49 protein-coding genes and 1 tRNA gene (1 of these 50 running past the window's edge) are annotated in these 56,711 nt (G+C 66.3%); 13 read left to right on the plus strand and 37 right to left on the minus strand.

The window, feature by feature from the left end:
- Nucleotides 1–272: 272 nt before the first annotated feature.
- A complete protein-coding gene (locus tag V3B25_RS03740; protein ID WP_154352291.1) occupies nucleotides 273–1,193 on the minus strand; it encodes a LysR family transcriptional regulator in 921 nt (306 codons plus the stop codon).
- Between the two features lie 140 nt (nucleotides 1,194–1,333).
- On the opposite strand from V3B25_RS03740, the gene V3B25_RS03745 reads away from it, so the two are divergent.
- Complete coding sequence (locus tag V3B25_RS03745) at nucleotides 1,334–2,035, plus strand: pirin family protein (protein ID WP_012510689.1); 702 nt, start codon at nucleotides 1,334–1,336, stop codon at nucleotides 2,033–2,035.
- A 115-nt stretch (nucleotides 2,036–2,150) separates the two neighbouring features.
- Here the strand turns inward: V3B25_RS03745 and V3B25_RS03750 are convergent, their stop codons facing one another.
- Nucleotides 2,151–4,355, minus strand: coding sequence for a TonB-dependent siderophore receptor (locus tag V3B25_RS03750; RefSeq protein ID WP_329810131.1), 2,205 nt, complete (start codon nucleotides 4,353–4,355; stop codon nucleotides 2,151–2,153).
- 135 nt (nucleotides 4,356–4,490) lie between these two features.
- Nucleotides 4,491–5,186 carry an alpha/beta hydrolase gene (locus V3B25_RS03755; protein WP_049422671.1) on the minus strand — a complete coding sequence of 232 codons (696 nt, stop codon included), beginning with the start codon at nucleotides 5,184–5,186 and terminating at the stop codon, nucleotides 4,491–4,493.
- A gap of 184 nt (nucleotides 5,187–5,370) precedes the next feature.
- Between V3B25_RS03755 and V3B25_RS03760 the strand changes: the two genes are divergently transcribed.
- On the plus strand, nucleotides 5,371–6,510 hold the full coding sequence (locus V3B25_RS03760) for an MFS transporter (RefSeq protein ID WP_049422694.1): 1,140 nt from the start codon (nucleotides 5,371–5,373) through the stop codon (nucleotides 6,508–6,510).
- Between the two features lie 83 nt (nucleotides 6,511–6,593).
- Here V3B25_RS03760 and V3B25_RS03765 read toward each other — a convergent pair whose 3' ends face one another.
- On the minus strand, nucleotides 6,594–7,745 hold the full coding sequence (locus V3B25_RS03765; protein WP_049422672.1) for an alpha/beta fold hydrolase: 1,152 nt from the start codon (nucleotides 7,743–7,745) through the stop codon (nucleotides 6,594–6,596).
- Between the two features lie 183 nt (nucleotides 7,746–7,928).
- Here V3B25_RS03765 and V3B25_RS03770 point away from each other — a divergent pair, with 183 nt between their 5' ends.
- Together V3B25_RS03770 and V3B25_RS03775 are read left to right on the plus strand one after the other, a co-directional pair.
- Entirely contained in the window at nucleotides 7,929–9,275 is a 1,347-nt protein-coding gene (locus V3B25_RS03770) for a cytochrome c (protein ID WP_049422673.1), read from the plus strand.
- Nucleotides 9,272–10,198 carry a c-type cytochrome gene (locus V3B25_RS03775; protein ID WP_049422674.1) on the plus strand — a complete coding sequence of 309 codons (927 nt, stop codon included), beginning with the start codon at nucleotides 9,272–9,274 and terminating at the stop codon, nucleotides 10,196–10,198. The genes V3B25_RS03770 and V3B25_RS03775 overlap by 4 nt, the downstream gene beginning before the upstream one ends.
- Before the next feature lie 12 nt (nucleotides 10,199–10,210).
- On the opposite strand, the gene V3B25_RS03780 is transcribed toward V3B25_RS03775, so the two are convergent.
- Nucleotides 10,211–11,740, minus strand: coding sequence for an OmpA family protein (locus V3B25_RS03780; RefSeq protein WP_049422695.1), 1,530 nt, complete (start codon nucleotides 11,738–11,740; stop codon nucleotides 10,211–10,213).
- 151 nt (nucleotides 11,741–11,891) lie between these two features.
- On the opposite strand from V3B25_RS03780, the gene V3B25_RS03785 reads away from it, so the two are divergent.
- Both V3B25_RS03785 and V3B25_RS03790 read left to right on the plus strand, forming a co-directional pair.
- On the plus strand, nucleotides 11,892–14,270 hold the full coding sequence (locus tag V3B25_RS03785; RefSeq protein WP_329810132.1) for a TonB-dependent receptor: 2,379 nt from the start codon (nucleotides 11,892–11,894) through the stop codon (nucleotides 14,268–14,270).
- A gap of 8 nt (nucleotides 14,271–14,278) precedes the next feature.
- Nucleotides 14,279–16,387, plus strand: a complete 2,109-nt coding sequence (locus V3B25_RS03790) for a phospholipase C, phosphocholine-specific (RefSeq protein ID WP_329810133.1) — start codon at nucleotides 14,279–14,281, stop codon at nucleotides 16,385–16,387.
- A 57-nt stretch (nucleotides 16,388–16,444) separates the two neighbouring features.
- On the opposite strand, the gene V3B25_RS03795 is transcribed toward V3B25_RS03790, so the two are convergent.
- The 4 genes from V3B25_RS03795 to V3B25_RS03810 form a co-directional block, all read right to left on the minus strand.
- Nucleotides 16,445–18,040: an alkaline phosphatase D family protein gene (locus tag V3B25_RS03795; RefSeq protein ID WP_329810134.1), complete on the minus strand. Its 1,596-nt coding sequence runs from the start codon at nucleotides 18,038–18,040 to the stop codon at nucleotides 16,445–16,447.
- A 10-nt stretch (nucleotides 18,041–18,050) separates the two neighbouring features.
- Nucleotides 18,051–20,984 carry a TonB-dependent receptor gene (locus V3B25_RS03800; RefSeq protein ID WP_329810135.1) on the minus strand — a complete coding sequence of 978 codons (2,934 nt, stop codon included), beginning with the start codon at nucleotides 20,982–20,984 and terminating at the stop codon, nucleotides 18,051–18,053.
- A 141-nt stretch (nucleotides 20,985–21,125) separates the two neighbouring features.
- Entirely contained in the window at nucleotides 21,126–22,148 is a 1,023-nt protein-coding gene (locus V3B25_RS03805) for a FecR domain-containing protein (protein WP_107432332.1), read from the minus strand.
- A complete protein-coding gene (locus V3B25_RS03810; RefSeq protein WP_329810136.1) occupies nucleotides 22,145–22,660 on the minus strand; it encodes a sigma-70 family RNA polymerase sigma factor in 516 nt (171 codons plus the stop codon). Before V3B25_RS03810 ends, V3B25_RS03805 begins: the two co-directional genes overlap by 4 nt.
- Before the next feature lie 138 nt (nucleotides 22,661–22,798).
- Between V3B25_RS03810 and V3B25_RS03815 the strand changes: the two genes are divergently transcribed.
- Both V3B25_RS03815 and aceE read left to right on the plus strand, forming a co-directional pair.
- Nucleotides 22,799–23,098: a hypothetical protein gene (locus V3B25_RS03815; RefSeq protein ID WP_201118721.1), complete on the plus strand. Its 300-nt coding sequence runs from the start codon at nucleotides 22,799–22,801 to the stop codon at nucleotides 23,096–23,098.
- 244 nt (nucleotides 23,099–23,342) lie between these two features.
- A complete protein-coding gene (aceE, locus tag V3B25_RS03820) occupies nucleotides 23,343–26,015 on the plus strand; it encodes a pyruvate dehydrogenase (acetyl-transferring), homodimeric type (RefSeq protein WP_329810137.1) in 2,673 nt (890 codons plus the stop codon).
- 51 nt (nucleotides 26,016–26,066) lie between these two features.
- Here aceE and V3B25_RS03825 read toward each other — a convergent pair whose 3' ends face one another.
- The 3 genes from V3B25_RS03825 to V3B25_RS03835 form a co-directional block, all read right to left on the minus strand.
- On the minus strand, nucleotides 26,067–26,549 hold the full coding sequence (locus tag V3B25_RS03825; protein WP_049422682.1) for a hypothetical protein: 483 nt from the start codon (nucleotides 26,547–26,549) through the stop codon (nucleotides 26,067–26,069).
- 122 nt (nucleotides 26,550–26,671) lie between these two features.
- Nucleotides 26,672–28,843, minus strand: a complete 2,172-nt coding sequence (locus tag V3B25_RS03830) for a TonB-dependent siderophore receptor (protein ID WP_329810138.1) — start codon at nucleotides 28,841–28,843, stop codon at nucleotides 26,672–26,674.
- A gap of 111 nt (nucleotides 28,844–28,954) precedes the next feature.
- Nucleotides 28,955–29,893, minus strand: coding sequence for an AraC family transcriptional regulator (locus V3B25_RS03835; protein ID WP_049422688.1), 939 nt, complete (start codon nucleotides 29,891–29,893; stop codon nucleotides 28,955–28,957).
- A gap of 139 nt (nucleotides 29,894–30,032) precedes the next feature.
- On the opposite strand from V3B25_RS03835, the gene V3B25_RS03840 reads away from it, so the two are divergent.
- Together V3B25_RS03840 and V3B25_RS03845 are read left to right on the plus strand one after the other, a co-directional pair.
- On the plus strand, nucleotides 30,033–32,363 hold the full coding sequence (locus V3B25_RS03840) for a TonB-dependent receptor (RefSeq protein WP_329810139.1): 2,331 nt from the start codon (nucleotides 30,033–30,035) through the stop codon (nucleotides 32,361–32,363).
- A 121-nt stretch (nucleotides 32,364–32,484) separates the two neighbouring features.
- Entirely contained in the window at nucleotides 32,485–32,946 is a 462-nt protein-coding gene (locus V3B25_RS03845) for a DUF4189 domain-containing protein (protein WP_329810140.1), read from the plus strand.
- An 84-nt stretch (nucleotides 32,947–33,030) separates the two neighbouring features.
- Here the strand turns inward: V3B25_RS03845 and V3B25_RS03850 are convergent.
- The 15 genes from V3B25_RS03850 to rlmE form a co-directional block, all read right to left on the minus strand.
- Nucleotides 33,031–33,123 (minus strand) — tRNA-Ser (locus V3B25_RS03850).
- A gap of 78 nt (nucleotides 33,124–33,201) precedes the next feature.
- Nucleotides 33,202–33,405, minus strand: coding sequence for a carbon storage regulator CsrA (gene csrA, locus V3B25_RS03855; RefSeq protein ID WP_004152909.1), 204 nt, complete (start codon nucleotides 33,403–33,405; stop codon nucleotides 33,202–33,204).
- A 147-nt stretch (nucleotides 33,406–33,552) separates the two neighbouring features.
- Nucleotides 33,553–36,201: an alanine--tRNA ligase gene (gene alaS / locus V3B25_RS03860; RefSeq protein ID WP_201118714.1), complete on the minus strand. Its 2,649-nt coding sequence runs from the start codon at nucleotides 36,199–36,201 to the stop codon at nucleotides 33,553–33,555.
- A gap of 109 nt (nucleotides 36,202–36,310) precedes the next feature.
- Nucleotides 36,311–36,802, minus strand: coding sequence for a recombination regulator RecX (recX, locus tag V3B25_RS03865; RefSeq protein ID WP_005409024.1), 492 nt, complete (start codon nucleotides 36,800–36,802; stop codon nucleotides 36,311–36,313).
- 110 nt (nucleotides 36,803–36,912) lie between these two features.
- Nucleotides 36,913–37,950 (minus strand): recombinase RecA, encoded by a 1,038-nt coding sequence (gene recA / locus V3B25_RS03870; protein ID WP_005412937.1) that lies wholly within the window; start codon nucleotides 37,948–37,950, stop codon nucleotides 36,913–36,915.
- Between the two features lie 204 nt (nucleotides 37,951–38,154).
- On the minus strand, nucleotides 38,155–38,790 hold the full coding sequence (gene lexA, locus V3B25_RS03875; RefSeq protein ID WP_005412936.1) for a transcriptional repressor LexA: 636 nt from the start codon (nucleotides 38,788–38,790) through the stop codon (nucleotides 38,155–38,157).
- 212 nt (nucleotides 38,791–39,002) lie between these two features.
- Nucleotides 39,003–40,685 carry a 2-polyprenylphenol 6-hydroxylase gene (gene ubiB / locus V3B25_RS03880; RefSeq protein ID WP_107432346.1) on the minus strand — a complete coding sequence of 561 codons (1,683 nt, stop codon included), beginning with the start codon at nucleotides 40,683–40,685 and terminating at the stop codon, nucleotides 39,003–39,005.
- Between the two features lie 34 nt (nucleotides 40,686–40,719).
- Nucleotides 40,720–41,214: a nicotinamide-nucleotide amidohydrolase family protein gene (locus V3B25_RS03885; protein WP_010484249.1), complete on the minus strand. Its 495-nt coding sequence runs from the start codon at nucleotides 41,212–41,214 to the stop codon at nucleotides 40,720–40,722.
- 122 nt (nucleotides 41,215–41,336) lie between these two features.
- Entirely contained in the window at nucleotides 41,337–42,647 is a 1,311-nt protein-coding gene (gene hflX, locus V3B25_RS03890) for a ribosome rescue GTPase HflX (RefSeq protein WP_032128411.1), read from the minus strand.
- A 14-nt stretch (nucleotides 42,648–42,661) separates the two neighbouring features.
- Nucleotides 42,662–42,937, minus strand: coding sequence for an RNA chaperone Hfq (gene hfq / locus V3B25_RS03895; protein ID WP_004152891.1), 276 nt, complete (start codon nucleotides 42,935–42,937; stop codon nucleotides 42,662–42,664).
- 96 nt (nucleotides 42,938–43,033) lie between these two features.
- Entirely contained in the window at nucleotides 43,034–43,987 is a 954-nt protein-coding gene (gene miaA, locus V3B25_RS03900; RefSeq protein ID WP_329810141.1) for a tRNA (adenosine(37)-N6)-dimethylallyltransferase MiaA, read from the minus strand.
- On the minus strand, nucleotides 43,987–44,883 hold the full coding sequence (gene folP / locus V3B25_RS03905) for a dihydropteroate synthase (protein WP_071229244.1): 897 nt from the start codon (nucleotides 44,881–44,883) through the stop codon (nucleotides 43,987–43,989). The genes miaA and folP overlap by 1 nt, the downstream gene beginning before the upstream one ends.
- A 617-nt stretch (nucleotides 44,884–45,500) precedes the next feature.
- Nucleotides 45,501–45,686, minus strand: a complete 186-nt coding sequence (locus tag V3B25_RS03910) for a hypothetical protein (protein WP_021202558.1) — start codon at nucleotides 45,684–45,686, stop codon at nucleotides 45,501–45,503.
- A 102-nt stretch (nucleotides 45,687–45,788) separates the two neighbouring features.
- The gene (ftsH, locus tag V3B25_RS03915) at nucleotides 45,789–47,723 is read right to left on the minus strand and encodes an ATP-dependent zinc metalloprotease FtsH (protein ID WP_005409015.1); all 1,935 of its coding nucleotides are present in this window, start codon (nucleotides 47,721–47,723) and stop codon (nucleotides 45,789–45,791) included.
- Between the two features lie 69 nt (nucleotides 47,724–47,792).
- Nucleotides 47,793–48,425: a 23S rRNA (uridine(2552)-2'-O)-methyltransferase RlmE gene (gene rlmE, locus V3B25_RS03920; protein WP_005409014.1), complete on the minus strand. Its 633-nt coding sequence runs from the start codon at nucleotides 48,423–48,425 to the stop codon at nucleotides 47,793–47,795.
- Between the two features lie 65 nt (nucleotides 48,426–48,490).
- On the opposite strand from rlmE, the gene yhbY reads away from it, so the two are divergent.
- Nucleotides 48,491–48,796 (plus strand): ribosome assembly RNA-binding protein YhbY, encoded by a 306-nt coding sequence (gene yhbY, locus V3B25_RS03925; protein ID WP_004152868.1) that lies wholly within the window; start codon nucleotides 48,491–48,493, stop codon nucleotides 48,794–48,796.
- 13 nt (nucleotides 48,797–48,809) lie between these two features.
- Nucleotides 48,810–49,184: an Mth938-like domain-containing protein gene (locus tag V3B25_RS03930; protein WP_049421498.1), complete on the plus strand. Its 375-nt coding sequence runs from the start codon at nucleotides 48,810–48,812 to the stop codon at nucleotides 49,182–49,184.
- A gap of 27 nt (nucleotides 49,185–49,211) precedes the next feature.
- Here V3B25_RS03930 and V3B25_RS03935 read toward each other — a convergent pair whose 3' ends face one another.
- The 5 genes from V3B25_RS03935 to surE all read right to left on the minus strand — a co-directional run bounded on the left by V3B25_RS03935 (nucleotide 49,212) and on the right by surE (nucleotide 52,743).
- Nucleotides 49,212–49,700 (minus strand): hypothetical protein, encoded by a 489-nt coding sequence (locus tag V3B25_RS03935; RefSeq protein ID WP_049421499.1) that lies wholly within the window; start codon nucleotides 49,698–49,700, stop codon nucleotides 49,212–49,214.
- Nucleotides 49,701–49,874: 174 nt separating this feature from the next.
- Nucleotides 49,875–50,660: a peptidoglycan DD-metalloendopeptidase family protein gene (locus tag V3B25_RS03940; RefSeq protein WP_032130122.1), complete on the minus strand. Its 786-nt coding sequence runs from the start codon at nucleotides 50,658–50,660 to the stop codon at nucleotides 49,875–49,877.
- Nucleotides 50,657–51,271 (minus strand): YqaA family protein, encoded by a 615-nt coding sequence (locus V3B25_RS03945; protein ID WP_014036746.1) that lies wholly within the window; start codon nucleotides 51,269–51,271, stop codon nucleotides 50,657–50,659. The genes V3B25_RS03940 and V3B25_RS03945 overlap by 4 nt, the downstream gene beginning before the upstream one ends.
- An 18-nt stretch (nucleotides 51,272–51,289) precedes the next feature.
- Nucleotides 51,290–51,967: a protein-L-isoaspartate(D-aspartate) O-methyltransferase gene (locus V3B25_RS03950; protein ID WP_010485977.1), complete on the minus strand. Its 678-nt coding sequence runs from the start codon at nucleotides 51,965–51,967 to the stop codon at nucleotides 51,290–51,292.
- Nucleotides 51,964–52,743, minus strand: coding sequence for a 5'/3'-nucleotidase SurE (surE, locus tag V3B25_RS03955; RefSeq protein WP_010485979.1), 780 nt, complete (start codon nucleotides 52,741–52,743; stop codon nucleotides 51,964–51,966). Before surE ends, V3B25_RS03950 begins: the two co-directional genes overlap by 4 nt.
- 209 nt (nucleotides 52,744–52,952) lie before the next feature.
- Between surE and V3B25_RS03960 the strand changes: the two genes are divergently transcribed.
- Nucleotides 52,953–53,492: a Smr/MutS family protein gene (locus tag V3B25_RS03960; protein WP_049421500.1), complete on the plus strand. Its 540-nt coding sequence runs from the start codon at nucleotides 52,953–52,955 to the stop codon at nucleotides 53,490–53,492.
- Nucleotides 53,493–53,561: 69 nt separating this feature from the next.
- Here V3B25_RS03960 and truD read toward each other — a convergent pair whose 3' ends face one another.
- The 5 genes in view from truD to eno are tightly spaced (at most 34 nt apart) and all read right to left on the minus strand, a layout consistent with a single transcriptional unit that may run on beyond the window.
- Nucleotides 53,562–54,593 (minus strand): tRNA pseudouridine(13) synthase TruD, encoded by a 1,032-nt coding sequence (gene truD / locus V3B25_RS03965; protein ID WP_049421501.1) that lies wholly within the window; start codon nucleotides 54,591–54,593, stop codon nucleotides 53,562–53,564.
- Nucleotides 54,590–55,087 carry a 2-C-methyl-D-erythritol 2,4-cyclodiphosphate synthase gene (gene ispF / locus V3B25_RS03970; RefSeq protein ID WP_005409005.1) on the minus strand — a complete coding sequence of 166 codons (498 nt, stop codon included), beginning with the start codon at nucleotides 55,085–55,087 and terminating at the stop codon, nucleotides 54,590–54,592. The genes truD and ispF overlap by 4 nt, the downstream gene beginning before the upstream one ends.
- 34 nt (nucleotides 55,088–55,121) lie before the next feature.
- On the minus strand, nucleotides 55,122–55,820 hold the full coding sequence (gene ispD, locus V3B25_RS03975) for a 2-C-methyl-D-erythritol 4-phosphate cytidylyltransferase (RefSeq protein WP_049400377.1): 699 nt from the start codon (nucleotides 55,818–55,820) through the stop codon (nucleotides 55,122–55,124).
- Nucleotides 55,817–56,170, minus strand: coding sequence for a cell division protein FtsB (ftsB, locus tag V3B25_RS03980; protein ID WP_032130117.1), 354 nt, complete (start codon nucleotides 56,168–56,170; stop codon nucleotides 55,817–55,819). Before ftsB ends, ispD begins: the two co-directional genes overlap by 4 nt.
- A 4-nt stretch (nucleotides 56,171–56,174) precedes the next feature.
- Nucleotides 56,175–56,711: the 3' end of a phosphopyruvate hydratase gene (eno, locus tag V3B25_RS03985; RefSeq protein ID WP_032130116.1), read on the minus strand. It continues 756 nt past the right edge of the window; the window shows 537 of its 1,293 coding nt (coding positions 757–1,293); its start codon lies off the right edge, out of view; the stop codon is at nucleotides 56,175–56,177.

Raw genomic sequence — 56,711 nt, forward strand, 5'->3', positions numbered from 1 at the left:
GCAGGACGCCCACCCCCGGTCTTGCCGTGTGCGCAGGACTGCGCACACGAGCAAGCGGCGACCGAGCTTACATGGGTGAGGGCGCTTTGCTTGCGAAGCATTGCTTCGCAAGCGCCCGAACGCACAGCCGCCAGCGGCTGGGCCGGGCCCCGGAGGGGGACTTGCAGCGGCCCCCGCAACCGGACCCACCACGCCTCCCCACAGGAAACCAGCTTCTGCAGTTGCTGTTGCTCCAGCTCGTAGCGGGTGCAGGGCGCAGCCCTGCCAAACCCCTACCCTTTGGCCATTGCCTGCCACCACTGCGACAACAGCTCCGGCCTGCGCAGGCGCTCGCGCCACCAGCGCAGTGCTGCACCATCCTCGCCGGTGCGCCAGGCCAGCCAGAAGGTCTCTTCCGGCTTGTGTTCCTCCACCTCGCGGATCACCAGCTGGCCACGCGCCACCGCCGCACGCGCGCAGGGCTCGGGCAGGAAACCGAAGCCCACGCCTTCGCACTGCAGCTTCAGCTTGCTGGCCATGTCCGGCACCGTCAGCATCTCCTGCCCCATCAACAGGCCGACCGTGCGCGGCAGCAGCCGTCGCGCCGAATCGGAGACCGCGATCGCGCAGTGCTCGACCAGCTGTTCGCGTCCGAGCACACCCGGCACGGCGGCCAACGGATGACCGGGGGCGACCGCGAACACGAACTCCACCGTACCCAGCGGCTCGACCACGTAACCGCCGCCGCTGGGCCCCTCGCCCGGCGCACCAACCAGCAGGTCGGCACGGCGGTCCAGCAAGGCCTCCCAGGTACCGGACAGGGCCTCGCCGATCAATCGCAGCCGGGTCGGTGCCTCGGCCTCACGAAATGCGGCGATGTCCGGGCCGAGCAGCCAGGTCGGGAACACCGAGTCCACCGCCAGGGTCAGTTCGGTCTCCCAGCCCGACGCAACCCGGCGCACCCGCAGTTCCAGCTCCCGGGCTGCGCGCAGCAGGTGGCGGCCTTCGTCCAGCAGCGCGCGGCCAGCCTCGGTCGGCTCGGCGCGCGGGCCGACCCGGTCGAACAGCTGTACGCCCAGGTCCTCCTCCAGCTTGGCCACGGTGTAGGAGATGGTCGAAGGCACTTTGTGCAGAGCCTTGCCGGCGCCGGCGAACGAGCCGCGGCGGTCGATGGCGTCCAGGATCTGCAGGGCATCGAGACTGAGTTTGAGCATTCGAATTTTTCGATGATGACTGTCAAAACTATCCGTTTTTCAAACCCCGGGCGCAAGCGGATACTTCTCTCCAACGGGGAAACATAGCGGCTATCGGCCCACCCCGCCCCATCGAAACCATCGAACAAGGAGATTCCATCATGCTGCAGATCCGCAAGAGCGCTACCCGTGGCCTGGCCGAGCATGGCTGGCTGTCCTCGCGCCATACCTTCTCCTTCGCCAACTACTACGACCCCCGCTACGTCAGCTTCGGCCCGCTGCGGGTGATCAACGAAGACAAGGTGATCGGCGGCCAGGGCTTCGGCACCCACAGCCACAGCAACATGGAGATCGTTTCCTATGTGCTGGGCGGCGCGCTGGAGCACAAGGACTCGATGGGCACCGGTTCGGTGCTGCGTTACGGCGACGTGCAGCGCATGAGTGCCGGCAGCGGTGTCAGCCACAGCGAGTTCAATCACTCCGCCGACGAGACCGTGCACTTCCTGCAGATCTGGATCTTCCCGGACGCAGAGAACATCACCCCGTCCTACGAGGAGACCCACTTCGCCCCGGAAACCAAGCGCGGCCAGCTGCGCCTGATCGCCTCGCCGGACGGTGCCGACGGTTCGCTGCGCATCCACCAGGATGCCCGCATCTTCGCCACCATCCTCGATGGCGGCCAGAAGCTGCACCACGCCCTCGGCAACGGTCGTGGCGCCTATGTGCAGGTGGCCCGAGGCCAGCTGCAGGTCAATGGCATCACCCTGGAAGCCGGTGATGCGCTGCAGGTCAGCGACGAAGCGCAGCTGACCCTGGAGAACGGCAACGACGCCGAAGTGCTGGTGTTCGACCTGCCGCTGTAACGACAACGCCCGCGATGCCGAAAAGCATCGCGGGCGTATTTGTAGAGCCGAGCCATGCTCGGCTGCGGTTTGACAGCCAGCCGAGCGCGGGCTCGGCTCTACAGCACCACCGGCGTCAGAACTTGTACGTCATCGCCAGGCGCACGTTGCGCGGCTCACCCCAGGTATAGGTGCTGTACCAGCTGAAGATCGTGTAGTACCGCTTGTCCAGCAGGTTGTTGACGTTGAGCGTGGCCGACAGGCGATCGTTGAATTCATAGCGCGCCATTGCATCGAGCAGCCAGTAGGGTTGGGTGCGATGCACCACCTTGGCCTGCGTGGCCGGGTTGGTGATCTCGCCGAAAGTGGAATCCTGCCAGCGCGCGCCACCGCCCAGCGTCAGCCCCTTCCAGTCGCCGCGCAGGCGGTAGCTGGTGTGCAGGCTGAACTGGTTTTCCGGCTCCAGTGTGGTCACCTTGGCACCGGCCTGGCGGGCGATCTTGTGCGAGAACCCACCCTGCACCTGCCAGCCCTCGGCCAGCTGGCCCGACATTTCCAGCTCGTAGCCCTTGGTACGCACGCCCATCAGGGCGCGATACGCATCCTGCCCGTCCGGCGTCTTGCCGCCGGTGGGCTGGGCGAAGTTGTCCTGGTCGAGCTGGAACAGCGCCGCACTGGCGTTGAAGCGCCCATCGAGGAACTCGGCCTTCAGGCCCATCTCGTAGCTGCGGCCTTCCAGCGGATCCAGTGCCTTGCCCTGCTCGTCGCGTTCGCTGTGCGGTTTGAAGATGGTGCTGTAGCTGGCATACACCGAATAGTGCTCGCCAAGGTCGTAGACCACGCCGGCATACGGTACGAACACGCCGGTTTCGCGCGTGTCCGGCGAGCGGTAGCTGGCCAGGCGGCTGCCCACGATCACCTTCAACGGATCGGCCACGTCGAAACGGCCGACCACATACAGGCCGTTCTCACGCGTCACTTCGTTGTTGCTGTAGCTGCGCTGCCACTCCGGCTCGGGAATGTCGCCATTCCAGGTTCTGTAGTCCGGCACGGTATCCGGGAACCCCGCCTGCGGGCCGTAGCCGGTATTGGTCCAGCGCTTGCGCGAGGCGCTGCCACCGACCACCAGCTCATGCTCCCGCCCGAACAGGCCGAAATGACCGCTCACATAGAAGTCGGCAGCATTGCTGACGGTCTTGCCAACGTACTTGCCGAGCCACAGGCTGACGCCCTCGCCGGTCAACGGATCGGGATTGCCGGCGGCGGCGCCGGCCAGTGCGGCGTCATAGCCGTTGACCTGGTGGTTGAGCTGCAGCTTGGCCACCCAATCGTTGGCGAACGTATGCTCGAGCGTGGCAAAACCGGTGCGCACATACTGGCGCCAGCCACTCCAGCGGGTGCCGTTGTTGAACGAACGCGGCATGTCATTGAAGTTGCCGGCACTGTCCAGCAGCGGGATGCCACCCCAGGTCGAGCCCTTCGGGTCGCTGTCCATCGCATCGCCCCCCACGGTCAGCAGGGTGCGCTCGCCCAGATCGGCTTCCAGCACCGCGTAGCCCACCTTGCTGGTGCGCTGGTAGAAGTCGAGATTGGAATGCTTGTCCTGCCAGGCGCCCACCGCACGACCGCGCACGCGTCCATCGGCGGTCAACGGGCCGCCAACATCGATCCCGGCACGATAGTCATCCCAGCGGCCGACACCCAGCGTGGCATTGCCGGCGAACTCCTTGCCCGGCTTCTTGCGCACCAGGTTGATGGTCGCGCCCGGATCGCCCATGCCGGTCAGCAGGCCGGTCGCGCCCTTGAGCACTTCGATGCGGTCATAGATCGCGGTATCGCTGAGCGTGTTGCCCGCCGAATAGGCCGAGTCACGCGACATCGGGATGCCGTCGTACTGGAAGTTCTGCACGGCAAATCCACGTGCGTAGTACTCGGTGCGCTCGCTGTCGTAGGTGACGATGCTGATGCCCGGGGTCACCCGCATCACGTCATCAATGCCGTTCAGGCCAAAGTCGTCCATCTGAGCGCGGGTAATGACGCTGATGGTCTGCGGGGTCTGCCGCGGGGTCAGCACCAGGCGGGTGGCGGTGGCGATGGTGCCCGGCGTGTACGCGCCACTGCCCTCGGTGATGGTACCGAGCAGGTTGGCGGTGACCTGCACGGTCTGCAGGGTCTGCGATGCCGGGGCCTCGGCGGCCTTGTCCGGCTCGGTGGCGGACTGCGCGGCTGCGATGCCGCTGCTGGCCAGTGCGGTGATCAGCAGGCCCTGGGCAAGCGCCTGCGGCAACGCACGGCGACGCGGCAAGGGGGGCGGAATACGGGCATCAGGCACAGACAGCACGACGGGACCTCCACGATCGGGTGGGATCCTCTGGCGGCGGCTGGAGGGAAGACGGGGACGCGGCCGGATGGCCGCAGGCGCAGGAGTGTACTCCCCTGCGCCCCGGCTGTCGTGCGATGTGCTGTGGTGCGGCGCTCAGCCGCCGATGGCGGCGCAGGCCTCCTGGATCAGCGCGGTCACCTCCTTCGGCTGCGAGGCCAGCGAGGCATGGCTGGCATCCAGCTCCAGCAGTCGTTTGGGCTGCATGCGCGTGGCCATGGCCCTCTGGTTCTCCGGCGCGATCATGCGGTCGTGGCGGGACAGCTGGTACCAGCTCGGCCTGTGCTTCCACGCCGGGTCGCTCACCGCATCACCGAAGGTGCTGGCCAGCGGTGCCTTCTGGGTCACCGCCATCACCCGGCCCTCGTCTTCGCTCAGATCCTGGCAGAAGCTCTCATGGAACCTGTCCGCACGCAGCCACAGGTAGCCATCGCTGTCCGGCGCAAGGTTCGGCGCCGCCTCCGGCAGGTGCTGCTGGGTGATGCCACCGGGGCTCTCGCCGGCATCAGGCGCGAAAGCGGCGATGTAGACCAGGCCCTTCACGTTGTCCTCTTTGCCGGCCTGGCTGATCACCGCGCCGCCATAGGAGTGGCCGACCAGCAGCACCGGCCCGTCGATCTGCCGGATCATTTTCCGGGTGCGTCCTGCATCATCAGCCAACGACGTGAGCGGCAACTCCACCGCCTGCACGCGGTCATGGCCGTTGCGATGCAGTTCCAGGATCACCTTGGCCCAGTGTGCGGCCCCGCCCCAGAAACCATGGACGAGGAGGATGGTCGGTGTCGTGCTCATGTACGGATCTCCGGCAGCGGCCGGCGGAATGCCGACCGTGTCGCCACTGTCCGTCTTTGGCGTTAATCAGCGGTGACGCATTCGGGTCACTGCAATCGTATGCGTCGCTGGATGTCATGCATGGCACTTGCCGATCCCGCTTGAAAACGTTTTCATGGATGATCCTTGGAGCTTCGTATCGCGCATGACGCCTTCATCCCCACGTGCCCAGCAGCACGCCACCCGCGCTGCCTTCTTCATTCCCGGATTCGCCACCGCCGCCTGGGCACCGATGGTGCCCTACGCCAAGGCCAAGGCCGGGCTGTCCGACGCCAGCCTCGGCGCCGTGCTGCTGTGCCTCGGGCTCGGCTCACTGCTGGCGATGCCACTGGCAGGTGCGCTGACCGGGCGGCTGGGATGCCGCCGGGTGATGGTGATCACCTGCGCGATGATGCTGTGCGCCCTGCCCTTGCTGGTGCTGGCGCCCTCTCCGGTAGCGCTGGGCGCGGCCCTGTTCGTGTTCGGCGCCGGCGTCGGTGCACTGGATTGTGCGATGAACATGCAGGCGGTCGCGGTCGAGCGCGACGCCGGGCGCGCGATGATGTCCGGATTCCATGCCTTCTACAGCATCGGCGGCTTCGTCGGCGCCGGCTGCATGACCGGCATGCTGATCCTGGGTACGCCGCTGTGGCTGGCCGCGTTGGTTTCGGTGGCCACTCTGCTGCTGGTGGCAGTGCTGTCGGCACCGCACTGGCGCCCACAACGGATCCTGCATGAAGGCCCCCTGCTGGCACTGCCGCATGGCGTGGTGCTGTTCATCGGCGTGCTGGCCTTCGTGGTGTTCCTCGCCGAGGGCTCGATGCTGGACTGGAGCGCGGTGTTCCTCGCCGAAGTGCGGCAGGTGCCACGTGACCAGGCCGGTGCCGGCTTCGCACTGTTCACCCTGGCGATGACCGCGATGCGCCTGTTCGGCGACGGCATCGTCGAGCGCCTCGGCCGGACCCGCACCCTGGTCTTCGGCGGCATCACCGCTGCTGCGGGTTTCACCCTGGCGACGCTGGTGCCATCGTTCCCGGTGGCGCTGGCCGGCTACGTGCTGGTCGGGCTGGGCTGCGCCAACATCGTGCCGGCGCTGTTCTCGATGGCCGGCCAGCAGCGGGTGATGCCGGAGAGCATCGCCATCACCGCGGTCACCACGCTGGGGTATGCCGGCATCCTGGCCGGTCCGGCCGCGATCGGCGCACTCGCACACGCCACCAGCCTCGGCTTCGCCTTCCTGTGCGTGGCCGCGTTGCTGCTGGGCGTCGCCGCGTCGGCGCGCTCACTGGCACGACGCCTGCCCTGATAGAAAAAGGGGACGGAGGGGATTAAGTCGTTTCTGGCCCAGGTGTGCGGGAAACGACTTAATCCCCTCCGTCCCCTTTTTGTTCAACCGCGCGTTGGAGCCTTCACCGGCAGGTTGGTGTCGTGCACCAGCCACTCGGCCTGGGCCGGCAGCTGGGGCGCCGGGCAGGCACTCTGCGGATGGTGCTCGTCGCGCGCCATCCAGTCATCGACCACGCCCGCCAGCAGGTCCAGTCGCAGCGGCAGGGTGATGTGGTCCTCGCCGCGCATCTCGATGTAGTGCGCGCGCGGATTGGCCTGCGCCAGTTCGCGGCCCTGGCTGACCGGAATGTGCTGGTCGCCCTGGCCGTGCAGCAGCAGTACGCAGGCGCGGGTATCGGCCAGCGCGCGCGCTACATCCACGCGGTCCAGATCGACGTCGATGCGGCGGCTGGCGGCGGCGATCACCTGGTTGATGTCCTGGCCGCCGTAGCGCCAGCGCGCGTACGACGCCACCGCCTGCGCCTTCAGGCCTTCCGGCTGCAGTCCCATCAGGTGCGGAATCATCGTGCGGATCGCCACACCGGCATTGGCGAACGATTCCATCGCCACCACGCCTTCCACCTGGTCACCGAGCTTTTCGGCGGTGAATACCGCTGTGGCGGCGCCATAGGACACGCCGAACAGGTACAGCGGGCCGGTTACTTCACCACGTGCGCGCAGCTCACCGATTACATCGACCACATCGTCGGATTCATAGGTGCCGTATCCGGACGGACCTGCACCGGACTGTCCATGGTTGCGCAGGTCGAGCGTGATCACGCGGTAGCCGGATTCGGCCAGCTGCAGCGACCACGGCAGCATCGAATCGCCGTTCATCATCCAACCGTGCAGCAGCACCACGGTGCCGCGCGGGGCCTGCGCGCGGAACGGTTGCGGTACTGCCAGGCTCAGGCCGGTATCCAGCGGCAGGCCGTTCTCGTGGCGCTGCGGCAGGTAGTGATAACGCGCGCCGTAGTCGCCGGGATCGAACACACGCCAGAAGATCGGCACGCCATCGCGGCCCGGCGCGAAGCCATGGCGGTTGGGCAGTTCGGCGATGGCCGCGGCAATACGCGGGCGATCGAGCAGGGTCGATACGCCACCTGGCGCGATCAGCCTGTCGGCGAGCGAGGTGGACGAGGCATTGATCGAGGAGGAGCATGCAGCCAGCCACAGGCCGGCGCACGCCAGCAACAACAGCAGCAGGCGCTTCATGGGCAATCGGGGAAAAGGTGCGACAGCGTGGCAGGTTAGCGACGCGGGCGTGGGCCATCTATCGCGCGCGGATGACGGCTTGATGACAACGCAGGAACGATTCAGCTTGGTGTACAAGCTGTATCCGTTCAGTCATTGATCCGGATCAATGAACGCGCGCGCGGGATTGCCCACAGTGCCGCCATGCGCACCTCGCTCAAGCTCGCCATTGCCCTGGCCGCCACGTTGGCCGCCGCCTACGGCATCGCCCGCACCACGCCCTACTGGTTCGCACCGCGACAGACGGCGCAGGTCGACATCCACGATCCGACGCTGATCGCGCAGGGACAGTACCTGTCGCGCGCCGCCGACTGCGCCGCCTGCCACACTGCGCCGGGCGGCAAGCCGTTCGCCGGTGGCCTCGGCATGCAGACGCCGATGGGCACGATCTACTCGACCAACATCACGCCCGATCCGGACACCGGCATTGGCGCCTACGACTACGCCGACTTCGAGCGCGCGGTCCGTCGCGGCATCCGTCACGATGGGCAGCCGTTGTATCCGGCAATGCCGTATGCCTCATACGTGATCGCCAGCGATGCCGAGATCAAGGCGCTGTACGCCTACTTCATGGGCTCGGTGCAGCCGGTGAAGCAGGGCAACGCCGACAGCACGATCCCGTGGCCGGCCAACATGCGCTGGCCACTGGCCTGGTGGCAGCTGGTGTTCGCACGCCCGCGCACGTTCAACCCGGATCCGTCGCTGGATGCCGGCCAGCAGCGCGGCGCCGAACTGGTGGAAGGCCTGGCCCACTGCGGTGCCTGCCACACGCCACGTGGCCTGGCGTTCCAGGAAAAGGCGATGGCCGATGATGGCAGCCGCCAGTTCCTGTCCGGCTCGGTGCTGGAAGGCTGGTATGCGAAGAACCTGCGCAATGAATCAACCGGTCTGGCCAGCTGGAACGAGGGCGAGATCGTCGACTTCCTGCGCACCGGACGCACCGATCGCTCCGCGGCCTTCGGCGGCATGGCCGACGTGGTCGAGCACAGCACGCAGTACCTGTCCGACGCCGACCTGCTGGCGATGGCCCGCTACCTGAAACAGCTGCCGGCACGCGAGGGCCGCAGTGCACAGTGGTCACCGGGTACCGACACCACCACCGCCGCACTGCGCAGCGGCGACTACCGTGTTGCCGGTTCGCTGGCCTATGCCGAGCACTGCCAGGCCTGCCACCGTGCCGACGGGCGCGGCATGCCCCGCGTCTACCCGGCCCTGGCCGGCAACTCGATCGTGTTCGCCGATGACCCCAGCTCGCTGGTACAGGTAACCCTGATCGGCGGCCGCACGCCGCATACCCCGCACGACCGCATGGCCTTCACCATGCCCGGTTTCGAGCAGCTGCCGAATGCACAGCTGGCACAGATCCTGACCTTCATCCGCAGCAGCTGGGGCAACCAGGCCAGCGCGGTGAGCGAGGTCGACGTGGCGCGCATGCGCCGGGTGGTGCGTGACAAGCCGGTGCACTACGTTCCGCAGGAGGCCGCACGATGAAACGTTCGCGCAAACGCTCCCGCCTGCTGGTCGGCAGCGTGGTCACCCTCGTGCTGCTGGCCGGTGCCGGCGCCCTCGCCTATCGCCATCTGTACCCGGACCTGGATGCCGCCGTAGCCAGCACGATCGATATCCTCGATGCGCAGGGCAAGGTGGTCGGCCACTACCATGCACCCAGCGCCGAGGAGATCGCCGGGCTCGGCAATGCCGAATCGGTGATGCTTGGTCGCCGCCTCCTCAACGAGACCGCACGGCTGCTGCCGGACAACGTCGGCAACGATCTGAACTGCAATTCGTGCCACATGGCCGAGGGCAAGCGACCGTTCGGCAACCACTACTTCAATACGGGCGGCGGCGCCTATCCGCGTTACATGCCGCGCCCGGGCAAGGTGATCGGGCTGACTGAGCGCATCAATGGCTGCCTGCAGCGCTCAATGAACGGCAAGCCGCTGCCGAAAGACTCACCGCAGATGCGCGCCATGCTCGATTACATGGCGTGGCTGAGCAGTCCAGTGCCAGACGGTGCAAAGGTGGCCGCCCCCAGCGAGGGCCCCATCGACAGCACGCTGACCCCGGACCCGATCCGTGGCCAGGCGCTGTACGCCGTGCAGTGTGCCGCCTGCCATGGCGACAACGGCGAAGGCCGGCGCGACGCCAGCGGTGATATCGCCTTCCCGCCGCTGTGGGGCGACCACAGCTTCAACATCGGCGCCGGCATGGCGCGCCTGTACAAGGCGGCCGGTTTCGTCAAGCACAACATGCCGCCGGCGGTGACCCGCGAGCCGCCACTGGGGCAGCAGGTGATGCCCGACCAGGATGCGGTGGACATCGCCAGCTACTTCATCAACCAGCCGCGGCCGGACTTCGCCAACAAGAGCAAGGACTGGCCGCGCGACCCGAAACCCAAGGACGCGCGGTACTGAGGAGGGCGTGGTTCAGCGCTTGACCAGCTCGACCCGGCGATTGCGCGCCTTGCCATCCTCGCTGCCATTGTCGGCTACCGGCCTGTCGGCACCGAAGCCGGCCGCCTGCAGGCGGTCGGCGGCGATGCCCTTGGCGGTCAACGCCGCCACCACCGACCGCGCACGATCCTCGGACAAGCTGCGGTTGCGCACGGCCGCGCCGCTGTTGTCGGTGTGGCCTTCAATCGACAGTTTCAGCGACGGGTCGGCACGCAGCAGGTCCAGCACCTGCGCCAGTTGCGGTTCGGACGTCGGCAGGATCTGCGCCTTGTCGGTGGCGAAGTTGACCTGGATCGCCACGCGGCCGTCGCTGTCCAGCTTCTTCTTCAACGCATCGGCCGGCAGCAGCGCCGCGGTCTGGGTGAAACCCTTGCGCTCGACCACGACCCAGCCAGCGCTGAGGTATTCGAGGCGAGCATGTACCCACACCTGGCGGCCGTCAGCCAGATCGACGCGATAGACAACGGTGTCGTAGTTGTCCCAGCTGTAGCTGGCCGCGTTGCCGTAGGACGACTGCACCTGCTTCGATACACCCTCGGCCGCCTCGTGCGGGATGCGCCCCTCGAACATCTTGGTGCCGTTGACCTGGGCCATCATCGCCTCAAGGTTGCGACGGACTTCATGCATCGAGTATTCGCGCTCGCCCTTGTCGAAATCGGCAGCGAAGGTGCGGCCCTCGACCGGTTCGAAGTGATCTCCGGTCCAGAACGGGAAGGCATCGAAATCACGCTGCTCGGGCGTGTTGCGCTCGCGATAGCCGGCCGGCAGGGACAGGTGCGGGAAACGGTCCGACCACTGCGCGGTGGCCTTGAACGGCACGTCATCCACGACCACCAGACCGGCGCCGTTGCTGTCCACTGCCAGCTGCACCCACACGGTGCGGTTGACCTGGCGCAGCACGTAGACGGTGGTGGGTGCGTCCTGTTCACCGTTCACCGCATCGATGAAGCCACCCCCGATCTCGCCTTCCAGTTGCGGGCCGTAGTAGATGTCGCGCAGCAGCTTGCCTTCAAAGACCTTGCGGCCGCCGGCGGCGGTGATCACACCGTCGAAGTTGCGCTGCACTTCCAGCGCGGAGAACGCCTTGTCGGGGGCCGCATCACTGTCGGTCACGATGCGTGCCGACCAGCTCGGACCTTCCGCCCAATGCACACCCTCGCCCATCCGGAACGGGAAGCGCGCCCAGGCGCGCGGGTGCGGGGCGTTCTGCGGCGCGTAGCCCTGCGGCAGGCTGAAGAACGGCAGCTCACCCAGCGTGGTGTCGCTCAGCGGTACGCTGCCGGTGTCGAAAGGCACCAGCGGCACCGGCTTGCCATCGCGGTCGGTGAGTGCGGTGCCGTCGGCGGCGGCCGTTGAACCCGCTGGGGCGGCGGCCGGTGCTGCGGCCTCGTCCGCCGTGGCTGGCGCAGGCGGCGCCACCTCTCCATCCGAGGGCGTCCGGTTGCACCCTGCCAGCAGCACCAGGGCTGCACCTCCCAGCCAGATCTTCGATCGCTTCTGCATCGCCACCACCTCAGGTCCATTGAAGCGCCGAGCATACCCGAAGGCCGTGACCGCCCCCACAGTGCCATCGTTCCTGCGCTGCCACGTCATCCCGATGTCATTGGCGCTGCCGACACTCCGGGGTTTTCCTCCCTCTGAAGGTCCGGTTTCGATGCGAACGATTGCGCGTTTTCCCCGTGTCTCGCTGCTGGCCCTGCTGATCGCCCCCGCCCTGGACGCCCTCGCAGAAGCACCGCAGGGCGATACGGGCGAAGCGCGCAGCAGCGATGCGCGTACCCTCGACCAGGTACAGGTGATTGGTCAGGCCACCAGTTACGCGAAGACTTCGGTGCGCGCGGAAACACTGAACCGGCAGACCGTGATGAGCAGCGTCAACGACACGCTCAACGAAGTGCCCGGCGTGGTGGTCAGCGAGGCCGATGCCACCGGTTCGTCGGTGTGGGGCACGCAGATCAGCATGCGCGGCTTCGTGACCAACCGTGACACCCAGCAGATCGGCACCACCATCGACGGCCTGCCCAATGGCGGCTCGGGCTACGGTGGCGGTTCGCTGGCCAACCGCTACATCGATACCCTGGACCTGGAAACAGTGGAAGTCAGCCAGGGCACCGCCGATATCTCCTCGCGCTCGAACGAAGCCCTCGGCGGCACCCTAAACTTCCTTACCAGCGATCCACTGCAGGACAGCCGCCTGCGCTTCGTGGTCGGTGCCGGTGACAACGAGGCGCGCAAGTACTACGTGCGCTACGACACCGGCCTGCTCGGCGGCCATACCCGCGCCTGGGTCAGCGCTTCTTCCGCACGTGTGCACGACTGGATCGATGGCAGCGGCAAGACCAGCAATGACCACATCGCCGGCAAGTTCATCACCGAGCTGGATAGCTGGACGCTGACCGGCTACCTGTCCTACAACGATGCCGACGAGCCGGAGTACACCAGCGTCTCGCCGAAGGGCTTCGCCACCAATCCGGACCGCGACAACCTGGTCGGCACCCTCACCGGCATTCCGTACCTGGACCAGAACTACCGTTCCGGCTCGCGTGCGCTGCGCGAGAACACCTTCGGCTACCTGCGCGCGGCCTTCGACGGCGGCAACGGCTTCAAGGCCTCGGTGGCGGCTTACGGGCACCGCATGGAAGGTCGTGGCGACTGGCTGCCCCCCTACCTGGCGCAGGTCAGCGATGATGGTGCCGGTCGCCCGGAGTCGGAGTACATCGGTGGAAAGACCGTGTACGGCGGCAGCAACCGCGGCCAGATATTCTTCGTCAATCCCGATGGCAGCGCCGCGCAGCGTCTGGCCAGCTGCAGCCCACGGCTGGGCTTCACCGCCGAGTACGATCCGAACTGCTACGCGGGCAACGTGCTGGGCGCGCAGTCCTACCGCCACACCCACTACGACAACGACCGCATGGGCGTGACCGCCGACGTCGAGTGGCGGCAGACCTTCGGTGCGGTCGACAACACGATCCGCGGCGGCCTGTGGGTGGAGAAGCTGGACCGCTCGGCGCGCCGCGACTGGCACCGCCTGCTCAACGTCGGCCAGGACATCGCCTTCGACCACCAGCCTTACTGGGTGCAGTTCGAGGACAAGTACAAGGTTGACGAGCAGATGTACTACGTCGAGGACGTGGCCCGCTTCGGGCCGTTCAGCGCACGCCTGGGCGTGAAGCAGTTCTTCGTCGACCAGTCGCGCCGCCGCGTGATCGGTGCCAGCGAGCACGTCAAATCCGATTCCAAGTCCGATCCGCTGCTGTCCACCGGCTTCACCTGGGCGCCCGGTGTGGAAGGCATGGAGCTGTTCGCTGGCTTCTCGCAGAACTTCGCCGCCATTCCCTCCGGCGTGCTCGGCGAGACCGACCCGCAGCGCTTCCGCAACGTCGAGCCGGAGACCGCCGACAACATCGAAGTCGGCATGCGCATCAGCCGCTGGCCGCTGACCGCCTCGGTCACCCTGTACAACATCAAGTTCGACAACCGCATCGTCTATCTGCCGGCCGGTTTCGTCAGCGGCATCGACTACCTGGGCGAGACCGACGGTGTCTACGAGAACTTCGGTGGCGTGGAAAGCAACGGCCTGGAGGCGGCGTTCGGCTATGGCTGGGACAACGGCTGGCGTCTCAACGCCGCCTATACCTACAACCGCTCCAAGTACCTGGGCAGTGGCGATGCCGCACGTGATACCCAGCTGGGCATCGTCGACGGTGCCAAGGTGATCGGCCAGCCCGAGCAGACCCTGGTGCTGTCGGCCGACTGGCAGGGCGAAAACTGGAACTTCGGCCTGTCCGGTCGCTACCTCGGCACACGCTACCTCGATGCCGCCAACGTCAACAAGCTGCCTTCGGCCACCGTGTTCAACGCCAATATCGGCTTCGACCTGCAGGGCCTGTCGCCGCGCCTGAAGGGCATGGGTGCCAACCTGGTGGTGAGCAACCTCACCGACAAGCGGTATCTTGCAGGGGTGGACGGCCGCGACAACGCCTTCATCGGCGCCCCGCGCACTGTCGGCATCTCCTTCCGTGTGGACCTGTGAGTGAGCCCGTGACTGATATCGGCCGACGCCGGTTGTTGCAGGCCGGCGTTGCCGCCGGCCTTTCCCCGCTGCTGCCCAGCATCGCCCGGGCCGCAGCGATCGCCCCCGCCGCGCAGACGCGCAGCCTCGAAGACCTGCAGCACATTGTGGTGTTCATGCAGGAGAATCGCTCGTTCGACCACTACTTCGGCACGTTGCCGGGCGTGCGTGGTTTCGGCGATCGCTTCGTGGCTCCCGCGCCGGCGCTGCAGGCCGGCGGCCGCACGCGCAGCCTGTGGCTGCAACCCGATGCCAGCGGCACGCTCGCGATCGCACCGTTCCCGCTGGATACCGCCGCGCACTTCGGCTACATGCGGGTGGAGGGCACACCACACACCTGGCCGGACGCACAGCGCGCCTGGGACCACGGCCGCATGGGGCAATGGCCGAAGGCCAAGCAGAACCACTCGATGGGCTACTTCCAGCGCAGCGACCTGCCGTTCCAGTTCGCCCTGGCCGATGCCTTCACCATCTGCGACGCCTACCACTGCGCGATGCAGGCCGGAACCAACCCGAACCGGGTGTTCCTGTGGACCGGTCACAATGATGCACACGCGCGTGCTGGCGGCCCGGTGATCGCCAACTCGCACGACAACTTCCCCGAGCACGGCGGGCATCCGGCGTCGTATCGCTGGACCAGCTATGTCGAACGCCTGCAGAAGGCGGGCGTGTCCTGGCAGATCTACCAGGACATGGCCGACAACTTCACCGACAACCCGCTGGCCGGTTTCGAGGCGTTCCGCCAGGCCTATCGCGCTGCGCCGGGGCATGACCCGCAGCTGCGCGCACGCGGCGTCAGTACCCGTGGCCTGGCGCAGCTGCGCCAGGACGTGGTCGATGGACGCCTGCCGCAGGTCAGCTTCATCATCGCCGACGCGGCCGGCAGCGAGCATCCCGGCCCCTCCAGCCCGGCCCAGGGCGCGGCCTATACCGCACGCGTGCTGGATGCACTGACCGCCGATCCGGAGGTGTGGAGCCGCACCGCCCTGCTGCTGATGTTCGACGAGAACGACGGCTTCTTCGACCACATGCCGCCACCGGCACCGCCTTCACCGATAAACGGTGGCTGGGCGGGTATGTCTTCGGTCAGTACCGAAGGCGAGTACCACCGCCATCCGGCACCGGGCGACGAGAAGTACGACGCCGCCGAGCTGCGCGGCCGCCCCTATGGGCTGGGGCCGCGCGTGCCGCTGTACGTGATCTCGCCCTGGAGCCGCGGTGGCTGGGTCGATTCGCAGGTGTACGACCACACCTCGGTCATACGGCTGATCGAACGCCGCTTCGGCGTGGCCGCACCGGATATCTCACCCTGGCGCCGTGCGGTCTGCGGAGACCTGAGCAACGCCTTCGACTTCGCCCAGCGCGATACCCGTCCGTTCGTACGCGGCCTGCCCGATGTGAGCGCGGTGGCGGCACGTGCGGCAGCCCTTCCGGGGCGGACCGTGCCAGCGTTGCCGGAGGGGCTGAAACCGGCGCAACAGGAACGTGGCGTACGTCCGGCGCGTGCCCTGCCCTATCGGCCGCAGGCATCGATTGCCGCGATCGACACATCGGGCGTGGAACTGGTGTTGTCCTGCGAAGGTGCGGCAGCGGTCCTGCATGTCTACGATCGGATGCGGCTGGGTGCGGTGCCACGCCGCTATACACTGGTACCGGGCACGCCACTGCGGGAGCGCTGGCCGCTGGATGTGCACGGTCGCTACGACCTTTGGCTGCTGGGCCCGAACGGCTTCCACCGTCACTTCCTGGGCGCTGCCAAAGGACCCGCTGTGCAGGCGTCGGTCGAGCGCGCCGACGGCCAGCTGCGGCTGCACCTGCGCAATCTCAGCGATACCGCACAGCAGCTGCGCGTGCATGCCGGTGCCTATGCCGGGCATATGCCCGAGCAGACGCTGGCACTGCCGGCGCATGCAGAGACTTCGTTGGCGTGGGATGCAACGCCTACCGCCGGCTGGTATGACCTGCAGGTCAACGCCGGTGAGAGTGTGCTGCGCCTGGCGGGCCGTGCCGAGGATGGGCGTCCTGGCACCAGTGACCCGGCGATGGGCAGCGAACCACTGCGCTTCGAGCACGATTGAGCAACCCAGCCGTTGTAGAGTCGAGCCATGCTCGACTCTACAAGGGGGCGTGCCTGATCAGGCCTCCTGCAGCCCCGGCCGACCGTGCTCGACCGCGTAGCGCTTCCAGCTCTGCACCGTTCCGTTCGGCTGCATCACGGTATCCAGCGTCTTCATGTCGCCGATCCACGCATCACGGGTGACATCGCACAGCACATAGCCGCGCTTGTCTATGGTCGCCTTCAAGTAAGGGCTGTGCGCAAGCTGGTTCTCGGCATATGCATCCACGCCCTGGCCGTCGGAGCCGGACGTGATCGAAGTGGCGAGGAACTCACTGGAGACCACGCCCGAATCACGATGGTCCTGCACCAAGTCGCTGGCGTAATGCCGGTGCGCGTCGCCACACGCCGTCACCACGTTGCCGAAGCCCACCTTCTGGATGTGGTCGAGCAGGCGCCGGCGGCTGTCCAGATAACCCGACCACTGGTCATCGGACGACTGCACCACGCCGTCCTTCTCGCGCATGTAGTTGCCCAGTGCCACCTGGTGGGCGATGGTGTGCCAGCGCGGCGCGGCATCGGCCAGGCCGTCGAACAGCCAGCGCTCCTGCTTCGCCCCCACAATGCTGCGCTCCGGCGATTCCACCTCCTCACGCAGCGCCATGTTCACCTGCTTGCTGCGGTACTGGCGGGTGTCGAGCAGGTGCAGGTCCATCAGCGTGCCGTAGCGTGCACGCCGGTACATCTGCATGTGGCCATCGCGCGGGAATGCCGATCGGCGCAGTGGCATGTTCTCGTAGTAGGCCTGGAACGCCTGTGCGCGGCGCAGCAGGAACACTTCGCTGGGCGTATCGTCCTGGTCTTCGGCGCTGGCCCAGTTGTTATCCACTTCGTGGTCATCGAAGGTGACGAACCACGGCGCCGACGCATGCGCGGCCTGCAGGTCGGCATCGCTCTTGTACTGGGCGTAGCGGCGACGGTAGTCGTCCAGCGTGTAGGTCTGCGGCCCGACATGATTACGCAGGTTGGTGAACGGCTGGCCGTTCATTCTCCGCAGGCCCGGCTGGCTTTCGCCTTCGTAGATGTAATCACCGTAGTGGAAGACGAAATCCAGCGGTTCCTCGGCAATGCGCCGCCACGCGGTGTAGTGGCCTTCCTCGTAGTGCTGGCAACCGGCCACCGCAAAACGCACGCGATCCACTGCGGCCGTGGCTGCGGGCAGCGTGCGGGTGCAACCGACCGCACTGGCGTGGCCGCCTACGGTGAAGCGGTACCAGTAAGGCCGTGCGGGCGCCAACCCACCCAGCTCCACGTGCACAGCGTGGCCGAGTTCGGGATGCGCCATCGCCGAACCCTGGCGTACCACCCTGCGCATGCCCTCGTCCGCGGCCAGCTGCCATTCGACCACCATCGGCCGGGTCGGCATGCCACCGCCGAACACCAGCGGCTCGGTCGCCAGCCGTGTCCACAGCACCATGCCATCGGCCGAAGGATCACCCGAGGCCACGCCCAGGGTGAACGGCGTGCTGGCGAACCGCGGCGATGCCAGCAGGTTGCGCGGGTTCAGCGCGGTGGCATCGGTCTGCGCGGCCAGCGCCCGTGCCGTGCCCATCCAGGCGCCGGCGGCGGACAGACCGGCCAGGGCCAGGAATCGCCTGCGATTGATCGTATCCACGGATGCGCCCTCAGTTGTAGATGATGTGGAAGTAGAAGAAGCGGCCGTAGTCGTCGATCTCGGTGCGGAAGCGCCCGTTCGGGCCGGTGCTGTAGGTCGGCTGGGTGTTGAACAGGTTCTTGGCCTCGTACTTCAGCGTCACGTGCTTGCTGACCTTGTGGCTGAAGCCCATGTTGAAGGTCATGTACGGGTCGTAGTACGAATCCAGCCACTGGGTATCGCCAAAGTCGACCAGCATCCGGCTGCGGTAGGTACCGGACAGGCGCAGCTGTGCGCTCTTCCACGGCATGCGCCAGATCACCGACCCATTGAGCGACCAGTCCGGCTGGTACAGCAGGCGGTCCAGGCGGCGTTCGGTGCCATCACTGATGCGGTAGTTGGTCTGGCCTTCCAGCCGCGTGGCGTTGAAGTACATGTCGAAGCGCTGGCGGCCCCACTGCAGGTTGCGATTGGCGACCGCGAACTCGACGCCGCGCAGCTTGGACTCATCGGTGTTCATCGGCTGGGTGACCCGGTAGCGCGTGTCACCCACGTTCTCGAAGGTGGTCAGGGTGTAGATGTCGTCCTTGATCACCTTGTCGAACAGCGCAATCGAGACCAGGCCGTTATTGCCATTGAAGTACAGGTCCCACGCCAGGTCGATGTTGGTGGAACGGCGCGGCTGCAGGTTGGCGTTGCCCTGCTTGATGGTGCAGAAGCCCCTGCCCTCCTCGTCATCACCACAGCTGGTGCTGGTGGCCTGGGCGATGTTGCTGGGTGTCGGCCGGCCCAGCGTTCGGCTGGCGGAGAAGCGCAGGCGCTGGTCCTCGCTCAACTTGAACGTCGCATTCAATGAAGGCAGCAGGTTGTTGTAGCCACCGCTCGTATTGCGGAAGGCAGAGGTATAGGTGGTGCCGCCATCATCGCTGAATGGGCTGTAGGCATCGAAGCGGGTGTGGTCGTAGCGCAGGCCGCCGATCAGCAGCAGTCGGTCCCAGGCGTAGTGTGCGGACACGTAGGCATTGGTGATGTCCTCCACGTACTTGTAGTCGCTGGTGAAGTTGGCATTTGGATACGCCGCATTGTTGTTGCCCAGTTTCGGCAGCAGTTCCTCGTTCCACTTGCGGTTGTCGATCAGCGGGAAGCCCGGCACGCTGCCCAGCAGCGTCGAACCCGGATACAGGTAATCGTTGAGCGTGGCACTGCTCTTGAAGTAGTCGAAGTCGATGTCCTGCCAGATCTTCAGATGGCGGTATTCGGCGCCGGCGGCCAGGCCGAAGCCACGCGCATCGGCGTCGACGTTGTAGCTGAAGTCGGCACGCAGGTTGTCGATGCTCTCCTTGGCGTCGCGCGGCGAGACATAGGCCTGCGCCGGGTTCAGCTTGAACGCCGAGCTGGTCAACAGGCTGGAGTCGGAAACCGCCACTGCGTTCGGGAAACCGTGGCTGTCGTTCTCGTAGTCGACGAACAGATTGCTTGGGTAGGCGCGCACACCCCAGTAGACCTGGTTGTTGTGGAAGGTCTCTTCGGTATGGCCGCCACGCAGGGTCAGCCGCGAGCGATCACCGATATCCCAGTTGAAGCTGGCGATGGCGCCCCGGTTGCTGCGGTCCCAGCGGTCGTGGCGGTTCTTGATGTAGATGCTGTTGATCTGGGTGGTGCCACTGTCTTCGGTCTGGTTGCGGATCGGAAACTTGGCGTTGCCGTACAGATCGGTCTTGTTCATCGTCGAGTTCTCGTAGAACCGGTACGAGTACAGCAGCAACGATGCGTAGAAAGGATCGTCCGATGGCTTCCATTCCAGCTTGGCCGAGCCACCGAAGTTGGTGATGAAGTTGGTATAGGTGCCGGTGCTGAAGTTGCCCGGCGCACGCAGCCCGTTCCAGCCCTTGGCCTCGTCCGGCCCCGTGGTACCGTCGGTGAGGTACTTGCCGGCGTCGTTGTAGTAGTAGTTCGACTCCACCCAGCGCTTGACGCTGTTGCGCGAACGCTGCTCATAGCGCGCTACCGCAACAAGGCCGAATTCCTGGTCGGCACCGAACTGGTTGGAGAACACCATCTTGGCGCTCTTGCCGAAATGCCCCAGGGTCTCGTGGTTGCCACCGGCACTGCGCTCGACATTGGTCTCGGCCGTGGAGTAGATACCAGCCACATCGGCGAACACGTACTTGCCGGAACGGTCGAAGGCACTGCGGCTGATGATGTCGATCACGCCGCCGATCGCATCCGGCGCCTGCTCTGCGCTGAAGCTCTTGTAGATGTCGGTGCGGGTGCCGATGTCGCTGGGAATCAGCTGCAGGTTGTTCATGCGCTCACCCGAGCCACTGCCACCCACGCTGGCAATCGCGATGCCGTCGATGGTGGTGTAGTTGAGGTTGGCCTGCACGCCACGCACCGTCACGTAACGGGGCTCACCGGCATCCTCCACGGCACTCAGACCCGGCGCGGCCATCAGGCTCTCGGCCAGTGTCTCGTCGCCGTAGCTGTCCATCTCGTCGTAGACCACCGAATCCTTGATCACCGGCGAGGTCTTCTTCTGGTCGATCACCTCATGCGCAGCAATCACCTTCACCGTGCCCAGGGTCGGCGCCACCACCGCTTCGGCCTCGCGCGGCTTCGGCGCGGCCGGCTTCGGTTCGTTGTGTGCCGGCGCAGGATCAATGGCGATGACGTTGCCATCCACCACGGTGTAGCCCAGGCCGGTCCCTGCCAGCAGCGCGTCCAGCGCCTGCTTGACGGTGGCACCGCGCGGCACCGCCCCGGCCATGTGCGCTTCACCACTGCCCGAATACAGGAACTGCACGCCGGAACTGCGCGACAACTGCTCCAGCGCGCGCGCCAGCGGCTGCGCCGCGATCGGCGCCGAAACGCGGGCCTCGAGGCCATCGGCAGTGGCCGCAGCCGCCAGCGGCATGCTGCAGGGAGACAGGGCGAGGATGATCGACAGGTAGAGCGTGTTGCGCATCACGGGTCCTTGGAAGAGAGAAAGCAGCAGGTGCCGCTGCGTGACTCGGCAGCGGCTTCTCCCAAGTAAGAGCCCGCATCCACCGAAGTGGAGAACGCGGATTTGATGAATTTTTTCTGACAACGCACGGCCATGTCGACCTCAGCGACTGCCAACCCGCACGGTGTCGCCTTCTCGCCGCACCACGAAGCGCGGGTCGCGCTCGAGGAAGGCCTGCAGCGCACCGATGCGATGCGCGTCCAGGCTGCCGGACAACCGCGCCGACGCCGCACCTTCATCCAGCACCCGCACCTGCACCTGGTTGTGGCGGTTGAAGGCGGCGGCCACCTCATCCAGCCGCTCGTCCAGGAAAGAGACCTTGCGTTGCTGCCAGTCCAGCAGCATCGACAACGGCACATCCAACGACTCGACCGCATGGCTGCGCGCGTCGACCTGCACCACCTGGCCTTTACCCAGTTGTGCAAGACGCCGCGCATCCGCACCGTGGCTCCACACTTCCACCTCGCCGGAAACCACACCGATGCGGGTGCCCTGCAGCCGTCGCGACACATCGAACACCGTGCCGATATCGCGGATCTGCAACCCGTTCACCTGCACTTCGAACGGGCGCCGATCGCGTGCGATGTCGAACGTCGCCTCGCCCTGCAGCAGTTCCGCCTTGCGGCTGAACCCGCCCATGCGCACCCGCAGGCGGCTGTCCGCGTTGAGCCGCACCTGGGTCTGGTCGGGCAGCACCAGGTCGCGAATTTCTCCATGTCCGGCGCTGTAAAGCTGCTCGGTAGGCATCAGCTGCGGTACCAGGCCCACGCCGAGCAGGGCGATACAGGCTGCGGCAGCCGCCACCCACCAACGCGTGCGACGGCTGTGCGGCGCACTGCGCAGCGGGGCCTGTGCGTGTCCGAACAGCGGCACGACCTTGGCAGCGGCCTGCTGTGGCGGCACCGAGGCCTCTTCAGCCAATGCCGATTGCAGCGCCTCACCAACCTGCCGGTGCAGTGCGAGCGCGTGCATATAGGCGCGCACATGCTCCGGCGAGCGCTTCATCCAGTCCAGCAACGCAACCCGCTCGGCTTCGCCCAGCACGCCCTCGCGATTGCGCTGGAACCAGTCCATGGCCTCGCTGGCGATCACGTCGTCGGCCGCACCCGATGGATTCCGTTTCATGTGAGCTCCCTGGCGCCCAGCGCCTTCCTGCAGGCGTCCAGCCCCTTGCCGATATGCTTGCGCACCATGTGCACCGAGACCTGCAGCTGCTGGCTGATTGCCGGGCAGTCCAGCCCGTCGCGATAATGCAGCTCCATCACCCGCCGCGTGGTCGCCGGCAGCCGTGCGATGGTGCTGCGGATATCGCTCCAGCGCTGCGCGCGCTCGAGTTCGCCTTCGATGTCTTCTTCGCTCTTCAACACTTCGGCCAGGAGGTCGACGTCCTCCAGCGGCGGCAGCGACGAACGCGCGCGCGCGTGCTCCCGTGCAAGATTGGCGGCCACGGTGAACAGGTAGGCTTCCGGGTTCTCGACCGCGTCGGCATGCTCACCGGTGCTGCGCAGCAGCCGCAGGTAAACCTCCTGCGCCAGATCCTCGGCATCTTCGCTGGCAGAACCCCGGCGCAGGAAGAAGCCGCGCAGCAGCTGCCGCCGCAGCGCATAGCTCTTCTCCCAGATCCTCACGCTGTTCACGGCCGGCCAACCACCCCAAGGCTGGAAAGCCCCGCAGGGTGACGGCCATCGATGACAGTGGCGTTTCAACTGCCGGCACGCAGCCGCTAGAATGCCGCCCCTGCAGTTTCCAGCAGCCGGCACAAGGAGTGCCCCGCAATGAACGCCCGCACCGCCATCAACACCCTCAGCAGCCTGCTGTTCCTGCTGCTGGTCGCCCACACCACCGCCTACCAGCAGCAGATGTGGCCGCCCAGCCGTGTCGTCCACGTGCATCCGGTGGTCGTCGCCCTCGCCTACGCGCTGGGCCTGCTCACCCTGCTGCTGTGGATCGGAGGACGCCGCTTGCCGGAACGCTGCCAGCAGCTCTCAGGCTGGCTGCCGATCGTGGCCTGGTGCCTGCTGGGGGTTGGTGTGGCGGTCATCCCGATGTTCTTCCCGGACCTGTCCCCGGCCTGATCAGCGGCCGCACCCAGCACGCCCGCCCATGATACGGCGCGCCGTGCCAACCCTTGCTTGCCAGAGACCCAAGCCGGGCCCGCCTATCGAAGCCGGGTGGCCGGGCCTACGCTTGTCTTCTCGGCGGCCGCCACGGTCGCCCTTCGCGTCACGGCCCCGCCGTTGCGACCCCGCTCCAGTGCTGTGCGCCCTGCCGGTGTTGTCGCCCAGGCAGACGTCCGACCGGCGCCCTCTGGAGACAGTCATGAACCAAGCGCTCATTCCCTTCGATACCGATCCGCTGGAAACCCGCGAGTGGCGTGAATCACTGGAAGCGGTGATGCAGGCCGGTGGCCGGCCGCGCGCGCACTACCTGATCGACCAGCTCAGCGAGCTGGACGCCCAGCAGCATGGCGACCTGCATACCCGTGCCTGGACCGCCTACGTCAACACCATCCCGCCCGAGCGCCAGCCGGCCTATCCGGGTGACCTGGCCATCGAGCGCCGCCTGAACGCGATGATCCGCTGGAACGCGATGGTGATGGTGCTGCGTGCCGGCAAGCATTCCAACGTCGGTGGCCACATCGCCACCTACCAGTCGGCGGCAGTACTGTACGACGTGGGCTTCGATCATTTCTTCCGAGGCCGCACCGACACCTTCGACGGCGACATGATCTACATCCAGGGCCACTCCGCGCCGGGCATCTATGGCCGCGCGTACGTGGAAGGCCGCATCGATCCGGCGCGCATGGACAACTTCCGCCGTGAAGCCGGGCGCGAAGGCCTGTCCTCGTATCCACACCCGCGATTGATGCCGGAGTTCTGGCAGTTCCCCACCGTGTCGATGGGGCTGGGCCCGCTGACCGCCGCCTACCAGGCGCGCTACATGCGTTACCTGGAATACCGCGGCCTGAAAGAACACCAGGGCCGCAAGGTCTGGGCCTTCCTCGGCGACGGCGAGATGGACCAGCCCGAGTCGCTGGCGGCGATCTCGCTGGCCGGCCGCGAGCGGCTGGACAACATCGTGTTCGTGGTGAACTGCAACCTGCAGCGCTTGGACGGTCCGGTGCGTGGCAACGCCAAGGTCATCCAGGAACTGGAAGGCACCTTCCGCGCCGCTGGCTGGAACGTGATCAAGCTGATCTGGGGCAGCGGCTGGGACGACCTGCTGGCCCGCGACCACAGCGGCCTGCTGCGCCAGCGCATGATGGAATGCGTGGACGGCGACTACCAGACCTTCAAGTCGCAGAACGGTGCCTACGTGCGCGAGCACTTCTTCGGTCGTTACCCCGAACTGCTGGAGCTGGTCGCGCACATGAGCGACGACGACATCTGGGCGCTGGCACGTGGTGGCCATGATCCGCAGAAGGTGTTCGCTGCCTATCAGCAGGCAGTGAACACCAGCGGCCGGCCCACCGTGATCCTGGCCAAGACGGTCAAGGGTTTCGGCATGGGTGAAGCCGGTGAAGGCCAGAACATCAACCACCAGCTGAAGAAGATGAGCGCCGACGCGGTGCGCGCCTTCCGTGACCGCTTCAACCTGCCGGTCAGCGACGACCAGCTGGAGGACATGCCGTACCTGCGCCCGGAACCGGGCAGCGCCGAGGCGGCCTACTTCGCCGAGCGCCGCTGCATCCAGGGCGGGCAGCTGCCGGCGCGCCTGGCCAAGGTCGATCCGCTGCCGCTGCCGCCGCTGTCGATCTTCAATACCCAGCTGCAGGGCAGCGGCGATCGCGGACAGTCCACCACCATGGGCTTCGTGCGCATTCTCACCAGCCTGCTGAAGGACCCGGAGCTGGGCAAGCTGGTCATACCGATCGTGCCCGATGAATCGCGCACCTTCGGCATGGAAGGCCTGTTCCGCCAGATCGGCATCCACTCCTACCTGGGCCAGCTGTATACCCCGCAGGATGCCGGCCAGCTGAGCTACTACAAGGAAGCCAAGGACGGCCAGATCCTGCAGGAAGGCATCAACGAATCCGGCGCGATCTGCTCGTGGATCGCCGCCGGCACCGCCTACAGCAACCACGGCCTGGCGACGATCCCGTTTTACATCTTCTACTCGATGTTCGGCCTGCAGCGCGTCGGTGACCTGGCCTGGGCCGCCGCCGATGCGCGCACCCGTGGATTCCTGCTGGGTGCCACCTCCGGCCGCACCACGCTGATGGGCGAAGGCCTGCAGCATGACGACGGCCACAGCCACGTGCTGTCGTCGGTCATCCCGAGCTGCGTATCCTACGACCCGACCTACAACTACGAGCTGGCGGTGATCATCCACGACGGCCTGCGCCGCATGTACGTCGAGCAGGAAGACATCTACTACTACATCACCGTACTCAACGAGAACTATCCGCAGCCGGCGCTGCCCGAGGGCGCCGAGGCCGGCATCCTGAAGGGCCTGTACCTGCTGCACCCGGCGGCCGCCGACAGCGACTCGCAGCCACGCGTGCAGCTGATGGGCAGCGGTTCGATCCTGCGCGAAGTGGAAGCCGCGGCAGAACTGCTGCAGCAGGACTTCGGCATCGCCAGCGATGTGTGGAGCGCGACCAGCCTGACCGAACTGCGCCGCGATGGCCTGGCCGCCGAGCGCTGGAACCTGCTGCATCCGGCCGAGGAGCCCCGCGTGCCCTACCTGCAGCAGTGCCTGCAGGGCCATGAAGGCCCGGTGGTGGTGGCCACCGACTACATGAAGATCGTCGGCGACCAGATCCGTCCCTTCATCAACGACCGCCGCTTCACCGCACTCGGTACCGATGGCTTCGGGCGCTCCGACACGCGTGAGTCGCTGCGCACGTTCTTCGAAGTGGATCGCCACTTCATCGTGCTGGCCGCCCTGAAGTCGCTGGCCGACGAAGGCCGCATCGAGCGCGCGCGGATGCAGGACGCCATCGACAAGTACGGCATCGACACCGGCAAGCGCGACCCGGCTGCGGTGTAAGGCTGCTGCATTCACCACGCCCGTTCTACGGGCGTGGTGCCGGCGGCAACGCTAGGGCATCCGCTTGAACAGATTGGTCTGCAGGATCGGCGTACCGTCGTGGCCGTAGAACGCCTTGGTCTCGGTCATCGTCGAGCGGTCGGCTGCGACGGTATAGATACGGGTGGAGGCCGGCGTGCCGTGGTCCACCAGCTGCATCACCAGGGTGTTCGGCGCTGGCAGTTTCAGGTTGGCCTTGTCTGCGCCATAGGTGCCGGACAAGGGCCCCGGCGTGCCATCCAGCGCCAGCGTGCCGTCGGACTTCATGGTCTTGCCGTCGTGCAGGACGATGTCCACGTGTGAACTCCAACGCCCCGCACCGGCGTCCTTGAACTCCAGCACCACGTGCTTCGGGCGCTGCGCTTCGGGTAGCGCGGACGTGGCGATATCCAGCGACCAGCGCCCCAACAGCGGCGAAGGAGATGCCTCCATTGCCAGCGCCGGAACGGCAGGAAGTGAAAGCGCAGACAACAACACAGCGGACAACAGCTTCATACGTTGCTCCGTTCCCGTGAAGAGGATGCTGCGTGAAGCACTGTGGGGCGCAGCATCCGGATCCTGCACAGCATCGGCGCCCCGCACAAGGCAGGGCGCTGAACGGAGGGCAACGCCGTGCCTTAATAGCCAACCTTCACAGTGAACATCACGTTTCGCGGCGCGCCGTACCAGCCCTGGTTGTAGAAGCCGATCTGCGAGTAATAGTGGCGGTCGAACAGATTGTTGATGTTGACCGCCGCCGACACGTTGGAACTGAACTGGTAGCGCGCCATCAGGTTGACCAGTGCGTAGCTGGGCTGCTCCACCGGCAACCGGCGATTCCCTGGCGCGGTGGCGGTCTGGTACATGCGGTTCTGCCAGTCCACGCCACCGCCGATCGTCAGCCGATCCCAGGCACCGGGCAGGCGCCAGGTGGTGAACAGCTTGAACAGGCTGCGCGGCTTGGCGGTATTGATCGCCCGGCCCTGCGCGTCCTGCGCGATGAAGGTGGTGAAGCTGGTGCCCAGGCTCCAGCCCGGCAGCGGCTCGCCGGCCAGCTCCAGTTCCAGGCCATCCACGGTTGCGCCCTTCACCGCGCGATAGGCCGCCTGCGAGCTGCCTTCGACCAGCCCGCCGGTGGCCTCCGCCAGGTTGTCCTGCTGGGTGCGGAACAGCGCCGCTGACGCGTTCAAACGCTCCTGCAGCCAGCTGCCCTTGAGACCCAGCTCGTAACTGCGGCCGCTGACCGGATCGAGGATCTGCCCGGATTCGTTGCGGTTGTTCTGCGGCTTGAAGATGCCGGTGTAGCTGGCGTACACGCTGCTGTAGCCGTTGAGGTCCCAGACCACGCCGGCATACGGTACGAACTCGTTGCGGTAGCGGTACTTGCGCTTGGTGCCAAAGTAGACCTGGTCGGTCTCCCAGTTGCTCATGCGGCCACCGACGATCACGTGCAGCGGATCGGCCAGCGACAGCCGCGCCACCGCGTAGGCACCGCCCTGATGGTTGTCCAGGTCATCGGCCTGGGTCTTGCTGCTGGCCCACGTCGGCTCCGGCGTGCCCGGCCCGTGCCAGTCCAGATAGCTGGCCAGCGGCGGCAGCGGCGCCAGCGCGCGATACTGGCCGAGCGCGATCTCGTCACGCGAACGCGACCAGCCGATGGACGCAGTGTGCTGGCGGCCGAACAGCTGGAACGGACCGGTCAGGCTGGCGCTGATCGCTTCGCGGCGCACCGGACCGTCGTAGCGGGTAAAGCTGTTGCCATTGGGCATGGCACCAGTGACCGGGTCGGGATAGCCACCGCGATAGAGATGCTTCATCTCCATGTCGGTATGCGATCGGCTGTAGGAGACGCGCGCCTGCCAGTCGTTACCGAAGCGATGGTTGAAATCGAAGAAGCCGTTGCGGGTATCGGTGCTCATCCGTGCCCACGGCGCGGTGGCTGATACCGAGCGGTCGAAGCGGGTACGCGTGCCATCGGCGTTGAACAGCGCGAAGCCGCTGCCGAAGCCACGGTTGTCGTTGCCCTGGTAGGAGATGCCGGCGATCAACCCGGTGTCCTCGCCCAAGTCCACGCTGACCACGCCGTAGAGCGTCTTCGCCGTACTGTCCAGGCCAGCGGTGTAGCTGTCGCCCTCTGCCTGCGCGGCCACCAGGCGACCACGCACACGCCCTTCCCGGCTCAGCGGGCTGGACACATCCGCCCACGCGCGCCGTGCGTCCCAGCTGCCGAGGCTGATGCCACCACTGGCAGCGAACTCGCGCAGCGGGCGCTTGCGCACGTAGTTCACTGCCGCCGAGGGATTGCCGGCGCCGGTCATCAGGCCGTTGGCGCCGCGCACGATCTCGATGCGGTCATACACCACCATGTCCAGGTTGTTCTCGCCGAAATTCCACGGCGACAGCACCGGCATCACCACGCCATCGAACTGGTAGTTGTCGATGTCGAAGCCGCGTGCGGAGAACGAGTAGCGGTTGGCGTCGCTGCGCGTGACCGAGATGCCAGGTGCGGTCGCCAAGGCATCGGCGGTGCTGAGCAGGCCACGGTCCTCGATCTGCTGGCGGGTGACCACGCTGACGGATTGCGGGGTCTGCCGCGAGGTCAGCGACAGTCCGGTCGCCGTGCCCATCGAGTCGGTGGTGTAGGAACGCGACGTTTCGGTGCTGCCATCGAGGTCGGCCGTGACCTGCACGGTTGGAAGCTGGGAAGGCGTTACGGACGGAGTGCGTTCGGCGGCGTGGGCAGCGTTGAACAGCGCCAGGGTCGTGCCGATGGCGCTAGCCAGGGCACACGGGCGGAAACAGGCAGGCATGGGAGATCCAGCGGGAAGGAAAGGCTGGATGAGAATTATTGTCATTTGAGCGTGACCGTACGTATGCGCGGACGCAGCAGGCGTATGCGCACTGCCGACGGTGGTCCGGACTCAGCGAAGCTCGCTGGGCGCGATGCCGTAGCGCGCGCGGAATGCGGTCGCGAAATTGGTGGCGTGCCGGTAGCCGACGAAATGTGCGGCCTGCTGCACGCTGCAGCCCTGCCGCAGCTGCTCGCAGGCCAGCTGCAGGCGCCGCTCGCGCAGCCAGGCGAACACCGAACACCGGTGCACCTGCTGGAACTTCAGCCGCAGGCTGCTCGGGCTCATGCAGGCCAGACGCGCCAGATCCTCCAGGCTGTGGTCAGCCGCAGGTGATGCCTGCAGGCAGTCGATCACCCGTTGCAGCATGCGGCGATCACGTGCTGAAACACGCTGGTCCGGCGATGCCTCCTGGGCAGGCGCACCCAACGCCATCGCCAGCATCTGCAGGCCCACACCCTCGCACAGCAGCGCATGCATTGCGCCCTGCCAGGTCCCCGACAGCAACTGTTCGGCGGCATGTTCAAGATGCGCGGGTACCTGCCAGCTGTGCAGCCGCCGGCGACCATGGCGATGCGCCTGCAACAGCAGTTCGCTGATCACCGGATCATCCATCTCGGCCGGTGCATCCAGCGAGACATTCAGACTGCGCATCCGTTGACCGGCCGGATGAATCGCAGTCATCGGCGTGGCATCGGCCAACACCATCGCGCCGGCGCCGCGGTTCATGCCGATCACAGCCTGCCCTTCCAGGCGTGCTCCGGCACGACCTTCCAGCATCACGATCGCAGCGAACGGCGGGGGTGCCTCCGAAGTCGCCTCGAACGGCTGATGCGCGACCACGTCCGACAGCGCCAGGCTGATGCCAGGGCGCAAGCAGCGCTGTTCCACCCTGCCCTCGACCACGCACAGCGCGCCCGAATCGGCGGCGGACGCGAGTGCTGGCAGCCGATAGCGGAAACCACTGCTGCGGCCCAAGCGGTCGAGGTCGGCGAGGGTGAGGCTGTGCATGGTGCGCCCGTGAAGAATCACCCGCCATTCTCATATGAGAACCGTTCTCATATCCAGCCCTGGTGGCAAGGCCCAATCCGCCCTTGTTGATACAAAGAGTTACGTTATAACATTTCACCTCAACTTCACGGATCGTGTCATGCGCCGCCATCTCCTTGCTGCAGCCATTCTGTTCGCCGTCCACACCGCCCAGGCCGCGGACGAACCCACCCTCCCCACCCTCCAGGTCCAGGCCACCCAGCCTTCGCGCATCGACAGCCGGGTCACCGTCGACAATCCGCAGGCGCAGAACCGCACCCTCGGCGGCCTGCTCGAACACGTCTCCGGTGTGCAGAGCAGCGCCTTCGGGCCAAACGCGGGCGCTCCGGTCATCCGCAGCCTCAGCGGCAACCGTGTGCAGATCCTGCAGGACGGCCAATCGATTCTGGGCATGAACGCGATCAGCGGTGACATCAATATCCCGTTCGATCCGCTGTTCGTACGCAGCGTCACCGTCAACAAGTCCTCCGACACCGTGCGCTATGGGGGCAATGCGATCGGCGGCAGCGTGGAGATCGACTCGGGCCTGATCTCGCGCAGCATGGAAGACAAGGATCAGTCGATGGAACTGGTCCTGCGCAAGGGCTTCAACGCGGCCGACGCGCAGGGCTTCCGCATGAACTTCAACAACCAGCGCAACATCTCCACCAATCTGCAGGTGTCGCGGCAGCGCATCTCGCACTACGACATCCCCGGCAACAGCAAGGCCAGCGTCTGCAACACCGGGCTGTTCCCGGCAGGCGGGGGCGTCAACTCGGCACTGGCCGACGCCTGCCAGAAAGAGGCGCGCGTCCAGCAGCTCTACAACAAGGCCTCGCAGCCGTACATCGACCAGTTCATGACCGAGAACCCGGACTGGGCCGATGGTGATTTCTCCTTCTACACCAACAATCCGACGTCGGTCTGGCAGCGCCGCACCTACATCAATCCGGTCAACCCGGCCTACGTGCCCGGCACGCCGTCGTATGTGCAGAAGCAGATCAACAACGATGTGACGCCCGACTACCATCACCGGCTGGGCAACAGCTATGCGCGCAACAGTCAGGTGGCCTTCGGCTCGACCCTGTTCTTCGACCGTGGCTACGTGGGTGTCAGCATTGATGCCAAGGACAGCGAGTACGGCGTTCCAGGCTTCTCGATGCAGAACCTGTCGTTCGGTTCCAACTATGCCGATGGCCTGCCGGTGGGCGTGGTGATCAAGCAACAGCGCTACGCGCTGGAAGCCCTGCTGCGTGATCCACTGCCGTGGTTCGAGCGCGCGGAACTCCGTGTTTCCAAGCTGGACAACACCTCAGGCGAGCGGCTGGGCGCCACCAAGGCCAACGACTACGATTTCGAGAGCACGCAGGCCGAGCTGCTGCTCAGCCATCAACGCATCGGCCCGCTCAGCGGCCTGCTCGGTTTCAGCCATCAGTCGCGTGATGTCACCGGCAGCGGCTCGCAGCGCTACCTGCCGGACGTGGACACGCGCAGCAATGCGGTGTTCCTGAAGGAGACGCTGGACTTCGGCTGGGCCACCTTCGATGCAGGCATGCGCCACGAGCGTGTGGATCACGAATTGCAGCCCAGCCGCTTCAAGACCGCGCGCAATGCCGCCAACACCAAACTGCAGGACCGCGACTACCGGCTCAACAGCTACAGCCTGGGTTCGTATGTCGAGCTGGGGCCGATGTTCGCGGCCAAGGTTCGCTACTCGTCTTCGCAACGTGCCCCGGAGATCAACGAGCTGTATGCCAGCAACGCACACTACTCGGTGATGACCCAGGAAGAAGGCAACCAGAATCTGGAACCGGAACGCGCGAAGAACCTGGAACTGACCGGCCTGTTCCATCTCGGCGGTTTCGAGCTATCCGCCACCGCGTACCGGATGAAGTACGAGAATTATCTCTACCTCGGCTACTCCGGCCTGCAGACCGCCAACCGCCTGCCACTGAAGTACTGGAAGCAGACCGACACCACGGTGAAGGGCTTCGAGATCGATGCTTCGCAGGCATTGGACCTGGGCCGCTTCGGCACGTTGAATGTGTCCGCCTTCGCCGACCTGGTGAAGAACAAGGCTGACCATCCCGATTCGCTGCGCGCCCACAATGACGGCGAGTATCTGCCGAACATGCCGACCAACCGCTACGGCGCCAATCTGCAGTGGCAGCGCGAGGGCTGGAAGGCGCAGCTGTCCAGCACCTACTACGACAGGCAGAAGTACCTCGGCCGCAACGTCAGCGAGGAGGTGCCACTGGATGCGTTCAACCTGGTCGACCTGCAGGTCAGCCGCGAACTGCCGGTGCGCAATGCCTACATTGCCAGCATGGAAGTGTTCGTCAATGGCAGCAATCTGCTCAATGAGGAAGCACGACCGCACAACTCGCCGTTGAAGTACATCGCACCGTTGCCCGGGCGTGGCTTCCAGGTGGGTGTGACGGTGAAGCTCTGACAACCGGATGCATCGGTACACGCCTGCAGGCAGACGGCCTGCAGGCGTCGTCCATCGCACCCCCTGCGTGGTTGCACCACGCTCCCCGGTTGATTCACCATCGGCAGAGAAGGAGAGCGTGATGAACTGGAAGCATGCGGTTTCACTGGCACTGTTGTTGTCCGTTTCATCAGGCGCAAGTGCTGCGTCTGCGATCACCTACGACAAGGATGGCCGCTACGGCTATTCGATGAACCAATCTTCCCTCACCACTGCGATGCAGCAGTCGCTGCACTACTGCGCAGCGCGATCACGCAATTGCGGTCACTCCGCCAGCACCAGCAGCGAAGGCTATTCGGCCATAGCGACCGGCACGATTGCGTTGGGCTTTGCACTGGGTGAGAAGACCGCGGACGCCGCGCAGCGGAAGGCCGAAAGAATGTGCAGGGAACGTGCCAACGACTGCACGCTTGCCTTGCTGTGGCGGGAAACCCCACCTCGCTATCTTGAACCGCCACAGCTGCCCGGTGCGCCCGCTCCGGCACCAGCGGCGACGACCGCGCCCATGCCAACGCCTGCCATCCGCACCGATCAGCCAGAATAGCCAGCTCCACGCCGGCTGTACTTTCGAGTGTCGGATAAAGAAAAACGCCTGCAGATCGAGGATCTGCAGGCGCTTCTTTGTATCTGGCGGAGTGAGAGGGATTCGAACCCTCGATAGAGCTTTTGACCCTATACTCCCTTAGCAGGGGAGCCCCTTCGGCCACTCGGGCATCACTCCGGGGTTTTCTCCGCGTCTGGTGCGTTGCACCTCAGCGGGGCGTGAATCATAACGTTAATCGAGTGCGAAGGTAAAGCGTTATTCGGCAGAATTTTCGCTACCGGTGCCACCGGCTTCGTCACCGCGCTGGATGCGCTGATAGATCTCTTCGCGATGCACAGCGACGTCCTTCGGCGCGGTGATGCCGATACGCACCTGGTTACCCTTGACGCCAAGCACGGTGACGCTCACCGAGTCACCGATCATCAGGGTTTCGCCGACGCGGCGAGTCAGGATCAACATTTTTGTAAGTCTCCATGGAACCGTGTGGAAGGGTATCCCCCACCGGCTTGACGCTCCGTCAAGAAGCGCTACCACGACAAAGGGAAAAGATTCGCAATGGTACCGTCAGCCGTCCCGCTCCTACAAGGAGGGGGACGGCCAGGTTCATCACAGGCGGGGGCTGACCCATTCGACGACTGCAGCCAGCGCAGTGGCAAGGGCGGGCCCGTCCTCGCCACCACCCTGGGCGAGGTCCGGGCGTCCGCCGCCCTTGCCCCCGATCTGACCGGCGATATGGGACAACAGTTCCCCGGCCTTGACCTTGCCCATTGCGCTGCCGTTCACACCTGCGACCAGGGCGGCCTTGCCGTCCTGGGCGCCGGCCAGCACGATCACCGCATCGCCCAGCTGCTGCTTCAGGCGGTCCATGGCGTCACGCAGGGCCTTGGCGTCGAAGCCTTCCAGGCGCGCCGCCAGCACCTTCACACCTGCAACCTCGACCGCCTGGCCGGACAGGTCGGCGGTAGCACCGGCGGCAACCTTGGCCTTCACGGCTTCCAGTTCGCGCTCCAGCTGCTTCTGGCGCTGGCCGAGGGCGCGGATCTTCTCGACCACGTCGGCAGCGCTGCCGCCAAGCAGGTCGGCGGCCTCGGCCAGGCGGGCCTCTTCGGCATCCACGTAGTCCAGGGCACCCTGGCCGGTGACCGCCTCGATGCGGCGCACGCCGGCGGAAACACCGCCCTCGGAGGTGATCTTGAACAGGCCGATGTCGCCGGTACGGTTGACGTGGGTGCCACCGCACAGCTCGGTGGAGTAGTCACCCATCTTCAGCACGCGCACGTGCTCACCGTACTTCTCGCCGAACAGGGCCATCGCGCCGAAGTCCAGCGCTTCCTGCATGGCCATGGTGTGCACTTCGGCGGCGTTGTTGGCACGCACCTGCTGGTTGACCTTGCGCTCGATCACCGCCAGCTCTTCCGCGCTGATCGGCTGGAAGTGCGAGAAGTCGAAACGCAGGCGGTCCGGAGCGACCAGCGAGCCCTTCTGCTGCACGTGGGTGCCGAGCACTTCGCGCAGGGCGGCGTGCAGCAGGTGGGTGGCGGAGTGGTTGAGGATGGTGGCGCCACGGCGCTCGCCATCGACCTGGCCGGACAGCACGTCACCAACCTTCAGGCCGCCTTCGGACAGGATGCCGACGTGGCCATGGAACTGGCCGGCGAACTTCTGGGTGTCTTCCACCACCAGGCGCACGCCGTTGCCGGTGAGCACGCCGGTGTCGCCGACCTGGCCGCCGGACTCGGCGTAGAACGGGGTCTGGTTGGTGATCACGATGACCGCATCACCGGCATCGGCCGACTGCACCGGACGACCGTCCTTGAGCAGGGCCAGCACGCTCAGGCCGTCGGCCTGCAGGCGGTCATACCCCAGGAACACGGTCGGGCTGAGGGTCGCCACCAGCTCGGCCGGCAGGGTCACGCCACCACCGAACTTGCCGGCCGCGCGCGCGGTCTCGCGCTGCTGCTCCATCGCGGCGTCGAAGCCGGCAATGTCGACGGTCAGGTCGCGCTCGCGGGCGATGTCCTGGGTCAGGTCGAGCGGGAAGCCATAGGTATCGTACAGGCGGAACGCGTCAACGCCGGGAATCACGCCATTGCTGGCCTTGCCGGCAACGTCTTCGAAGATCTTCATGCCGGCGTCGAGGGTTTCAGCGAAACGCTCTTCTTCGGCCTGCAGCGCACGGGTGACGGTGTCCACCGCCGCCGGCAGTTCCGGATAGGCCTCGCCCATCTGCTCGACCAGGGTCGGCACCAGCTTGCTGAAGAACGGCTGGCGCACACCCAGCATCCAGCCGTGGCGCAGGGCGCGGCGGATGATACGGCGCAGCACGTAGCCGCGGCCTTCGTTGGACGGCAGCACGCCGTCGACGATCAGGAACGAGCAGGCACGGATGTGATCGGCGATCACACGCAGCGACTTGTTTTCCAGGTCGGCGGTGCCGGTCAGCTCGGAGGCCTTGCGGATCAGCGCCTGGAACAGGTCGATCTCATAGTTGGTGTGCACGTGCTGCAGGATCGCCGCCAGGCGCTCCAGGCCCATGCCGGTATCCACGCACGGTGCCGGCAGCGGCACCAGGGTGCCATCCGGCTGGCGGTCGAACTGCATGAACACCAGGTTCCAGATTTCGATGAAGCGGTCGCCGTCCTCATCCGGGGAGCCCGGGGGGCCGCCGGCGATATGGTCACCGTGGTCGTAGAAAATCTCGGTGCAAGGGCCGCACGGACCGGTGTCGGCCATCTGCCAGAAGTTGTCCGAGGCGAACGGTGCGCCCTTGTTGTCGCCGATGCGCACGATGCGCTCTTCCGGCACGCCAACCATGTCGCGCCACAGCGCGTAGGCCTCGTCGTCGGTCTGGTAGACGGTGACCAGCAGGCGCTCGGCCGGCAGCTTCCAGACCTGGGTCAGCAGCTCCCAGGCCCAGGCGATCGCATCCTTCTTGAAGTAGTCGCCGAACGACCAGTTGCCCAGCATTTCGAAGAAGGTGTGGTGGCGTGCGGTGTAGCCGACCTGGTCGAGGTCGTTGTGTTTGCCGCCCGCACGCAGGCAGCGCTGCACGTCGGCCGCGCGCACGTAGCTGCGCTTCTCCGCGCCAAGGAACACGTCCTTGAACTGCACCATGCCGGAGTTGGTGAACAGCAGGGTCGGATCATTGCCCGGCACCAGCGGCGCCGACGGCACGATGGTGTGGCCTTTGCCCTTGAAGAATTCAAGGAAGTCGCTGCGGATCTGGGAAGTCGTGAATTTGGCGGATGCGTTCATTGGGGGCTGGCAGTCTGCGGGCCGGCGGGCCCGGACCACCGGCCGCGTTGGCCAGGGTCGCGAGGGACCGCCGAAAACCTAAAGGGTATCAGGCCCGGCGCCGCCAGTCTCAGTCATCCGGGTCGTAGCGGGTTGCGCGGCGGATGCTGTCGCCGTCGAAGCCCCGTCGGGCCAGCAGATCGGCGGCCTTGCGCCGCTGCGTCAGGTCCTGCGGGCCGGCCTCGCCAAAGCGTCGGCGGACCAGATCACGGGCGTTTTCCTGCCAGTCGCCTTCGTAGCTGTCCATCGCTGCGGCAATCGCGGCACTGTCCAGGCCGTGGGTCCCCAGCTCGGCGCGGACATGGATCGGCCCATAACCGGTGTTGGCGCGCATCCGCACCAGGTTCTCGGCAAAACGGGTGTCGTCCTGCCAGCCGGCCTCGGTCAACTTGGCGACAGCGGCCTGCGCGGCTTCGTCTTCGATGCCACGGGCGGTCAGCTTGCGGGTGAGTTCCTTGCGCGAGTGCTCGCGGCGGACCAGCAGGCCCAGCGCCCGTTGCACGGGGGTCTGCTCACGCGGCCGGCGCTTGCGGCCGGTCGGAATGTCTTCGGCGTCGGACATGGGTACTCCAAGGGTGGCGCCATCCGTGGCGCCCAGCCCATCCCTGGGCGATTCGAACCTGCGGGACAGGGCGACGTCACTGACGGCGCCACCCTGCCCCACAGCAAGCCTTATTCGTCTTCGCCTTCGTCGTCGCCTTCCTCGCGGGCCGCTTCGGCCGGCTGGAATTTCTCGCGCAGCTCGGCCTCGAGCTTGGCGGCGACAGTCGGGTTGTCGCGCAGGTAGCCGCGGGCGTTGTCCTTGCCCTGGCCAATGCGTTCTTCACCGTAGCTGTACCAGGCGCCAGCCTTCTCGACCAGCTTGGCATCCACACCCATGTCGATCAGCTCGCCTTCACGGCTGATGCCTTCGCCATACAGGATCTCGGTGATGACCTGCTTGAACGGAGGTGCCAGCTTGTTCTTGACGACCTTGATCTTGGTCTGGTTACCGATGATCTCGTCACCCTTCTTGATCGCGCCGATACGGCGGATGTCCAGGCGGACCGAGGCGTAGAACTTCAGCGCGTTGCCACCCGTGGTGGTTTCCGGGCTCTGGCCCGGCATCATCACGCCGATCTTCATGCGCAGCTGGTTGATGAAGATCACCAGGGTGTTGGAGCGCTTGATGTTGCCGGTCAGCTTGCGCAGCGCCTGGCTCATCAGGCGCGCCTGCAGGCCTGGCAGCTGGTCGCCCATCTCGCCTTCGATTTCGGCCTTCGGGGTCAGCGCGGCAACCGAGTCGATCACCAGGATGTCGACCGAACCCGAACGGACCAGCATGTCGGCGATTTCCAGCGCCTGCTCACCGGTATCCGGCTGCGACAGCAGCAGGTCGTCCACGTTCACGCCCAGCTTGGCGGCGTAGATCGGGTCCAGCGCGTGCTCGGCGTCGATGAAGGCCGCGGTACCGCCCATCTTCTGGCATTCGGCGATGGCCTGCAGGGTCAAGGTGGTCTTGCCCGAGGATTCCGGCCCGTAGATCTCAACGACACGGCCCTTCGGCAGACCACCAATGCCCAGCGCGATGTCGAGCATCAGCGAACCGGTCGGGATGGCTTCGACGGGTTCGACCACGCGGTCGCCCATGCGCATCACCGAGCCCTTGCCGAACTGCTTTTCGATCTGGCCCAGAGCTGCAGCGAGGGCGCGCTTCTTGTTCTCGTCCATCGGATTGGTCCTTGCAGAGGTCGTGTCGTTGGAGGCGCTGTCTTTGGGGGTCTTCTTTGCCATGGGTTCACTTTAAGTCGGACGTATCGCACAGGCTGAGATTCTGCCCGGCGCTCTGAAAAGAATTATCGGACATCCGTACCAACCTCAGTGGAACCAGAGAATCGCCACAAAAGACCGCGGGGTAATGCGCTATGGAACGGGTCAACGGTTGGGCCGCAGCAGGCCGCAATAGAGGCCCTCGATCGCGAAGTCCTGATCCGGCAGCACCTCGATCGGCTTGTAGTCGGGGTTGCGCGGCAGCAGGCGGATACGATCCTTGGCGATCTTCAGCAGCTTGACCGTGATCTCGTCATCGATGCGGGCCACCACGATCTGCCCGGAATGGGCGTCGCGGGTGCGGTGCACGCCGATCAGGTCACCGTCGAAGATGCCCTCGTCGATCATCGAATCGCCCTGCACCTTCAACAGGTAATCCGGTGCCGGCGAGAAGAACACCCGGTCCAGCACCACGAAGTCGTCCGAGCCGATATCGGCACCGATCGGCAGGCCGGCTGCGACACGGCCCAATACCGGCAGGCGCAGGACGCTGTCGGGCAGGCCCGGCTCGGCCAGCTTCTCGACCGGCGGTGCCTGCACTAGGCGGATGCCGCGGGCCTGACCCGGGATGCGACGGATCGCACCGGCCTGCTCCAGGGCTTCCAGGTGGTACTGGGCCGCGCGCACGCCCTTGAAGCCGAACGCACGTGCGATTTCAGTCTGCGAGGGCGGCGCGCCTTCGCTCTCGATACGCTCGGCGATCAACTGCAGGATCGCCTGCTGGGTGTCGGTCAGGTCCATGGTTAGTAGTATTACTACTAATGAGCGGGACTGCAAGTGCCGGGGGCGACACGGCGACAGCTGTAGTGCCGAGCCCTGCTGGGCGATCGTCGCTGGGCTTGGCCTGGCTGGCAGAGACAAAGGCGGAGCAAAAGCAGCCGACCAGCGGTCGGCTCTACAGGAATCGCGCGGCGATTCCGCGGTTCCCGTTGGGAACCGCTGCGGCAAGCACACTATGTGTGCTTGCCGCTTCTCCAGATCGAAAACAGGATCCAGACGCCGCAGAAGCCGGCGCCGATGAAGCCGCACACGCCCAGCGCCAGCAGCCAGCGGCTGGAGACGCCACCTACACTGTGCATCACGATTGATGAGCCGATGATCAGGGCGGCAGTGACGATGCCCATCACCAGCCGGTTCGCCGCGCGGTTGACCTGCTCGCCGAAGCCCTGCAGCGCCGTGGTTTCCACCTTCAGCTGCAGGCGTCCCCGGCGCGCAGCCTGGACCAGCTTGCGCAGGTCGCGGGGCAGTTCGCCGGCGAAGTCGACCAGGCCCAGCAGGCTGCGGCGGCCGCGCTTGAGCAGGGCCTTGGGCGCATAGCGCTGCAGTACCACCCGTTCCAGGAACGGGCGCGCGGCGCTGGCCATGTCGAAATCCGGGTCCAGCTGCCGCCCCATCCCTTCCAGCGTCAGGAACGCCTTGATCATCAGCGCCAGGTCGGCCGGCAGGGTCAGGCTGTAGCTGCGCAGCAGCTGGGTGATGTCGCCCAGCATCAGACCGATGCGCAGGTCCTTCAGCGGCACGCCACGGTACTGGTCGACGAACTGGCTGATGTCGTGCTGCAGCCGGTTCTCGTCCACTTCCACGCCACCCGCCCAGTCCAGCAGCACGTCGGCCACGCCCTGCGGGTCCTGCTCGACCAGCCCGTGCAGCAGCTGCGCCACCTGGAAACGCCGCACTTCCGACAAGGCGCCGACCATGCCGAAATCAATCACGCCGATGCGGCCATCACGCAGGTAGATGATGTTGCCCGGGTGCGGATCGGCGTGGAAGCTGCCGTCCTCCAGCACCATCTTCAGCACAATGCCGGCGCCACGCCGTGCCAGCTCGCGCCGGTCCAGGCCCGCCGCATCGACGCCGGCCAGGTCTCGGCCAGGAATGCCGTCGACGAAGTCCTGCACGTTCAGGCTCTCGCAGGTCCACTGCCAGTGCACCTTCGGAATCAGTATGTCGTCACGGCCGCTGAAGTTGCGCGCGATGCGCTCGGCATTGCGGCATTCGGCAGCGAAATCCAGCTCGCGGCGCAGCGACACGGTGAACTGCTGCACGACTTCGGCCGGGCGGTAACGACGCAGGTCCGGCAGTCGCGCTTCAACGATCTCGGCGAGGCGGGCCAGCAGACGCAGGTCGGCCTCGACCACATCGCGGATACCCGGGCGCCGCACCTTCAGCACCACCTCGCGACCGTCATGCAGGCGCGCGCGGTGGGCCTGCGCCAGCGAAGCGGCGGCCATCGGGGTTTCATCGAGGAAGGCGAACACTTCTGAAGGCGATGCGCCAAGATCGGCCTCGAGCTGCTCACGGATATCCGCGTACGGCAGCGCCGGTACTGCGTTCTGCAGTTCAGAGAGCTCGGCGATCCATTCCGGCGGCAGCAGGTCGACGCGCGTCGCCAGCACCTGGCCGAGCTTGACGAAGGTCGGGCCGAGATCCTGCATCGCGCTGCGCACGCGCACCGGCGCGGTCATCCGCAGCAGTTCCTGCCGCTCCTCGTTCCAGTGCAGCAGGCGCCCTGCCCGCTCCAGCGTGCTGGCCAGGCCGATGCGCCGCACCACATCGCCGAAGCCATAGCGGATCAGGACGACGGCGATCTCCTGCAGTCGGCCCAGGTCACGGACCGTGCCCAGCGTTTCCCACATCATGCGTGCTCCGGACGATTACCGGAGCAGCATGTCACAGCTGGGCGTCGATACCGCGCAATGCCGCCGCCACGGTTTGCCGGCGGATGGCTTCGCGGTCGCCATCGAACTGGAACAGCTCGGCACGGGCATAGCCGCCGCGGCGCTTCCAGCCAATCCAGACGCTTCCGACCGGTTTGTCCGGGCTGCCGCCACCAGGACCGGCGATGCCGGTCACCGCCACCGCGATGCCGGCACCGGAATTGACCAGCGCGCCGGACACCATTTCCAGCACGGTTTCGCGGCTGACCGCACCGAACTGCTCCAGGGTCTGCGCACGCACGCCCAACAGGCGCTGCTTGGCCTCGTAGCTGTAGACCACCATGCCGCAGTCGAAGAACGCCGAGGAACCGGCGATATCGGTCATGCACTTGGCGATCCAGCCACCACTGCAGCTTTCAGCGGTCACCAGCTGCAGCGAAGCCTGCTGCAGGCGCTGCCCGAGCGCGGCGGACTGGGCATTGAGTTCAGCGTCGGTGGGAATGGACATCGGCATGACGGTGGGGTGAAGAACCTGCACGTTGTACCGCAGATGACAGCTGGATGTCGCGCCCCTCCGGCACGGTTGCGCTGCCGGCCAGCGGCCGGCACTACCGGGCATGGGCCGCTACCTCACCACTCCGGCAATTTCTCCGGCAGCAGCGCCCGGATCGGCGCGCCGTCGGCACTGGCTGCCAGTTTTTCGGCTTCGGCAATCGGCAGGTCGACCTGCAGCAGCCAGCCGTCTTCGTCGGCCTGCTCGCTGCGGATCACTTCCAGCTGGTGCAGGCGCGCACGCAGGCGGCCGGCATCCGGCGGCAGGCGCAGTTCGCCGGTGACATGCTGCAGGCCCAGGCGCTTGCCCAGCACTGCCTGCAGCAGCTCAAGGCCCTGCCCGTCACGCGCGGAAATCCACACCCGCTCCCGGCGCGACTCATCCGGGATACCGTCCTGGCCATCGTGGCGGACGTCAGCACCTTCGATGCGGTCGATCTTGTTGAACACCAGCAGCTGCGGCAGGTCACCGGCACCGACCGCGGTCAGCACCTCGTCCACCTGGGCGATGCGCTCCTCGCGGTGCGGATCGGCAGCGTCGACCACATGCAGCAGGAAATCGGCCTCGCGCGCCTCGGACAGGGTCGAGCGGAACGCAGCGACCAGGTCATGCGGCAGATCGCGGACGAAGCCGACGGTGTCGGCCAGCACCACGTTGCCACCGGGCACCGCAATGCGGCGCACGGTCGGATCCAGCGTTGCGAACAGCTGGTCGGCGGCGTAGGCCTCAGCGCCGGTCATGGCGTTGAATAGGGTCGATTTGCCAGCGTTGGTGTAGCCCACCAGGGCGACACGCGGCAGCTCGCTGCGCACGCGCGCACGGCGCATCTGGGTGCGCTGCACCTCGACCTTTTCCAGGCGCTTCTGCAGCTGCTCGACCCGCTTCTGCAGCAGGCGGCGGTCGGTTTCCAGCTGGGTTTCACCCGGGCCGCGCAGGCCGATCGAACCGCCGCGCTGGCGCTCCAGGTGGGTCCAGCCGCGCACCAGCCGCGTGGCCAGATGCCGCAGCTGCGCCAGCTCGACCTGCAGCTTGCCCTCGTGGCTGTGCGCACGCTGGGCGAAGATATCCAGGATCAGGCCGGTACGGTCGATCACCCGGCGCTCCAGGAACCGTTCCAGGTTGCGCTCCTGGCCCGGGCTCAATGCATGGTTGACCAGGATGAGGTCGGCACCGCTGGCATCGGCCGCAGCCTTGATCTCGTCCAGCTTGCCGCTGCCGATCAGGGTCGACGGATTCGGACGGTCCAGGCGCGCGGTGATCGTCGCAGCGATGCTGGCCCCAGCCGAGCGGGCCAGATCACCGAACTCTTCAAGCACATCGTCTTCCAGCTTGCCGAAATGGGGCTGGATCAGCAGGGCGTGTTCGCCCTTTTTCGAGCGATCAAACATTCACCGCTCCGGTCTTACTCGTCTGCTTCATCACCTGCCTGACCACCTTCACCCGACTGCACGTAACCACCGCCCGGACCGACCTTCACGTTACGTGCCGGAACGACCGTGGAAATGGCGTGCTTGTAGACCATCTGACTGACCGTGTTGCGTAGCAGGACCACGAACTGGTCGAACGACTCGATCGTGCCCTGCAGCTTGATGCCGTTCACCAGGTACACCGAAACCGGCACGCGTTCGCGCCGCAGTGCATTCAAGAAAGGATCCTGCAGCGATTGCCCCTTGGACATTGCACACTCCTGATTATTGTTCTTATTGGGTTGCCGACGGTTGCCACGGCCCCCGAGCCGCCCGCCGACCGATGATGTTACACGGCTGGCGGGGGTTCAGCGTGCGACGAAGGTCGACACCGCGCCGGCCAGGCGCTCGTGGTCGATATGGGGGTCGAACCAGCGCGCATCAAGCTCGCCACGCAGCCAGGTCAGCTGGCGCTTGGCCAGCTGGCGGGTGGCGAAGATCGCCTTGTCACGGAAGCGGGCGGCATCGCCCTCCCCGTCCAGGTATTCCCAGGCCTGCCGATAGCCGACCGCGCGCACTGCCGGCAGGTCCAGCGGCGCCTCCACGGCAGCCATTTCCGGCATCGCGCGCAACGCCCGCACCTCGTCGAGGAAGCCCTGCGCCAGCATGGCGTCGAAGCGCGCCTCGATGCGCTGGTGCAGCACCGCGCGGTCACGCGGCGCCAGGATCAGCTTGAGGGTGCGCACCGGCAATGGCGCTACGCTCGGCCGACGCTGCCATTCAGTGATGGGCGTCCCGGTCAGGCGATAGACCTCCAACGCCCGCTGGATGCGTTGCGGGTCGGTGGCATGAATGCGTGCGGCGGCCGCTGGATCGACCTTGGCCAGCTCTGCGTGCAGTGCCGTCCAGCCACGCTCGGCCGCCTCGGCGCTGAGCGCTTCGCGCATCGCCGGATCGGCCTCGGGCATCGGCGACAGGCCCTGCAACAGGGCGCGGAAGTACAGGCCAGTGCCACCGGCCAGGATCGGCATCTTGCCGCGTGCCACGATGTCGGTCACGACCCGACCGGCATCGGCGGCGAATTCGGCTGCCGAGTAGGTCTGCCAGGGATCGCGCAGGTCCAGCAGATGGTGCGGCGCCTGCGCACGCTCTGCCGCATCGGGCTTGGCCGAACCGATATCCAGGTGGCGGTACACCAGCGCCGAATCGACGCTGACGATCTCGCCATCCAGCTGCTTCGCCAAGGCGATCGCGGTGGCGGTCTTGCCACTGGCGGTCGGCCCCATCACGGCGATCGCCAGTGGCCGCCGGTCGATGCCCATCAGTCTTCGTCCGGCCAGCGGATCGTCGGCGTGGCGTCGGCGCGCGGCGTCGGCACCGCCTCGACTGCTTGCCAGATCTTCAGCGCATCGACGGTGGCCGCCACGTCATGCACGCGCACGATGCGCGCACCACGCTGCACCGCAATCAGGTGCGCGGCCACCGAAGCCGCCACGCGTTCGGACGGCGTGTCGCGGCCGGTCAGTTCCCCCAGGCTGCGCTTGCGCGACAAGCCGGCCAGCATCGGCACGCCCAGTTCCAGGAAGCGCTCGGAGCGCGCCAGCAGGGTCATGTTGTGGGCGGTGGTCTTGCCGAAGCCGAAACCGAGATCGATCAGCAGGTTCTTCTTCGCGATGCCGGCCATTTCTGCAGCGAACAGGCGCTGCACCAGGAAACCGTGCACCTCGGCGACCACGTCATCGTAGTGTGGGTCAGCCTGCATGTGGCCCGGCTCGCCCTGCATGTGCATCAGCACCACCGGCACGCCGGTTGCAGCGGCGGCGTCCAGCGCCCCTTCCTGGCGCAGGCCGTAGATGTCATTGATCATGCCCGCGCCGACGGCCACGGCCGCACGCATCACCTCCGGCTTGAAGGTGTCGATGCTGATCGGAACCTGGGTTCGGGCGGCCAGCTGCTCGATCACCGGAATCACGCGGCGCAGCTCGTCCTCGATCGATACCGGCGCGGCGCCCGGGCGGGTCGATTCGCCGCCAATATCGAGCAGGTCCGCACCCTCCTCGACCAGCTTCAGGCCATGTGCGACCGCGGCCTCGGTAGTGTCGTGCGCGCCGCCATCGGAGAACGAGTCCGGGGTGACGTTGACGATGCCCATGACCCGGGCACGGTCGAGGCGCAGGATGCGGCCGGCGCAATCGAGCTGGGGCGAGGTATCGAACATGGGCAATCCTGCAGGGACAACGGCGGGTAGTTTAGTTCGGCAGGGCGGCGCCCTGCACCCGCAGAGGCCAGAGCTACAGCAAGAGCCGGAGCAACAGCGGGTTTACTGAGGGATGGCGGGGTGGATCCGGTTGCGGGGGACGCCGTGAATCCGTCCATGGAGGCTCGGTCGCGCCATCCATGGCGCTCACGCCCCCGCAACCGGACCCACCCCGCCTTCGACAGTTTTCTGCGATCTGCAGTAGATCCACGCCATGCGTGGATGACTCATTCGATATCTGACAGAGGTGTCGACCAAGGTCGACACCTACCAACAGCCGCGGAGATCTGTCAGAGGTGGGGCGGTGTCGGAGTGCGGGGTGTCAGCCGCATGGGCCCGAGGCATGCCTCGGGCGGGTTGGGCAGGACGCCCAACCCCGGTCTTGCCGTGTGCGCAGGAATGCGCACGCGAGCAAGCGGCTGCCAAGCTTACAGGGACGTACTTGCAGCGCCCCCGCACTCCGACACCGCGCCGCCATCCTACGGAAAGCCCGCTGTTGCTGTTGCTGTTGCTGTTGAGGTTGCCGGCCAGCGGCCGGCACTACCACGGGTGCAGGGCGCAGCCCTGCCGACACCCCCTCAACGGCGGCGACGCTTGCGGTCCACGTACAGGGTCCTGGCGATGCTCAGCACGATGCCGACTCCGATGCCCACCACGCAGCCCAGCAGCAGGTTGTCGGCCCCCAGGCCCACACCCACGCCGACCACGGTGGCGATCACCATTTCGGCAGTGTGGGAAATCGGTTCGGGCTTCGGGGCGGACATGCGGGCTCCAGCGTCAGATCGGATCTTCGGGATGGGCCAGTGGCCCGGAAACGACGAAGCCGGGTTGCCCCGGCCTCGCCTGGTGTCACCTGCAGCGGGCCGTCAGTGCGATTCGGCCGGGCCTGCGATCGGCGGCAGCGGACGGGCGTCGCCGCCCTTGTCGTTGCCGCCGTCCTTGTTCGACTTGCTCCAGCCCGCCGGCGGCGGCGGATCGCGGCCTTCCATGATCGCGTCGATCTGCGGCGCGTCGATGGTCTCGTACTGCAGCAGCAGCTGCGACATCGCGTGCAGCTTGTCGATGTTCTCGGTCAGCAGCTGGGTCGTGCGGGCGTAGGCCTTGTCGAGGATGTTGCGCACTTCCTCGTCGATCCGGCGCGCCGTGTCGTTGGACACGCTCTTGTGCTGGGTCACCGAACGGCCCAGGAACACCTCGTCATCCTCTTCGCCATAGGCGATCGGGCCGAGCTGCTCGGACAGGCCCCACTTGGTGACCATGTTGCGGGCCATCTTGGTGGCACGCTCGATATCGTTGGAGGCACCGGTGGTGACCTTGTCCTCGCCGAAGATCAGCTCTTCAGCGACGCGGCCACCGTACAGCGAGCACAGCTGCGACTGGATCGCCACGCGGTTCATCGAGTACTTGTCGCCTTCCGGCAGGTACATGGTCACACCCAGCGCGCGGCCGCGCGGAATGATGGTCACCTTGTAGACCGGGTCGTGCTCGGGCACCAGGCGGCCGACGATGGCGTGGCCGGCCTCGTGGTACGCGGTCAGGGTCTTCTCGTCCTCGCTCATGGCCATCGAGCGGCGCTCGGCACCCATCAGGATCTTGTCGCGGGCACGGTCGAAGTGGTCCATGCGGACTTCCTTCTCGTTGCCACGCGCGGCGAACAGGGCCGCCTCGTTGCAGAGGTTGGCCAGGTCCGCACCGGAGAAGCCCGGGGTACCACGCGCGATCACCATCGGCTCGACGTCGTCAGCCAGCGGCAGCTTGCGCATGTGGACCTTGAGGATGTGCTCGCGGCCCTTCACGTCCGGCAGGCCGACCACGACCTGGCGGTCGAAACGGCCCGGGCGCAGCAGCGCCGGGTCCAGCACGTCCGGACGGTTGGTCGCAGCGATCACGATCACGCCTTCGCCGCCTTCAAAACCGTCCATCTCGACCAGCAGCTGGTTCAGGGTCTGCTCGCGCTCGTCGTGACCGCCGCCCAGGCCGGCGCCACGGTGGCGGCCGACGGCGTCGATTTCGTCGATGAAGATGATGCACGGCGCGTGCTTCTTGGCCTGCTCGAACATGTCACGCACGCGGCTGGCGCCGACGCCGACGAACATTTCCACGAAGTCCGAACCGGAGATCGAGAAGAACGGCACCTTGGCTTCGCCGGCGATGGCCTTGGCCAGCAGCGTCTTGCCGGTACCCGGGGGGCCGACCATCAGCACGCCGCGCGGAATCTTGCCGCCCAGCTTGGTGAACTTGGACGGGTCGCGCAGGAAGTCGACCAGTTCGCCCACTTCTTCCTTGGCCTCGTCGCAGCCGGCGACGTCGGCGAAGGTGACCTTGATCTGGTCTTCGCCCTGCAGCTTGGCGCGCGACTTGCCGAAGGACATCGCGCCCTTGGCACCGCCGCCACCGCCCTGCATCTGGCGCATGATGAACAACCAGAAGCCGATGATCAGGATGACCGGCAGGAAATTCATCAGGATCGCGCCGAGGGAAATGCCGCTGGACGGCTCCTCCTGCACGATCTCCACGTTCTTGGTACGCAGCACGTTGATCAGGTCACGATCGAACGGCGCGGTGATGGTGGAGGACTGACCACCGCGGGTGGTGTAGGTCAGCTGGCTGGTGCCGCCACGCATGTCGCCGCCAAAGGCGACCTTCTGCACGTTGCCGCTGTCCACCTGGTCCAGGAATTGCGAGTAAGACGCGCCCTGCGCGCCGGCCCCGGAGGACTTCGGCGAGAAGCTCTGGAAGACCACCATCAGCACGACGGCGACGACCACCCATAGCAGGAGGTTCTTGGTCAAGTCGTTCATCCTCATTGGCTCCGGTGTTCCTCTCAGTGCTGGCGTTGCGTTGGGGTCGAACTTGCGTACGTTGCGAGCTTACTTCATGTGGGCGCGTTTTCCCTGACCCAAGGCATACACCTCGGGAGAGCGCTTGCGCGACGCTTCCGGCTTGCGGATGGAGACCTTGTCGTACCGGCGGCGCATGTCGCGCACGTAGTCGTCAAAGCCCTCACCCTGGAACAGCTTGATCAGGAACGCCCCACCGGTCTTCAGGTGGTTGTCGGCAAAATCCAGGGCCAGCTCCGCCAGGTGCATCATCCGCGGCTGGTCGACCGCGCCTACACCACTCTTATTGGGGGCCATGTCCGACAGCACAAGGTCTACCGGCTGATCCCCGAGCATGGCTTCAAACTGCGATAGAACGGCTTCTTCCCTGAAGTCACCATGAAGGAACTCCACGCCGGCCAGCGGCGGCATGTCCAGGATATCCAGTGCCAGCACGCGGCCGGTATCGCCGATCTGTCTCCTAACCTGCTGAGACCAGCCGCCCGGAGCCGCGCCGAGGTCGACCACCACCATGTGCGGCTTCAGCAACCGGTCACGTTCCAGCAGCTCTTCGAGCTTGTAGGCGGCGCGCGAGCGCATGCCTTCGGCCTGGGCCTTCTTCACGAAGGGGTCGGAGAAGTGTTCCTTGAGCCAGCGCTGGCTGCTTTTGCTGCGGGTAGCCATTGAAAATAGGGGCTGATGGGGTCCTCATGATACCCTGATCGCCCCATTCAACCGTGTTTTCCTGCATGTCCATCGCCCTGACCGCCTCCCAGACCCGTTTCCTGCGCGGCCAAGCCCACGACCTGAAGGCCCTGCTGCAGACCGGCGGCAAGGGTGTGACCCCGGCCTTCATCGCTGAGCTGAACGAAGTGCTGGAGCGCCACGAGCTGGTCAAGGTGAAGGTCGCTGCTGAAGACCGCGACGCCCGTGACGTGATGATCGGCGAGATCGTCGAAGCCACCGAAAGCGCGCTGGTGCAGCGCATCGGCCACGTCGCCGTGCTGTACCGCCCGAGCAAGGAACAGCGCCAGATCGTGCTGCCGCGCGGCTGATCGCCCTACTGCCATGCAGCTGAACCACGAACCGCCGGATTACGCCTATAGCCTCCGTGCCGCCGATGGCCGCTCGGCCAAGGTGAATGACCAGGCGCTGGGCAGCAGTTTCTTCCTGACCCCGGACCAGCTGGTCTCGCAATGGCCGGTGGTGAGCGCCACTGCGCTGCAGGTGGCTGACCTGGAGCCGATCCTGGCGCTGAATCCGGCGCTGATCGTGCTCGGCACGGGTGACCGCCAGGTATTCCCGCCGGCAGTGGTGATGGCTGCCTGCCTGTCACGCGGCATCGGCCTGGAAGTGATGAACAATCCGGCCGCCGCGCGCACCTTCAACATCCTGGCGGGCGAAGGCCGCAAGGTCGCGGCCGCTTTCATTCTGGAAGGCTGAGGTCGAGGCGTCGGGCGCGCCCCGGCGCTAGCCGCCAGAAGCGGTGCAGCGGAAGGCCGAGAACTGCTTCAGCCGCCCGATCAGGTTGCCGCCCTGGCCCCAGCGGATGTCCATGACCTTCCAGTCCTGACCCTGCCTTTGCAGCAGGACACGGTCGGTCCAGCGATAGTCGCCTATCGCCATTTCGACGGGCACCCAACTGCCATCGCCGCTCGTCGCGGGCAGCCCCACCTTTACCGTTTCCGGCCGATCCGGCGCCATGAGATACGGGCTCTGGTCCAGCATGTGCGGCTTCTCGTCATGCGCGGCCAGCACCGCACAGGCCCGCTCGTAAGCGCGCTGCGCATCGATGGCTGAGCGCAGCGCATCGCCCAGCAACGGCGGAATGGTCGCTTCGTCCGAAGCCGGCGCCTGGACGGCCGCGTAAAGACGGGTGACCACGTCGCGCGGATCGCTGGCTGCGGAGGCCAGCGGCGCGACGATGAGCAACGCGAGAGTGGAAGCAGGACGGAGCATGGGGCACCGGATTGACTGGGACCGCTCAAGAATGCCGGGTATCCCGTCCGCCGTGAAGGTGAGCCTGCGACACACAAGATCGCAAATGACCACTCTGCGGTACCCGGGTCGAGCATGGCTCGCCTCTACGGGCCAGGAACGCCGGGCATGGCCCGGCGCTATCGCATCTGACGATCAGCGTGCCGGCAGGTACTGCTGCGGGTCGACCGGCTTGCCGTTGTAGCGAATCTCGAAGTGGACCATGTCGCGGTTCGCACCAGTACGGCCCATTTCGGCGATCTGCTCACCGGCCTTCACGCTCTGGCCTTCATTCACCAGGCGCTTGCGGTTGTGGCCATAGGCCGACAGCCACTGGTCGCTGTGCTTGATGATGATCAGCTCGCCGTAGCCGACCAGGCCGGCGCCGGAATACACCACCACGCCATTGGCGGTGGCCTTGACCGCCTGGCCGCTGGTGCCGGCGATGTCGACGCCCTGCTTGGTCGCATCACCAGCCACGTAACGGCCAACGATGGCGCCATCAGCCGGCCAGCGCCAGGCGATGTTGCTCTTCACCGGACCGACCGGCGCCGGGGCCGGCGTGGTGCTGCCGCCACTGCTGCCACCGGAACGCGGCGGGGTGACCACCGTGGTGGGCGCGCGGCCGCCGCTGGCACCGGCCGGATACAGCCGGATCACCTGCCCCGGATAGATCGTCGAGGGGTTGTCCAGGCTGTTCCAGGCAATCAGGTCGGCCGGGGTGATGTCATGGATGCGGGCCAGCGCATAGATGGTGTCGCCCTTGCGCACCACCACGGTCTGCCCCGGCTTGGGTACCGAGGTCTTCGGCGTGGTCACACCGCCACCGGTGCTGCCACCACCAGGACGAACCACGGTGGCGGTGCCGCAGGCGGCCAGGGTGGAAACCAGCAACGCCAGCGCGCCGATGCGCACTCCCTTGCTCAGACGATCAGGACTCATGCGAACTTCGACCTCCATACAAGCCAGGCGATCAGCACCACCACCAGCGCGGTGGCGATCCAGCCCAGCGGTTCAATCCAGCGACGCAGTGCCGCTTCAGCACGCGCACCACCGATACGGATGACCGCAGCCAGCACGAACACGCGCTTGCCACGACCGATCAGCATGCTCAACAGGTACTGCGGCATCGGTACACCGACGATACCCGATGCCCACGTGAAGACCTTCATCGGGATGGGCATGAATCCGCCCAGCACCAGGAAGGTGAACACTGCCCACGGCGACTCGGCCATCTTCGCCTGCACGGTGGTGATGCCCTGCTCGATGGCCGGCAGCATACCCAGCGCCTCGAACAGCGGCTTGATCGCCTCGAAGGCGTAATGACCCAGCGCGTAGCCAACCAGTGCGCCGACCATCGAGCCGGCCAGGCTCAGGGTGGCGAACCACCAACCGCGCTTGGGCTGGGCCACGCACATCGGCGCCAGCATCACCTCCGGCATCACCGGGAAGATGATCGCCTCGAAGAAGCTCAACACCGTCAGGTAGGTCGGCGCGCGTTCGTGCGCCGCCCACTTCATCGCCCGCTCGTACAGCGGCCCGAAAATCTTCATGCAACCCTGCTCCGTGGATTAGTCGAGCATGCCAGACAGCAGCGGCACGAACGTGACCGGCGCCAGCACGTGTTGTTCGATGCTGCCGTCGGCCTTGCGGTCCAGCTGTACCAGCGACTGCGCCCCGGGGCCACCGACCGGCGCCACCAGGCGGCCGCCCTCGGCCAGTTGCTCGATCAGGGCGTCGACCAGTGCCGGCGCCGCCGCAGTGACCACGATGGCATCGAACGGACCGTGCTCGGCCCAGCCGACGCGACCGTCGTCATGCTTGGTGCGGATGTTCATGCCCAGCGCACGGAAGCGCTTGCGGGCCTGCCGCAGCAGATCACCGATGCGCTCCACGGTGTAGACCTCCAGGCCCAGCGCACCGAGGATGGCGGCCTGGTAACCGGAACCGGTGCCGACTTCCAGCACCCGTTTCGGCGCCACCTGGAGAACGGCCTCGGTCATCCGCGCGACCACCCAGGGCTGCGAGATGGTCTGGCCGTGGCCGATCGGCAGCGCGGTGTCTTCATACGCACGCGAGGCCAGTGCCTCGTCGATGAACAGATGGCGCGGCACCACCCGGATCGCATTCAAGGTCGGCTCGTCAACGATGCCGGCTTCGCGCAGGCGGTCGACCAGGCGGTCACGCACACGCTGCGAGGTCATGCCGATACCGACGGCTTCCGGTTGCAGGCGCAGGCGTGGACTCATGCCGGCTGGTCCAGCGCGGCACTGAGGCCGCCGACCCAGCTGGCCACTTTCTCCAGTGCCTGGTAGCGGGTCAGGTCCACCTGGATCGGGGTGATCGAGATATGCCCGGTGCGCACCGCATGGAAGTCGGTACCGGGGCCGGAGTCCTGCTCACGGCCGGCCGGGCCGATCCAGTACACCTCGTTGCCGCGCGGGTCTTTCTGCGCGATGCAGCCTTCGGCGCGATGGCGGTTGCCGAGGCGGGTGACCTCGAAGCCCTTGACCTCGCTCCACGGCAGATCAGGCACGTTGACGTTGAGGATGGTGTCAGCCGGCAACGGATCGGCCTTGAGCCGGGCAACGATCTCCACCGCAGCGCGCGCGGCGGTCTCGAAATGTTTCGGATCGTGGTTGCGGGTAACCAGCGAGACCGCCACCGCCGGCAGCCCGAGGAAGCGACCTTCCATCGCCGCCGAGACGGTGCCGGAGTAGATCACGTCATCACCGAGATTGGCGGCATTGTTGATGCCGGACACGACAATGTCAGGCTCGAACTCGAGCAGCCCGGTCAGCGCCAGATGCACGCAGTCGGTCGGGGTACCGGCCACCGAAACGGTGTAATGGTCGATGCGCTTGAGGCGGATCGGCAGGTCCAGGGTCAGAGAGTTGCTGGCACCGGAGCGGTCACGGTCGGGGGCGACCACCGTCACTTCGTGGCCGGCCTCGCGCAGCACCGAGGCAAGCATCCGGATGCCTGCGGCGTCGACGCCATCGTCGTTACTGACCAGGATTCGCATCTTCGATTTAACCGCTTGATTTTCCAAGAATTCGATTCCGTCACCGTGCAGTGTGGGCGGGACCGTCGTACTCCCCTGCGGAAGCCGTCGACCCTGCAAGGGCATCGTCTATTGTGCCGCATGCGAGCCGCCGGTCCTACCCTGTCGGCGGTCATGACCGACATCGAACCGTCATAGGCAGAGATGCGCCGGCGGTTTACCCTGTGCGCATGTCGCACCCTGAAGACGAAGATCCGGCCGCATTGTTCCGTGCGGCCATCGGCGAAGTGACGCCGCTGCGCAAGGATGCCGAGCCGGCGCCTGCCGCGCCCCGGCCGAAGCCGCGCGCGCGCATGGCCGAACGTGACGAGGCCGAAGCCGCCGGCGAATTCGCCCGGCTGCTGCGCGACAGCACGCCGCTGGAAGCCGGCGACGTGGCCAGCTATCGCCGCGGCAACCTGCCACCACGCTTGTTCCAGCGCCTCAAGCGTGGCCAGTACTCGGTGCAGGACGAGCTGGACCTGCACGGCGCCACTGCGTCGCAGGCGGAGGCGCTGCTGCGCCAGTTCCTGCTGGAAGCGCATGCACACGACTATGGCTGCGTGCGCATCATCCACGGCAAGGGCCTGCAGTCCGATGGCGGTGCACCGGTACTGAAGAATCTGGTCGATCGCCTGCTGCGGCTGCGCAACGACGTACTGGCGTTCCATTCGGCGCCGACCGGACAAGGCGGCACCGGCGCGGTGCTGGTGCTGCTGGCCCGTAGATGAAAAAGGGGACGGAGGGAATTAAGTCGTTTGTGGCACAAACGACTTAATTCCCTCCGTCCCCTTTTTCTGTCAGGCCTGCGAGGCGTCTTCGACCGGGCCGAGCTCGTGCAGTACGGCGGTGGCGTAGCAGCCTGGCGGCAGCGCGAATGACAGCTCCAGCACGTCGTCGGCCAGCCACTGGTGCTGCAGCAGCGCCGGGCGCAGGCGCAATGCGCGGCGCTCCTGCTTCAGCCGTGCGTCTTCCAGGCCGGCCCGCAGTGCCTTTGACTCGTCGTCGTCCAGCGCGGCCAGCTCCAGCTCACGTGCCGCGTCGGCGCTGCGCAGCTCGCCTTCGCCCCACAGCGGAGCACTGGGGTGGATGTCGAAGCGCGCCAGGCGCTCGGCCAGCACGTCGGTATACGGCTCGGGGCCGAACACGCTGCGGCTGCCATCGAGCATCCACACTTCGCCATCGAGCGGCTGATCCCAGTTGCCCTGCTCCACGCGCGCGGCCAGCACGCGGTTGAACAGCGCCGAACGGGCGGCTGACAACAGCAGTGAACGCTGGTCCTTGCGCATGCGGCGGCCACCGAACATCGCCAGTGCCGCCGGCACATTGCCGCCGTCGCGGCCAAAGCGCTGTTCGCCGAACCAGTTCGGCAGGCCGCGCTCGGCAATCTGCTGCAGGCGCTCGCTGATCGCCGTGGCATCACCCTGCACCTCGCGCAGTACCAGCTTGAAGCGGTTGCCGGCCAGTGCACCGCGCTGCAGCTTGCGGTTGTGCCAGGTGGCTTCGAGCACTTCGATCTCGTCACTGGCCAGCTCGGCCAGGTCCGGCGCGATGCGCTTGGGCAGGTGCACGCTGAAACGCTGGGTGGTGACCGCGTGGCGGTCTTTCATCCCGGCATAGCTCACCGCCATTTCCGGCAGGCCCGCCCACTTGGCCAGCAGCTTGGCCACATGCACGGTGTTGGCTCCACGCTTGCGGATATGCAGCAGCAGGTGCTCGCCTTCACCGGTCGCCTCGAAGGCCGGCAGTTCGTCAACCTGGAAATCGTCCGGTGTGGTGCGGATGCGCGCCGTCAGCAACGGTGCACCAAACGCCAACGGCAGCGGGATCATGCCGCCACCAGCAGTACCACCGCCTGTGCGGCGATGCCTTCGCCACGGCCGGTGAAGCCCAGCTTCTCAGACGTTGTGGCCTTGACGCTGACCGCATCCAGCGGCAACTGCAGCAACCCACCGATGCGCTCACGCATCGCCAGCGCATGCGGACCGACCTTCGGCCGCTCGCAGATCACGGTGATGTCGGTGTTGCCGACGCGCCAGCCACGCTCGCGCAGCAGGCTGTCGCAATGGCGAACGAAATCACTGCTGTCGGCGCCCTTCCAGCGGTCGTCACTCGGCGGGAAATGCTGGCCGATATCGCCCAGCGCCAACGCGCCGAGCATCGCATCGCACAGGGCGTGCAGGATCACGTCGCCATCGCTGTGTGCGAGCACGCCGCAGCTGTGCGGCACGTTCACGCCGCCAAGCATGATGTGGTCGCCTTCACCGAAGGCATGGACGTCGTAGCCCTGGCCGATGCGGACGGGCGGGAACGGTGCGGTGCTCATGGATGCAACCCTTGCAACAGGGCCGCGCGGACGGTCAGCCGGCGCGGCGGGAAAGTACGAATTCGAACCGATCCAGATCGGCCGGAGTGGTGACCTTGAAGTTGTCCTCGCTGCCTTCCACCAGCAGCGGGCGCTGGCCCTGGCGCTCCATGGCCATGGCCTCGTCGGTGACGTCAACACCGGCGGCCGCAGCGTCAGACAGCGCGCGGCTGAGCTGGTGGCGGCGGAACAGCTGCGGCGTCAGTGCGCGCCACAGGCGCTCGCGTGGCTCGGTGCCATCGATGCCGCCGTCGTCGCCAGCGCGCTTGAGGGTGTCGCGCACCGGCGCAGCCAGGATCGCCCCGACCGGGTCAGCACGACCGACTTCAAGCAGACGACCGAGATCGGCCAACGACAGGTTCGGCCGTGCAGCATCGTGAACCAGCACGAATTCGTCGGCACGCACGGTGTCCGGCAGCGCCTGCAACCCGGCCAGCACCGAGGCGGCACGGGTCGCGCCGCCGATGCAGGTCAGCACCGGCTTGCCCGACCACTCATTCCAGCCCGGCCAGTCGGCATCGTCCTGGCCGATCACCACCATCGCTCCGGCCACGGCGGGGTGCGCCAGCAGCGCGTCCAGCGTGTGGGCGAGCAGGATCTGCCCGCCCGCCTGCAGGTACTGCTTGGGCAGCGGCGCACCGAAGCGGGTGCCACGGCCGGCGGCCGGAACCACGACCCAGATCGCCGCGCTCATGGCACGTCTGCCGGGTGTTCGCCCGCCTGGGCAGTGACGCCGGCAGCAGGCTGCGCCGGGTGGACCGGCGCATCCTCGACCACACGGTAGAACTTCTCGCCAGGCTTGATCATACCCAGCTCGCTGCGCGCGCGTTCCTCGATGGCGGACTGGCCTTCCTTGAGGTCCTTCACTTCGGCAGCGAGCGCGTCGTTGCGCTGCTGCAGCCCCTCATTGTCCCGCTCCTGGTTGGCGACCTGGGCTTCGAGCATCATCACTTCACCCGAGTTGCCCGGACCGAACCAGAAGCGGTACTGCAGCCAGCCCAGCAGCAGGGCCAGCACCAGCAGCATCCAGCGCCAGTCGCGCATCGGCTCAGCGCTTCAGCGAAACGAACGCGTCACGACCGGCGTAACGCGCGCCGGCGCCGAGGGCTTCCTCGATGCGCAGCAGCTGGTTGTACTTGGCCACGCGATCGCTGCGGCACAGCGAACCGGTCTTGATCTGGGTGGCGGTGGTGGCCACCGAGATATCGGCAATGGTGGTGTCTTCGGTTTCGCCCGAACGGTGCGAGACCACGGCGGCATAGCCGGCGCGGTCGGCCATCGCGATCGCTTCCAGGGTTTCGCTCAGGGTGCCGATCTGGTTGACCTTGATCAGGATCGCGTTGGCGGTGCCCGAGTCGATGCCTTCCTGGAAGATCTTCGGGTTGGTCACGAACAGGTCGTCGCCAACCAGCTGCACCTTCTTGCCGATGCGGTCGGTCAGCAGCTTCCAGCCGGCCCAGTCGTTCTCGGCCAGGCCATCTTCAATCGTGATGATCGGGTACTGCGCGGCCCAGTCGGCGAGGAAGTCGACGAACTGCTCGGAGGTCAGGCGCTTGTTCTCGCCGACCAGGTTGTACTTGCCGTT

The sequence above is a fragment of the Stenotrophomonas sp. SMYL8 genome (genome assembly GCF_036320065.1).
GTDB classification, from domain to species: domain Bacteria; phylum Pseudomonadota; class Gammaproteobacteria; order Xanthomonadales; family Xanthomonadaceae; genus Stenotrophomonas; species Stenotrophomonas maltophilia_A.

What these genes read in the sequence shown, in the direction of transcription:
- V3B25_RS03740 (WP_154352291.1), bottom strand. Translation starts at nt 1,193, where the DNA reads ATGCTCAAACTCAGTCTCGATGCCCTGCAGATCCTGGACGCCATCGAC.
- V3B25_RS03745 (WP_012510689.1), top strand. Translation starts at nt 1,334, where the DNA reads ATGCTGCAGATCCGCAAGAGCGCTACCCGTGGCCTGGCCGAGCATGGC.
- V3B25_RS03755 (WP_049422671.1), bottom strand. Translation starts at nt 5,186, where the DNA reads ATGAGCACGACACCGACCATCCTCCTCGTCCATGGTTTCTGGGGCGGG.
- V3B25_RS03760 (WP_049422694.1), top strand. Translation starts at nt 5,371, where the DNA reads ATGACGCCTTCATCCCCACGTGCCCAGCAGCACGCCACCCGCGCTGCC.
- V3B25_RS03765 (WP_049422672.1), bottom strand. Translation starts at nt 7,745, where the DNA reads ATGAAGCGCCTGCTGCTGTTGTTGCTGGCGTGCGCCGGCCTGTGGCTG.
- V3B25_RS03770 (WP_049422673.1), top strand. Translation starts at nt 7,929, where the DNA reads ATGCGCACCTCGCTCAAGCTCGCCATTGCCCTGGCCGCCACGTTGGCC.
- V3B25_RS03775 (WP_049422674.1), top strand. Translation starts at nt 9,272, where the DNA reads ATGAAACGTTCGCGCAAACGCTCCCGCCTGCTGGTCGGCAGCGTGGTC.
- V3B25_RS03780 (WP_049422695.1), bottom strand. Translation starts at nt 11,740, where the DNA reads ATGCAGAAGCGATCGAAGATCTGGCTGGGAGGTGCAGCCCTGGTGCTG.
- V3B25_RS03785 (WP_329810132.1), top strand. Translation starts at nt 11,892, where the DNA reads ATGCGAACGATTGCGCGTTTTCCCCGTGTCTCGCTGCTGGCCCTGCTG.
- V3B25_RS03800 (WP_329810135.1), bottom strand. Translation starts at nt 20,984, where the DNA reads ATGCGCAACACGCTCTACCTGTCGATCATCCTCGCCCTGTCTCCCTGC.
- V3B25_RS03805 (WP_107432332.1), bottom strand. Translation starts at nt 22,148, where the DNA reads ATGAAACGGAATCCATCGGGTGCGGCCGACGACGTGATCGCCAGCGAG.
- V3B25_RS03815 (WP_201118721.1), top strand. Translation starts at nt 22,799, where the DNA reads ATGAACGCCCGCACCGCCATCAACACCCTCAGCAGCCTGCTGTTCCTG.
- aceE (WP_329810137.1), top strand. Translation starts at nt 23,343, where the DNA reads ATGAACCAAGCGCTCATTCCCTTCGATACCGATCCGCTGGAAACCCGC.
- V3B25_RS03825 (WP_049422682.1), bottom strand. Translation starts at nt 26,549, where the DNA reads ATGAAGCTGTTGTCCGCTGTGTTGTTGTCTGCGCTTTCACTTCCTGCC.
- V3B25_RS03830 (WP_329810138.1), bottom strand. Translation starts at nt 28,843, where the DNA reads ATGCCTGCCTGTTTCCGCCCGTGTGCCCTGGCTAGCGCCATCGGCACG.
- V3B25_RS03835 (WP_049422688.1), bottom strand. Translation starts at nt 29,893, where the DNA reads ATGCACAGCCTCACCCTCGCCGACCTCGACCGCTTGGGCCGCAGCAGT.
- V3B25_RS03840 (WP_329810139.1), top strand. Translation starts at nt 30,033, where the DNA reads ATGCGCCGCCATCTCCTTGCTGCAGCCATTCTGTTCGCCGTCCACACC.
- V3B25_RS03845 (WP_329810140.1), top strand. Translation starts at nt 32,485, where the DNA reads ATGAACTGGAAGCATGCGGTTTCACTGGCACTGTTGTTGTCCGTTTCA.
- csrA (WP_004152909.1), bottom strand. Translation starts at nt 33,405, where the DNA reads ATGTTGATCCTGACTCGCCGCGTCGGCGAAACCCTGATGATCGGTGAC.
- alaS (WP_201118714.1), bottom strand. Translation starts at nt 36,201, where the DNA reads ATGAACGCATCCGCCAAATTCACGACTTCCCAGATCCGCAGCGACTTC.
- recX (WP_005409024.1), bottom strand. Translation starts at nt 36,802, where the DNA reads ATGTCCGACGCCGAAGACATTCCGACCGGCCGCAAGCGCCGGCCGCGT.
- recA (WP_005412937.1), bottom strand. Translation starts at nt 37,950, where the DNA reads ATGGACGAGAACAAGAAGCGCGCCCTCGCTGCAGCTCTGGGCCAGATC.
- lexA (WP_005412936.1), bottom strand. Translation starts at nt 38,790, where the DNA reads ATGGACCTGACCGACACCCAGCAGGCGATCCTGCAGTTGATCGCCGAG.
- ubiB (WP_107432346.1), bottom strand. Translation starts at nt 40,685, where the DNA reads ATGTGGGAAACGCTGGGCACGGTCCGTGACCTGGGCCGACTGCAGGAG.
- V3B25_RS03885 (WP_010484249.1), bottom strand. Translation starts at nt 41,214, where the DNA reads ATGTCCATTCCCACCGACGCTGAACTCAATGCCCAGTCCGCCGCGCTC.
- hflX (WP_032128411.1), bottom strand. Translation starts at nt 42,647, where the DNA reads ATGTTTGATCGCTCGAAAAAGGGCGAACACGCCCTGCTGATCCAGCCC.
- hfq (WP_004152891.1), bottom strand. Translation starts at nt 42,937, where the DNA reads ATGTCCAAGGGGCAATCGCTGCAGGATCCTTTCTTGAATGCACTGCGG.
- miaA (WP_329810141.1), bottom strand. Translation starts at nt 43,987, where the DNA reads ATGGGCATCGACCGGCGGCCACTGGCGATCGCCGTGATGGGGCCGACC.
- folP (WP_071229244.1), bottom strand. Translation starts at nt 44,883, where the DNA reads ATGTTCGATACCTCGCCCCAGCTCGATTGCGCCGGCCGCATCCTGCGC.
- V3B25_RS03910 (WP_021202558.1), bottom strand. Translation starts at nt 45,686, where the DNA reads ATGTCCGCCCCGAAGCCCGAACCGATTTCCCACACTGCCGAAATGGTG.
- ftsH (WP_005409015.1), bottom strand. Translation starts at nt 47,723, where the DNA reads ATGAACGACTTGACCAAGAACCTCCTGCTATGGGTGGTCGTCGCCGTC.
- rlmE (WP_005409014.1), bottom strand. Translation starts at nt 48,425, where the DNA reads ATGGCTACCCGCAGCAAAAGCAGCCAGCGCTGGCTCAAGGAACACTTC.
- yhbY (WP_004152868.1), top strand. Translation starts at nt 48,491, where the DNA reads ATGTCCATCGCCCTGACCGCCTCCCAGACCCGTTTCCTGCGCGGCCAA.
- V3B25_RS03930 (WP_049421498.1), top strand. Translation starts at nt 48,810, where the DNA reads ATGCAGCTGAACCACGAACCGCCGGATTACGCCTATAGCCTCCGTGCC.
- V3B25_RS03935 (WP_049421499.1), bottom strand. Translation starts at nt 49,700, where the DNA reads ATGCTCCGTCCTGCTTCCACTCTCGCGTTGCTCATCGTCGCGCCGCTG.
- V3B25_RS03940 (WP_032130122.1), bottom strand. Translation starts at nt 50,660, where the DNA reads ATGAGTCCTGATCGTCTGAGCAAGGGAGTGCGCATCGGCGCGCTGGCG.
- V3B25_RS03945 (WP_014036746.1), bottom strand. Translation starts at nt 51,271, where the DNA reads ATGAAGATTTTCGGGCCGCTGTACGAGCGGGCGATGAAGTGGGCGGCG.
- V3B25_RS03950 (WP_010485977.1), bottom strand. Translation starts at nt 51,967, where the DNA reads ATGAGTCCACGCCTGCGCCTGCAACCGGAAGCCGTCGGTATCGGCATG.
- surE (WP_010485979.1), bottom strand. Translation starts at nt 52,743, where the DNA reads ATGCGAATCCTGGTCAGTAACGACGATGGCGTCGACGCCGCAGGCATC.
- V3B25_RS03960 (WP_049421500.1), top strand. Translation starts at nt 52,953, where the DNA reads ATGTCGCACCCTGAAGACGAAGATCCGGCCGCATTGTTCCGTGCGGCC.
- truD (WP_049421501.1), bottom strand. Translation starts at nt 54,593, where the DNA reads ATGATCCCGCTGCCGTTGGCGTTTGGTGCACCGTTGCTGACGGCGCGC.
- ispF (WP_005409005.1), bottom strand. Translation starts at nt 55,087, where the DNA reads ATGAGCACCGCACCGTTCCCGCCCGTCCGCATCGGCCAGGGCTACGAC.
- ispD (WP_049400377.1), bottom strand. Translation starts at nt 55,820, where the DNA reads ATGAGCGCGGCGATCTGGGTCGTGGTTCCGGCCGCCGGCCGTGGCACC.
- ftsB (WP_032130117.1), bottom strand. Translation starts at nt 56,170, where the DNA reads ATGCGCGACTGGCGCTGGATGCTGCTGGTGCTGGCCCTGCTGCTGGGC.